The organism is Micromonospora sp. NPDC049060 (assembly GCF_040649055.1).
Lineage (GTDB): Bacteria > Actinomycetota > Actinomycetes > Mycobacteriales > Micromonosporaceae > Micromonospora > Micromonospora reichwaldensis.
The window spans coordinates 1-43,164 of record NZ_JBEZEV010000047.1 but is presented as its reverse complement, the minus strand read 5'-3'; the positions used below and the strand labels follow the sequence as shown (position 1 = coordinate 43,164).

Annotated in this window: 26 protein-coding genes; 9 read left to right on the top strand and 17 right to left on the bottom strand. The window is 74.4% G+C overall.

From position 1 onward, the window contains the following. The coding region (locus AB0B83_RS18145; protein WP_357579162.1) for a phosphopantetheine-binding protein at positions 1 to 487 on the top strand (487 nt) is incomplete at its 5' end. Continuing rightward, positions 484 to 2,760: a condensation domain-containing protein gene (locus AB0B83_RS18140; RefSeq protein WP_357579161.1), complete on the top strand. Its 2,277-nt coding sequence runs from the start codon at positions 484 to 486 to the stop codon at positions 2,758 to 2,760. The genes AB0B83_RS18145 and AB0B83_RS18140, both read left to right, overlap by 4 nt. Before the next feature lie 58 nt (positions 2,761 to 2,818). Here the strand turns inward: AB0B83_RS18140 and AB0B83_RS18135 are convergent, their stop codons facing one another. The 9 genes from AB0B83_RS18135 to AB0B83_RS18095 form a co-directional block, all read right to left on the bottom strand. After that, the gene (locus tag AB0B83_RS18135; protein WP_357579160.1) at positions 2,819 to 4,129 is read right to left on the bottom strand and encodes a condensation domain-containing protein; all 1,311 of its coding nucleotides are present in this window, start codon (positions 4,127 to 4,129) and stop codon (positions 2,819 to 2,821) included. A gap of 443 nt (positions 4,130 to 4,572) precedes the next feature. Further along, on the bottom strand, positions 4,573 to 4,791 hold the full coding sequence (locus AB0B83_RS18130; RefSeq protein WP_132239871.1) for an MbtH family NRPS accessory protein: 219 nt from the start codon (positions 4,789 to 4,791) through the stop codon (positions 4,573 to 4,575). Positions 4,792 to 4,801: 10 nt separating this feature from the next. After that, entirely contained in the window at positions 4,802 to 6,103 is a 1,302-nt protein-coding gene (locus tag AB0B83_RS18125; RefSeq protein ID WP_357579159.1) for an aspartate aminotransferase family protein, read from the bottom strand. Further along, positions 6,100 to 9,690, bottom strand: coding sequence for a CocE/NonD family hydrolase (locus AB0B83_RS18120; RefSeq protein WP_357579158.1), 3,591 nt, complete (start codon positions 9,688 to 9,690; stop codon positions 6,100 to 6,102). Before AB0B83_RS18120 ends, AB0B83_RS18125 begins: the two co-directional genes overlap by 4 nt. Further along, on the bottom strand, positions 9,687 to 11,282 hold the full coding sequence (locus AB0B83_RS18115) for an MBL fold metallo-hydrolase (protein ID WP_311414506.1): 1,596 nt from the start codon (positions 11,280 to 11,282) through the stop codon (positions 9,687 to 9,689). The genes AB0B83_RS18120 and AB0B83_RS18115 overlap by 4 nt, the downstream gene beginning before the upstream one ends. Next, positions 11,279 to 12,298, bottom strand: a complete 1,020-nt coding sequence (locus AB0B83_RS18110) for an LLM class flavin-dependent oxidoreductase (RefSeq protein ID WP_357579157.1) — start codon at positions 12,296 to 12,298, stop codon at positions 11,279 to 11,281. The genes AB0B83_RS18115 and AB0B83_RS18110 overlap by 4 nt, the downstream gene beginning before the upstream one ends. Positions 12,299 to 12,302: 4 nt before the next feature. Next, on the bottom strand, positions 12,303 to 14,768 hold the full coding sequence (locus AB0B83_RS18105) for a beta-ketoacyl synthase N-terminal-like domain-containing protein (RefSeq protein WP_357579156.1): 2,466 nt from the start codon (positions 14,766 to 14,768) through the stop codon (positions 12,303 to 12,305). Continuing rightward, positions 14,765 to 21,310: an amino acid adenylation domain-containing protein gene (locus tag AB0B83_RS18100; RefSeq protein WP_357579155.1), complete on the bottom strand. Its 6,546-nt coding sequence runs from the start codon at positions 21,308 to 21,310 to the stop codon at positions 14,765 to 14,767. The genes AB0B83_RS18105 and AB0B83_RS18100 overlap by 4 nt, the downstream gene beginning before the upstream one ends. A 38-nt stretch (positions 21,311 to 21,348) precedes the next feature. After that, positions 21,349 to 24,636, bottom strand: a complete 3,288-nt coding sequence (locus AB0B83_RS18095) for an amino acid adenylation domain-containing protein (RefSeq protein ID WP_357579154.1) — start codon at positions 24,634 to 24,636, stop codon at positions 21,349 to 21,351. A 283-nt stretch (positions 24,637 to 24,919) separates the two neighbouring features. Between AB0B83_RS18095 and AB0B83_RS18090 the strand changes: the two genes are divergently transcribed. The 5 genes from AB0B83_RS18090 (at position 24,920) to AB0B83_RS18070 (ending at position 31,065) form a co-directional block, all read left to right on the top strand. Then, entirely contained in the window at positions 24,920 to 26,152 is a 1,233-nt protein-coding gene (locus tag AB0B83_RS18090; RefSeq protein WP_357579153.1) for an MFS transporter, read from the top strand. 71 nt (positions 26,153 to 26,223) lie between these two features. Further along, complete coding sequence (locus AB0B83_RS18085; RefSeq protein ID WP_357579152.1) at positions 26,224 to 27,405, top strand: aminotransferase class I/II-fold pyridoxal phosphate-dependent enzyme; 1,182 nt, start codon at positions 26,224 to 26,226, stop codon at positions 27,403 to 27,405. After that, positions 27,392 to 28,903 carry an aldehyde dehydrogenase family protein gene (locus AB0B83_RS18080; protein WP_357579151.1) on the top strand — a complete coding sequence of 504 codons (1,512 nt, stop codon included), beginning with the start codon at positions 27,392 to 27,394 and terminating at the stop codon, positions 28,901 to 28,903. Before AB0B83_RS18085 ends, AB0B83_RS18080 begins: the two co-directional genes overlap by 14 nt. A gap of 14 nt (positions 28,904 to 28,917) precedes the next feature. Further along, positions 28,918 to 29,820: a phytanoyl-CoA dioxygenase family protein gene (locus tag AB0B83_RS18075; RefSeq protein ID WP_151454066.1), complete on the top strand. Its 903-nt coding sequence runs from the start codon at positions 28,918 to 28,920 to the stop codon at positions 29,818 to 29,820. Then, positions 29,821 to 31,065 (top strand): acyl-CoA dehydrogenase family protein, encoded by a 1,245-nt coding sequence (locus AB0B83_RS18070; protein WP_357579150.1) that lies wholly within the window; start codon positions 29,821 to 29,823, stop codon positions 31,063 to 31,065. Between the two features lie 70 nt (positions 31,066 to 31,135). Here AB0B83_RS18070 and AB0B83_RS18065 read toward each other — a convergent pair whose 3' ends face one another. Next, positions 31,136 to 32,716 carry an amino acid adenylation domain-containing protein gene (locus AB0B83_RS18065; protein ID WP_357579149.1) on the bottom strand — a complete coding sequence of 527 codons (1,581 nt, stop codon included), beginning with the start codon at positions 32,714 to 32,716 and terminating at the stop codon, positions 31,136 to 31,138. A 182-nt stretch (positions 32,717 to 32,898) separates the two neighbouring features. Continuing rightward, positions 32,899 to 34,263 (bottom strand): hypothetical protein, encoded by a 1,365-nt coding sequence (locus AB0B83_RS18060; protein WP_357579148.1) that lies wholly within the window; start codon positions 34,261 to 34,263, stop codon positions 32,899 to 32,901. Positions 34,264 to 34,413: 150 nt separating this feature from the next. Between AB0B83_RS18060 and AB0B83_RS18055 the strand changes: the two genes are divergently transcribed. Then, positions 34,414 to 34,908, top strand: a complete 495-nt coding sequence (locus tag AB0B83_RS18055; RefSeq protein ID WP_357579147.1) for a MaoC family dehydratase — start codon at positions 34,414 to 34,416, stop codon at positions 34,906 to 34,908. Position 34,909: 1 nt separating this feature from the next. On the opposite strand, the gene AB0B83_RS18050 is transcribed toward AB0B83_RS18055, so the two are convergent. The 6 genes from AB0B83_RS18050 to AB0B83_RS18025 form a co-directional block, all read right to left on the bottom strand. Beyond that, a complete protein-coding gene (locus AB0B83_RS18050; protein WP_357579146.1) occupies positions 34,910 to 35,872 on the bottom strand; it encodes an ornithine cyclodeaminase family protein in 963 nt (320 codons plus the stop codon). Next, positions 35,869 to 36,738, bottom strand: a complete 870-nt coding sequence (locus AB0B83_RS18045) for an aldolase/citrate lyase family protein (RefSeq protein ID WP_151454060.1) — start codon at positions 36,736 to 36,738, stop codon at positions 35,869 to 35,871. Before AB0B83_RS18045 ends, AB0B83_RS18050 begins: the two co-directional genes overlap by 4 nt. Beyond that, a complete protein-coding gene (locus tag AB0B83_RS18040) occupies positions 36,735 to 37,988 on the bottom strand; it encodes an aminotransferase class I/II-fold pyridoxal phosphate-dependent enzyme (RefSeq protein WP_357579145.1) in 1,254 nt (417 codons plus the stop codon). Before AB0B83_RS18040 ends, AB0B83_RS18045 begins: the two co-directional genes overlap by 4 nt. Continuing rightward, positions 37,988 to 38,794, bottom strand: a complete 807-nt coding sequence (locus AB0B83_RS18035) for a cupin-like domain-containing protein (protein ID WP_357579163.1) — start codon at positions 38,792 to 38,794, stop codon at positions 37,988 to 37,990. The genes AB0B83_RS18040 and AB0B83_RS18035 overlap by 1 nt, the downstream gene beginning before the upstream one ends. Before the next feature lie 101 nt (positions 38,795 to 38,895). Beyond that, positions 38,896 to 39,906, bottom strand: a complete 1,011-nt coding sequence (gene dmpG, locus AB0B83_RS18030; RefSeq protein ID WP_357579144.1) for a 4-hydroxy-2-oxovalerate aldolase — start codon at positions 39,904 to 39,906, stop codon at positions 38,896 to 38,898. Further along, positions 39,903 to 40,832, bottom strand: a complete 930-nt coding sequence (locus AB0B83_RS18025; protein WP_357579143.1) for an acetaldehyde dehydrogenase (acetylating) — start codon at positions 40,830 to 40,832, stop codon at positions 39,903 to 39,905. Before AB0B83_RS18025 ends, dmpG begins: the two co-directional genes overlap by 4 nt. A gap of 815 nt (positions 40,833 to 41,647) precedes the next feature. Between AB0B83_RS18025 and AB0B83_RS18020 the strand changes: the two genes are divergently transcribed. After that, entirely contained in the window at positions 41,648 to 43,030 is a 1,383-nt protein-coding gene (locus tag AB0B83_RS18020; protein ID WP_357579142.1) for a hypothetical protein, read from the top strand. The last annotated feature ends 134 nt before the right edge of the window (positions 43,031 to 43,164 follow it).

The window sequence follows — 43,164 nt, the reverse complement described above, 5'->3', positions numbered from 1 at the left end:
CCGCCACCTCGTACCCCACGCCATCATCGCCCTGCCCCACTTCCCCCTCACCCGCAACGGCAAGATCGACCGCAACGCACTCCCCGCACCGGACCCCACGACCGTCCGCTCCGCGCCGCCCGGCGACGCCGTGCAGCGGCAGCTCGCCGGGATCTGGGCGACGGTGCTGGGCACCCCCGTCGCGGGCATCGGAGTCCGCGACGACTTCTTCGCCGTCGGCGGGCACTCCCTGCTGGCCACCCAGGTCACCGCGCAGGCCGGTGCCGCGTTCGAGGTCGACCTGCCGGTCGCGGCACTGTTCCGAGACCCGACGATCGCGGGGCTGGCCGGCGAACTGCGCCGCGTCGAGCGCCGGCCCGGCTGGGTGGACACCGTGGCCGGCCTGCGCGAGGCCGTCGCCGCGCTCACCGAGGACCAGGCCCGACGAGCGCTGGCCGCCGCCACCCGGCCCGGCCCGCCGTACGACGAGACAGGAGCACCCCGATGAGCGGCCCGTCGCCCGACCCGGTCGCCGCGCTGCTGCGACCGCCGCCCGGCTGGCCGGCGGAGGAGCACCGGCACCTGTTGGTACGGCTGCTGCGCGAGCGGCTGGGCACCACGCCGACCGGTCCCGCCACCGTGGCCCAGCGGCAGCTCTGGTTCCTGCAACAGCTGGAGCCGACCAGCACCGCGTACCACATCCTGACCGTGGTGCGGATGACCGGCGAGCTGGACCTGCCGGCCCTGCGCGGCGCGCTCGCCGCCGTCACGGACCGGCACGACCTGCTCCGGGCCACCTTCGCGATGGTCGACGACGAGGTGCTCGTGCGGATCGGTCCCTGCGCGCCGGTCCCGGTGCCGGTCGTCGACCTCGGCGCGACGGACCCCGCGACCCGCGAGCAGCGGGTCCGGCAGGAGCTGGAGAGGGCCCACGACGAGCTGTTCGACCTGGCCGACGGCCCGCTGCTGCGGGCGGTGCTGATCCGCTGCGGGGCCGACGAGCACCTGCTCGCGGTCACCGTGCACCACATCGTCTTCGACGGCGGGTCCCGCCCGGTCTTCTGGAACCACCTCGCCACGGCGTACGACGCGCTGCGGGCGGGGAGGACGCCGGACCTCGATCCGCCGGTGCCCGACGACGAGGACGACGACTTCGTCGACGACCCGGAGGACCCGGACGCGGCACTGGCCTACTGGCGCGAGCGGCTGGCCGGCCTGCCCGACCTGGACCTGCCCGGCGTCCGCGACCGGGTGCCCGGGGCGTTGGCCGCCGGGCGGCGGCTGGACGTGCCGCTGGACCGCGGCGTGACGACCACCCTCACCCGGCTGGGCCGGTCCCGGCGGGCCACCTCGTTCATGACGCTGCTGGCGGCGTACCTGGTGCTGCTGTCCGTGCGCACCGGCAGCAGCGACGTCGCCGTGCTGTCGCCGACGACGGGCAGGACGAGCGAGGCGGACGAGAGCCGGATCGGGTACTTCGTCAACACCGTGGTGCTGCGCGGCGACCTGGCGGGGAACCCGACCTTCGCCGAGGTGGTCGACCGGGTCCGGGAGCTGACCCTCGGGGCGTACGCCCACATGGCGGTGCCGTTCGAACGGATCGTGGACGAGGTGCGCCCGGCGCGGGTGCCGGGCCGGATGCCGTTCTCGCAGTTCGCGTTCAGCGTGGAGGGCCGGCCCGCGCCCCCGCCCCGACTCGCCGGCCTGAGCACCGCCTGGGTCGACGTCGACACCGGCACGGCGAAGTTCGACGTGCAGTTGGACGTCCTGACCGACGCCTCGGGCGGGCTCGTCGCGGCCTGGACCTGGCGCGACGGGCTGTTCGACCCGGCGGACATGGCCGCCGTCGCCGACGACTTCGTGGCGCTGCTGGACGCGGTCGTCGCCGACCCGCACGCCACCGTCGACGCGCTGCCGGTGCGCCGGCCCGCCCCGGACGTCCGGGCGGCGACCCCGCCGCCCGCGGTGCGTGCCCGGCCGGGCGGGACGGGGTCCGGCACGCTGGTGCACCTCGGCGGGCCGACCGACCGCCCGCCGCTGATCCTGCCGCACCCCGTCAGCGGCACGGTCGGCGCGTACGCCGAACTCGCCCGGCTGCTGCCCGCGTACCACCTGGTCGGCATCGAGTCGGCCGCCGACGCCACCGGCGACTCCATCGACGCGCTCGCCGAGGCGTACCTGGACGAGGTCGTCGCCCGCTGGCCGGCCGGCCCGTACCGGCTGTGCGGCTGGTCGATGGGCGGCCTGCTCGCGTACGAGATGGCCCGCCGGCTGGTGCGGGCCGGACGCTCCGTCGACCTGCTGGTGGTGCTGGACACCGCGCCCGGGCAGGCGCGCCCGGCCGGCGAGGGGACCGACGACGCCGCGACGGCGGCCCGGTTCGCCGCGGACCTCGCCGCGTCCCTCGGCCGGGACCACCCGGCGCCGGCGGCGGCGACGCTCGCCGCGCTGCCGGTCGAGGAACAGACGATGCTGCTGCGCCGGTGGCTGGTGGACGCCGGCGTGACCCCGGTGGCGCTGCCGGTGCGCGAGGTGCGCCGCCGGGTGGAGACCTTCGCCCGGCACGTCACCGCCGTGGCCGGGTACCGGCCGGAGGGCGCGGAGCTGCCGCTGACCGTCGTGCAGGCCTCCGCGTCGCCGCGCTGGCAGCCGCGCTGGGAGCGCTACGTCGGCGCCCGGACCACCGTCCACGAGTACGAGGGCGACCACTACTCGCTGCTGCGCCGGCCCACGGTGCAACGGATCGCCGGTTGGCTGGCCCGGGCGCTGGAGGACCGGTGAGCGGTGGCGCCCGGCCCCCGGCGGCAGTTCCGGGCGGCTCTGCGGAGGGCGGGTGCCGTCAGGCGGTGGGGGCGCCGGCCGCGAGGGGCTGATCCGGCGACGCCAGCCCGACCTCCAGGCACCGCCGGGTCTCCGCCAGCAGTTCGTCGGTGCGTCCGGCGCTGTAGGAGGAGGCAGCGGCGTACAGCTTGATCCGTAGCTGCTCTTGGCCGTCGAGCTGGTCGAAGTAGCCGCCCAGACCGGCGGTGTCGTCAAGCGCCGAGGTGCTGTCCAGCTCGATCGCCTCGGCGGTGGCGCCGGGCCAGTCGATCGCCCGCAGCAGGGCGTAGTTGACCGAGACCGGGGCCAGCAGGTGCACAGGCACCCCGCGCCGCTTCAGCTCCACGACGACCCGCTCGAAGGGGACGGCCTGGTGGCCGAGCGACTCGGCGGCCTGGTGGGCGACCCGGCGGCTGAGGTCGGCGAAGCCGATCCCCGGCGGCACGTCCACCCGCAGGACCGCGGCCTGGCTCAGCTGGCCGACGACGCGTTCGCAGTCGAGGAACGACCGCATGTCCACGACGAACGCCACCCGGAACGACCGGGTGGCGGCGGGCCCGCCCAGCGCGCCCAGCAGGGCCGCGGTGTACGCGGCGAACGGGGAGACCCGCAGGCGGCGCACGGCAGGCACGATCCCGCCGGAGGGGACGTGCGCCTGCGCGAGGTGACCACCGGGGGCCGGGGGCGGCCCGTCGGGTGCCGCGTCGAACGGATCGGTCAGGTCGGCTCCGGTCTCCACCGGGCCGAGCCGGCCGAACGTGTCGAGCCACCAGTCGAGGTCCTCCTCCGCCTGTTCCTCGCCCAGCTCGAAGAGCCGGTCGAGGACGTCGTCGATCGGCTCGGCGGCGGGTGGCTGGCCCGTGCTGGCGCCCAGCTCCGCCCCGTAGAGGACGGCCAGGTCGTCGACCAGCAGGTCGAGGGAGTGGTGGTCGAGAAGCGCCATGTGCGCGCGCAGCAGCAGGTAGGAGCTCCCCGTGCCGGTCCGGGCCAGCGAGACCGTCCAGCACGGCCCGGCCCACAGGTCCACCGGCCGCCGCAGGGCGGCCTGGCACCAGTCGACGGCGGCCCGGTCGCCGGGCACCTCGACGACCTCCAGGTCGGCCCGGTCGCGGCCGTCGCGCAGTACCACGTACCCGTCGTGCTCGGCGAACGCCCGGCGCAGCAACGGATGCGCCTCGGCCAGCCGCCCGACGGCGCGACGCAACGCCTCGACGTCGACGTCACCGTCCAGCCGGTGACACACCTGGGTCATCAGGGTCGCGGGACCGACCCGGCCGTCGAGACGGCACAGGTATTCCTGGTGTTCGCTCGTCTCGAAATGGTCCCGCACCCGAATCCCCCGAAAGGACAGATGGCCCCGGCGGACCAAATATAAACTGATCTGCGAATTGACGAGATCGCCTACCGACGTTCCGGAAGACGCATTTCAGAGGGTCGTACCAGAATTGCCTCGGAGACCGTGGTCCCCTGTTTTCCAGCTGTCAGGCGAGCCGGCTCCTGCGGGGCCGAACCACGAGGTCGATGTCCACCAGAGTCGTTGCCGTGTAGCAGTGAGCACGCATCTTGACTCCCATCCGGAACCGCCGGGGTCCACTGTGGATAAACGTTAATATCTCGGTCCCGACTCCGCAACCCGAAGTTTTTCCTGCGATAGGCAGGACCCGCGCACACAATTACCGCCCGCCGCTCTCCGCTCGCGGGAAGTAATCGTGGTACGGGCGGGAGGCGGCCCGACCGGGCGACGCGCGCCGCGCGGCCGGACCCTGACGTCTCCTACCGTGCCTCGCCCGCCATCGCCCGGCGCAGGCTCAGCGGGCGCATGTCCGTCCACACCGAGTCGATGTGCTCCAGGCACCGGGCGCGCGGCCCGACGAAGCCCTCCTCCCGCCAGCCCGCCGGGATCTCCCGCCCGTCCGGCCAGATCGAGTACTGCTCCTCGTCGTTGACCACGACCCGGCAGATGTCGGCCGTCTCCGTCTGCTCCACCGTCATCTTCTTCTCCTCACAGCTCGGACACCTCGGTCAGGGCCCGGTCGATCCCGGCGATCCCGGCGGTCAGCTCCTCCTCCGTGATGGTCAACGGAGGGAACAGGTGCAGCCGGTTGCCCGCCGCCAGCGGCCAGACGCCCTGCCGCTTGCACGCCGCCAGGACGGCGGCCATCTCGGGCGCCAGCGTCCCCGGGGCCGCGTACGGCGCCAGCGGCTCGCGGGTCGCGCGGTCCCGGACCAGCTCGACGGCCCAGGCCAGGCCGACGCCGCGGACGTCGCCGACGATCGGGTGGCGCTCGGCCAGCTCGGCCAGCGCCGGGCCCACCACGTCGCGGCCGAGTGCGGCCGCCCGGTCGACCAGCTTCTCCTCCCGCAGCACCCGCAGCGCCGCCACGATGGAGGCGCAGGCCAGCGGGTGCCCGGAGTAGGTGAGCCCGCCGGGGTAGCGGCGGTGCGCGAAGTGGGCCGCCACCGCGCGGGACAGCAGCACCCCGCCCACCGGCACGTAGCCGGAGTTGACCCCCTTGGCGAAGGTCATCAGGTCGGGCACCACGCCCCAGAGGTCGCCGGCGAACCACCGGCCGCACCGGCCGAAGCCGGTCATCACCTCGTCGGCGATCAGCAGGATGCCGTGCTCGTCGCAGAGCCGGCGGACGCCGGCCAGGTAGCCGTCCGGCGGCACCAGCACGCCGTTGCTGCCCACCACCGGCTCGACGAGGATCGCGGCGATCGTGTCCGGGCCCTCGTACCCGACGATCCGGCGCAGGTGCTCCAGCGCCCGTTCGCCCTCCTGCGCGGCGTTCTCGGCGTGGAACTCGCTGCGGTACGGGTACGGGCCCGTGAAGTGCACGGCGCCGCCGCTGGCCGTGTCCACCGGCCAGCGGCGTGGGTCACCGGTCAACGCCAGCGCCCCCGCCGTGGCCCCGTGGTAGGACCGGTAGGCGGCGAGCACCTTCGGCCGCCCCGTGACCACCCGCGCCATCCGCACCGCGTGCTCCACGGCCTCCGCGCCGCCGGTGGTGAACAGGACCGTCTCCAGGTCCCCCGGTGCCACCTCGACGATCGCCCGGGCCGCCTCGTCGCGGACGTCGACGGCGAACGACGGCGCGATCGTGCACATCCGTCCGGCCTGCTCGCGCAGCGCCGCCACCAGGGCCGGGTGCTGGTGGCCCAGGTGCAGGTTGCCCATCTGGGCGTGCAGGTCGAGCCACCGGTTGCCGTGCTCGTCCCAGAACCAGCTGCCCGCGCCGCCGGCCACGCGGACCGGATCGATCTCCTCCTGCGCGGACCAGGGGTAGAAGACCGGCCCGGTCACGACGCCTGCCGTTCGCGGACCAGGTCGACCTGCTCGGCAAGCGTCGGCGCCGCGAACACGTCCTGCAGGGAGAGCCGGACCTGGTACGCCTTGCGGATCCGGCTGATCAGGCGGATCGCGAAGAGCGAGTCGCCGCCCAGGTCGAAGAAGTCGTCCCCGGGCTCGACGCCGTCGACCTTGAGCAGGGCGGCCCAGATCTGCCCGAGCTGGTCCAGCACCTCGGAGCGGCCGTCGTCGGTCGCCGGGCCGGACGGCGCGTCGGTCGGCTGCGCCGCGTCCGGGGCGGCCTCCGGCGCGGCGGTCGGCCGCCCGGGGGCGGCGGGCACCAGTTCCAGCCGTCCCGCCGTGGTCCACCGCACGGTGGCCCCGGTGTCCCGCATCCGTGCCCCCGGCGTCCCGGCGTACGGGTCGTCGACCTCGCCGACGCCGCTGACCCACAGCCGCCCCGGGGTGTTCACCGGCACGGGCCGCGCGCGGTCGTCGAGGACGTAGCAGCGGGCCGCGGCCGGCAGGTCGTCCTGGCCGACCAGCGCGTCCGGCAGCCGCGCCGGGTTCCAGCCGTCGAGCACGGCCCGCAGCTCCCGGCGGGGCATGGCGGAGAGCTCCCCCACCGGCCGTTCCTGGTCGGCGACGAGCTGGTCGAGCACGGTCAGCATCGAGTCGAGGATCCGCTGGACGGTGGCCCGGTCGAACAGGGCGAGGCGGAAGTCGAGGCTGCCCACCATCCGGTCCTCGCCGACCTGGTTCACGGCCAGCGCCAGGTCGTACTTCGCCGAGGTCCACTCCGGCGGTTCCAGCCGCAGCGCCTCGACCGCGCCCAGCCGGAACCGGTCCGGCACCGCCCGGCCGTACCGGACGCAGACCTGCACCAGCGCGGAGACCGCCGGGTCCCGGCGCGGGCGCAGCTCGCCGACCAGCGTGTCGAAGGGCACCCGGCGCAGCTCCAGCGCGGTCAGCACGCTGCCGCGTACGTCGTGCAGGAACTGGGCCACGGTGGCGTCGGAGTCGACCCGGATCCGCAGCGGCAGCAGGTTGACCAGGCAGCCGATCAGGTCGCGGGTCGACTCGTCGTCGCGTTGCAGGCTCGGCGTGCCGATCAGCAGGTCGTCGCCCGCGCCGTACGCGTTCAGGGTGCGGGCGAACGCGGCGGTCAGCAGGGTGAACGGGCTGGTCCGCGCGGCGGCGGCCGCCGCCACCAGCCGGGCGGCGAGGTCGTCGGCGACGGTGAAGCGCACCGACCCGCCCCGGTGGTCCAGGACCGGCGGCCGGGGCCGGTCCGTCGGCAGGGTGATCACCTGCGGGGCGCCGTCCAGGTAGCGCCGCCACCGGGCGAGTTGGTCGGCCGCGCCGGGCCCGGCGAGTTCGGCCTGCTGGCGGCGGGCCACGTCCGCGTACCGGCACGGCACGTCCGGCAGCCGGAGCGGCTCCCCCCGCGCGTACGAGGGGTAGAGCCGGGCCAGCTCCGCGAAGAAGATCTCCGCCGCCGTCGGGTCGGCGGCGACGTGGTGCACCACCAGGAGCAACGCCGTCCGGCCGGCGGGCAGCAGCACGGTCGCGACCCGGATCGGCCACTCCCGGGCGAGGTCCCACCGGCGGTCGCGGAATCCGGTCACCCGCTCGTCGCCCGCCCAGCCGTCGGCGGGCGCGTCGGTGAGGTCGAACCGCGCGATGGTGAGCGGCGCCGCCGGGTGGATGCGCTGGACCGGTTCCTCGTCGACCTCGACGATGGTGGTCCGCAGCGCCTCGTGCCGGCGGACGATCTCGTCGACCGCCGCGTGCAGCGCGCCGGCGTCCACCGGCCCGGTCAGCTCGACCGCCGCGTCGAGGTGGTACGCCGCTCCGCTCGTGCCGGCCTGCTCGGCCAGCCAGATCGCCCGCTGCGCCACGGAGAGCGGGGCCGTCTCGTCGTCGGCGTCGCGCCGTTCGAGGGTTGCCGCGCGGGGCATCTCGAGCGTCGGGGCGGCGTCGGCGTCGTGGCGCACCGTCAGCACCGGCGCGACGTCCCGGGGCACGGTCAGCGCGTTGTCCGCGTCCGCCCCGGTGACCGCCAGCCGGATCCGGTCGCCCGCCGCGAACCGGTACGCGATCGGGTGCAGCTCGATCTCCAGGCGGGAGTCGCCGGGAGCGCCGTCGACCTGGCCGCAGCCCTCGGTGACGTACAGCGAGGTGCCGTCGGGGGCGACCGACTCCAGGTAGGCGAAGACGTCCGCCGGGCCGTCGGTGACCCGGGCCGCCAGGCGCAGCACCGGGGCGCCGACCAGCTCGACCGCCTCGGTCAGCGGCTCGGAGGTCCAGCACAGCGCCCGGGTGTCGTTGTCCGTGAGGTCCGGGCGCTGGAAGGGCGAGCCGTAGCCGCTGGCCCACCGGCTGGTCTTGCCGGACGTGGTGGCGTAGTCGACCTCGTACCGCCGGGCCTCGCCGGCCCGGGGTTCCGGTCCCAGCTCGCCGGCCGGGCCGAGGTGCCACGTGCCGGTCGTCGCCGGCTCCGGCGGCCAGGACCGGGCGGTACGCCACGCGTCGGCGCCCAGCACGTGGTACCGGACGGCCGGGCCGTCCATGATCCCGGTGTCGCGGCCCCGCAGCCAGTGGTCGAACCAGCGCACGTGCTCGTCGGCCAGGTTGTAGCCGGCGCCGCCCAGCACCCCGCCGGTGTGCGGCCAGGGGCCGATGACCACCCGGTGCGGCACGGTCAGCCGGCGGGCCCACTCGGTCGCGTCGCGCGCCCAGACGTCGTGCCAGCCGCCCAGGTGGTAGACGGCGACCCCGGAGGCGTTGATCGCCTCCAGCAGCGCCGACGGGCTGCGGGTCAGGTACGCCGCCTCGCCGGTGTCGGCCAGCCGCGACTCGCGCCCGGGCAGGCCGGCGAACATCGTCCGGACGTCCCGGTTCGCCACGTGCTGCTCGCGGGCGGCGGCCAGCAGGAGGCCGTCGGGGTCGTCGTCGAGGGGCGCGACGGGGCCACGCATGTCGAGTTCGCGCACGTCCTCGCCCCAGGCGCGGGCGAAGTCGTCCCGGAACACCCCGCCGTCCCAGGCGAAGCGGTGCAGGTCGAACAGCGCCATCTGCGGGAAGATCGCCGCCAGGTGCGGCGGGGCGGTGCTCGCCGCCAGGTACTGCGAGACGCCGAGGTAGGAGCGGCCGAACATGCCGACCCGGCCGTCGCACCAGGGCTGCGCGGCGATCCACTCGGTGACGTCGTACGTGTCGGTCGCCTCGACCGTCGAGAAGGGGCCGTCGCTGGTGCCGAACGACGCGCCGCTGCCCCGGCTGTCCACCACCACCACGACGTAGCCGCGGGCCAGCAGGCGCTGCGCGACCGGGAAGGCCCGCAGCGTCACCTCCCCGGGGGCCACCTCGGCCACGCCGAGGTCGTCGATGTCGGTGAGGTCGACGTCCGCCAGTTCGGCGCGTACCACCGCCAGGAAGTCGTCGCGCCCGGGGCGCGGCGACACCTGGTGGTAGCGGTCGTGGGCCCAGACGGCGGGCGCGGGGTCACGCTGGCCGACCGGCCGGAAGACGTACGCCGCCAGCCGGGTCCCGTCGCGGGTGGCCACGTACTGCGAACGGCAGGTCCAGGTGCGGCTCATGCCAGGTCGGCCCGTCCGTAGAGCTCCCGCGCCGGCACCCCGACGTCGGCGCAGCGCTGGAAGAACTCCGCCATCTGCTTGAGCTGGTACGACTCGTCGGTGTAGTTCGTCGCCATGACGAACACCAGCCACGGCTCGCGGCCCATCGCGTACACGTACGCCTGCCGGGCCCGCAGCCGCCGCACGATGCCCATCGCCTCGACGGCGTCGGAGCCGTTGAGCTTGCGGCTGCGGCTCATCTTCTGGTCGATGCGGCGGGAGAAGAGCGGACCGTACATCCAGGACAGCGGGGCGCCGTCGCACTCCATGCCGAGGAACGCCATGTCGACGTCGCCGATCATGTCGTGGATGTGGCCGAACAGGGCCGGGTCGACGCAGCGGTTGTCCGCGCCGAAGTAGAGGTTCTTCCCGCCGGTACGCACCGAGTAGGTGACCTTCGCGGCGATGTCCAGGTCGCAGTGCTCGCCGACGAACGGGCACACCACGATCTGCCCGTCGGGCAGCTCGATGGTCTCGCCCGGCTCCACGTCGACCACGTTGGGGAAGCCGAGCGCCTCCAGGCACAGCCGCAGCGACGGGTCCTGCAACGCCCCGGCGGCGGTCTTCGGCACCACCACCGTGCCGATGCGGTGCCGCAGCTTCAGCAGGCTGGCCAGTTCGAGGTGGTCCTGGTGCCCGTGCGTGATCAGCACGTAGTCGATGACGTCGGGCAGGTCGGCGTAGGCGTACCGGTCGCCGTCGCCGAGGGCGTCGGACAGGAACGGGTCGGTCATCACGGTGACCGGGCCGGACTGCACGACCACGCAGGCGTGCCCGAAGTAGCGCACCCGCAGCCCCGGGCCGTCCAGGTTGCGGTCCGGGCTCCCGCCCGGCTCGGCGGAGAACAACCCGCTGAAGGTCGCCAGGTCGGCGTCGGAGACGTCGAACGCCTCCCGCAGCTCGCCGAAGGGCCGCGCCGTGGTCATCGTGGAGAAGAGCAGGTCGATGCGGGGGTCCCGCAGCGGCATGGTGGCCTGCACGTGCCCGTTGCCGGGGAACCGCGGGGTGGTCATCGCGAAGGGCCGCTCGTCGCCGGTGGCCAGCGACAGGTCCACCGAGTGGGCGGTCTCGTCGAAGTGCCGCGACCGGTAGAGCATCCGCTCGGCGAGCCGGATCCGGGCGTGGTCGTTGAGGTCGTAGACCAGCTCGACGTAGCCGCGCAGGGCCGGCGGGATCTCGCCGTAGCGGGGTGTCAGGTCGAAGCCGTCGGCGAGCTTCTCCAGGTTGACCGTCAGCTCGTCCATCGCCGCCGACAGCTCCGGCATGGGTCCGTCGGCGAGCCGGGTCGCCAGGTCGGACACCCCGTCGAGCTGGTCGTCCTCGAGGTCCACGAACATGCCGCCGCGCAGCTTCGGGTCGCGCGCCGAGCGGCGGTGCAGCGCCGGCGCGTCGAGGAACGAGCGCAGCAGCGGCACGTGCAGCTTGGCGAAGTTCATCGCCGCCGGCACCGGCGACACCAGGTTCAGCCAGGCGTAGTACCGGTGGATGAGCGGCTCCAGCGCCAGGTTGGGGCGGGCGTGCACCAGGTCGTGGCTGGCGAAGGGCTGGTTCATCGCGCTCCCTCGGTGAAGTCCGTACGCAGTCGGTCCCGGACGGTCCGGACGACCTGTGCGAGGTGGTGGAAGTCTTCGTCGTCGGTGGGGGTGTCCAGCACGAAGGTGTGCACCCCGGCCCGGATCATGGCCAGCAGCCGCTCGACGGCCCCGGCGTGGTCGGCCACCAGGTACGGCCCGTCCGCCTGGCCGGAGCGGAACGGCGCGAGCCGGTACGCCGGGTCGACGGTGACGGCGCCGTGGCCGGCCTCCGCCTCGGCGAAGAGCCGCTGCTTCCAGACGGAGTCGGTGTTGGCCATGGTGACCGCGGTGATCTTCGCGCCGTCCGGGTCCTCCGGGAAACGGGCCTCGGCGACCCGCTCGGTCTCCTCCGCCGTCGCCCGGGTCAGCAGCCCGAAGTTCAGCGCGCCCGGTGCCCCGTCGGCGTCGGGCGGGGCCGCCGTGAGCATCTGGATGCTGGTGGCGCCCACCCGCTCGGCCACCTGCCGGGCGGCCGGGGACTGCCCGGCGACGAACAGCCGGGGCAGCAGGTGCGCGGGAAGGCCGGGGGTGAGCTGCAACCGGGACACCTGGTAGAACCGCCCGTCGAAGCTGAACGGTCGGCGGCTGCCCAGCACCCCCATCATGATCTCGACGTACTCGGCGAGGCGCGCGTACCGGTCGTCGTGGTCCAGCCGGTCGCCGAGCGCGTCCAGGTCGCTCACGGCGGTGCCGGTGATCAGGTTGAGGTCGATCCGCCGCTGGTAGAGCAGGCCGAGCGAGGCGACCATCCGGGCCGCGGTGAACGGGTGCTGGTAGACGGGGTTCACGGCGACCAGCGGGCTGAGCCGGGTGGTGCCGGCCGCCGCGGCGGTCGCCAGGACCCAGGGGTCGAGCACCGCGCCGCTGCCGGTGAAGATGAGCACCCCGTCGAGGTCCGCCGCGTCGGTGCGGCGGATGACGGACATCGCCGTGTCCGCGTACGCGGTCAGGTCCCGGACCCGGGGCACCACGGTGATGAAGCTGACGTCGGGCACGGCCTCACGCTCCCTCTTCGGTGACCGCGGCGAGCGCGGCCCGGATCTCCTGCGCCTCGCGCAGCTTGCCGTCGATCACCTCGGCGAGCGCGGCGACGGTGGGGGTCTGCAGGAACACGCCGAGTTGCAGGTCGACGTGGAAGGCCTGGGCGAGGTCGCGCAGCGTCCGGGCGGCGCTGAGCGAGTCCGCGCCGAGCATGAGCAGCGAGTCGTGCAACCCGATCCGGTCCACTCCGAGCCGGCGGCGCCACACGGCGGCCACCGCCTCCTCCAGGACCGAGCCGGCGGCGGGCTGGGCGTCGGCGGCGGGCTGGGCGTCGGCGGCCGGTGCCGTCGGCGTCGGGCCGGTCACGGGCGCCACGGCCACCGGGTCGACCCAGTGCCGCGTCCGCTGGAACGGGTACGTCGGCAGGCCGACGCGACGCCGCGACGCGCCCTCGTGCAGGGCGGCCCAGTCCACGTCGACGCCCCGGCACCACAGCTCGCCGAGCGCGCCGAGCAGCCCACGGAGGCTCCCGGCGTCGTCGGTCAGGGCCAGCGTCGACGCCTCGGCCGGGCCGACGGCCAGCGTCAGGTCGGCCTCGGCCGGCGCCCCGGCCGGCGCGGGCGGGTGGCTGCCGGCGCGCAGGGCGCGCCCGGCCTCCGCCACCGTCCAGCGGCCGTCGACGACGGCGGCCGTCACGGCGCCCGGACCCTCGCCGTGGGCGGCGACCGGGGACACGCCGCAGGCGCCGAGCAGCCGGGCGAGCGCGAGCTGCCCGGTGACGGTGGCCGCGTCGGAGCCCGGCCCGCCGGCGGCCGGGTCGACGCCCAGCTCACCGGCCACCCGGTCGACCTCCGCGCGCAGCCGGGGCAGGGCGTCGCACAGCGCGGCCAGGTCGGGGCAGGTGGCGGGGAACGCGTACGCGACCGTGGCGGTCTCCGGCGACGCCTCGCCCGCGCCGACGGCGGACAGCGCGCGGGTCGCCTCCCCGGCGTCGGTCGCCACCACGAAGGCCCGGTGGCGCAACGCGCGACGGCCGACCTGGCTGGTGTAGGCGACGTCGGCGAGGGCCTGCTCCGGGTGACGCCTGAGGTGCTCGGCGAGCCGGTTGGCGGCGGCGGTCAGCGCCTCGCCGCCGGCCGCGGAGACGGCGAGCAGCACGGCCGGCGGGTTCGACCCCGGCGGCGCGGGCGGCGGCGCCTGTTCGAGGATGACGTGCGCGTTGGTGCCGCCGACGCCGAACGAGCTGACCGCCGCCCGGCGCGGCCCGGTGGCCTCGGGCCAGTCCCGCAGCATGTCGTTGACGCGGAACGGCCCCCGGTCGAGGGAGGTCTGCGGGTTGGGCTTGCGGAAGTGGATCGACGGCGGCAGCTCGCCGTGGTGGATGGCGAGGACCGCCTTGATCAGCGAGGTCACGCCGGAGGCGGTGTCGAGGTTGCCGACGTTCGGCTTGACCGAGCCGATCGCCCATCCGGCACCCGACGCGCCGGCCGCGCCGTACGCCTCCTCCAGGGCGGACACCTCGATCGAGTCGCCCATCAGGGTGCCGCTGCCGTTGGCCTCGACGTACTGGATGGAGCCCGCCTCGACGTCGGCGACCCGCAGCGCCCGGCGGATCACCCGCACCTGGCCCGACCGGCCGGGCGCCACGAAGCTGACCTTGCCGGCGCCGTCGTTGTTCACCGCGGAGCCCTTGACCACCGCGTAGATCCGGTCGCCGGCGGCCTCGGCGTCCTCCCGGCGGCGCAGCACCACCACGCCGGCGCCGTCGCCCAGGTGGTAGCCGGCGGCCTCGGCGTCGAAGGCCCGGCAGCGGCCGTCGGGCGAGTTGATGCCGTCGGCCTCGTGCCGGTAGCCGCGGGGCACCGGGTTCTTGACGCTGACCGCACCCACGATGGCCATGTCGCACTGGTAGTCGAGCAGGCTGCTGATGGCGTGGTGCAGCCCGACCAGGGCCGAGGAGCAGTTGGTCTGCACCGTCATGCTGGGCCCGGTCAGGTCGAGCTTGTACGAGATGCGGGTGGCCAGGTTGTCCTTGTCGCTGGCGACGGCCATGCCCAGCCGGCCGGCGGAGTCGACAAGCTCCTGCTGGGGCAGCAGGTGGTAGAGCAGGTACTGGTTCAGGCCGCACCCGGCGTACACGGCGATGTCGCCGGGGAAGCGGCGGCTGTCGTAGCCGGCGTCCTCCAGCGCCTCCCAGGCGCACTCCAGCAGGATCCGGTGCTGCGGGTCGATAAGCGTCGCGTCCGTCGGCGAGTAACCGAAGAACTGGGCGTCGAACCGGTCGGCGCCCTCGATGCCCGACCACACCGGCACGTACGCCGGGTCGGCGCGTTCCTCGGCCGGGACGGCGTCCAGCTCGGCGGCGGTCAGCTCGCGGCCGGCGTCGACGCCGTTGCGGAGCAGCTCCCAGAACTCGGCGACGTTCGCCGCACCCGGAAACCGTCCGCTCATCCCCACGACGGCGATGTCCATCTCGCTGCTCATCGACTTCCCACTTCCTGAATACGCTGGCGCATCAACCGGCGGCGGTTCGCCACCTGCTCGTTGCGGTCGGGCCCCGGGTCGACGGGCGGGTCCGTCGCCGGGCGCGCGGGCTCGCCGAGGTGCTCGGCGAGCTTGCGCACGGTGGTGTGCTCGTACAGGTCGACGAGCGGGAACTGCCGGCCGAGGAGTTCCTGCAGGCGGATGTGCACCTGGACCAGGCTCAGCGAGTTGCCGCCGACGTCGAAGAAGTTGTCGTCGAGTCCGACTGCGCCGACGCCGAGGACGTCCAGCCAGATCTCGGTGACCTGGGCCTGGAGCCCGCCGGCCGCCGGGGCGAGCGGCCGGGCCGTGGCGCCCGCGCCCAGCCGGGCCAGCGCCTCGGTGGCCTCGGCCGCGACGGCGCGCCGGCTCACCTTGCCGGTCGCCGTGGTCGGCAGCTCGTCGACCAGGTGCAGCAGCGGCACCATGAACTCCGGCAGCCGCTGCCGCAGGTGGGTGCGCAGGTCGTGCAGGAGGTCCCGCCGCGCGGTGGCGCCCAGCGGGTCGTTGGCCAGCTCCGGCCAGTCGGCGCGCCGGGCCCGCGGCGGGGTCCAGCCGACCGTGTCGTCCGGGCGGGACGCGGGCCAGAACCGCAGGTCCATCGTGTACGGCTCGCGCGCGGTCGACGGCACCACGGCGGTCCGTCGGCCCAGCGCCTCGCCGATGCTCCAGCAGTCCTCCGGGTCGACCCCGGGCGGCAGCTCGCCGGTCGGGCGGGTCACCGGGTCGGCGTCGGCGAGACCGGCCAGCCTGCGTACGGGGCCGGCGACCGTGACCAGCCGCGCGTTCGGCACGTCGCGTACCTCCACCGGGCGGTTGCGGTTGCCGCGCAGCAGGCTCCGCAGCCGGGCGACGTCCAGCCCGTCGCGCGTCCAGTCCAGCCGCAGCGGCTCGACCGTCCCGGCGGCGTCGCCGTCGGAGGCGGTGCCCACGTGCAGGACGACGTCGTAGCGGAACGCGCTCAGCTCGTTGGCCTGCCGGCCGCGCTTGAGGTGCAGCTCCACCCCGGTCACCCCGGGCAGCCAGTCCGGCGCGGTGAGGAACAGGTCGGGGGCCAGCACCAGCTCGTCGTCGGCGAGCACCCGGGCGGCGACGCGGCGGCGCAGCTCGGCGACGGTCAGCCCGGGCTCCGGCTCGGCGCCCAGCTCCACCGAGGCGTGGAACACCTCCAGCAGGTCGAGGTCGCGTACGTCGCCGAGGTAGATCCGCCCGCCGGGCGAGGCCGCGGTGACCGCCGCGCGCAGCACCCCGCGCAGGTAGTCGTGGTGCGGGAAGTACTGGGTCACCGAGTGCAGCACCACGGTGTCGAAGCTGCCGGCCTCGATGCCGGTGATGTCGTCGGCCTCCCGCAGCAGCAGCGTGACCGTGTCCCGGTCCACCCCCTCGGCGTCGAGCCGCTGTTCGAGCACCTTCAGGCCGGCGGCGGAGAAGTCGGTGCCGACGTACGCCTCGCAGTCCGGCGCCAGCGCCAGGGTCAGGTTGCCCGTGCCGCAGCCGAGTTCCAGCAGCCGGCGGGGGCGCAGCTCCCGGATCCGCCGGACCGCCTGGTCGATCCACTCGCCCATCTCGACGTCGGTGAACGGGGCGCCCGTGTAGCTGCTGGTCCAGATCGCCTGCTGGGCCTCCTCGGCGGGACCGGCCTCGGTGTACATCCGGTCGTAGAGCAGCCGCCAGTCCGACACCCGGGTGGTGGCCGGCGCCCCGCCCGGATCGGCTCCGGTCGGCGCCGACGACCCGCCGCGCTGCCGGGGCACGACCGCCGCGACGATCCGCTGCTCCCCGCCGCCCGGCGCCTCGGCGAGCGCGGCCACGGCGGCGGCCACCCCGGGGTGGGCCCGCAGCGTCGCCTCGATCTCGCCCAGCTCGATCCGGAAGCCGCGGACCTTCACCTGGTGGTCGGCCCGGCCCAGGAACTCCAGCCGGCCGTCGTGGCTGAACCGGCCCCGGTCACCGGTGCGGAACAGCCGCCCGCCGTCGCCGTACGGGTCGGGGACGAACCGCGTCGCGGTCAACGCCGGCTGGTCGAGGTAGCCACGGGCCAGGCCCGCCCCGCCGACGTACACCTCGCCGGCGAAGCGGGGCGGCACCGGCCGCATGGCCTCGTCCAGGACGTAGATCCGGGTGTTGCCGATGGGCCGCCCGACGCTGCCGACCCGCTCCGGTCCGGTGACCACGTCCAGGGTCACGTCGGCGGAGATCTCCGACGAGCCGTAGAGGTCGACCAGGACACAGCCGGGCAGGGCCGCCAGCCACCGCGCGGCCAGGTCGGCGGTGAGCGCCTCCCCGCTGGAGTGGCAGTAGCGCAGCGCCGACAGGCGTCCGCCGACGTCGGCGACGCCGTCGAGGATGGCCCGCAGCAACGACGGTACGGCCACCAGGCGGGTGACCCGGTGCCGGGCGAGCAGGTCGACCAGGCGTACCGGGTCGCGTCCGACGTCCTCGGGCACCACGACGACCGGGGCGCCGGCGAAGAGCGGCAGGAACATCTCGCCGCCGGAGTCGAAGAAACTCAGCGAGGTCTTGTGGCTGCCCACCTCGTCCGGCCCCACCGGGAAGCGGTCCATGATCCACCGTTGCCGGTTGACGATGCCCCGGTGCAGGCCGAGTACGCCCTGCGGGGTGCCGGTGGACCCGGAGGTGTAGACGACGTAGGCCACGTCGTCGGGGTGGGCCGTCGGCCGCGGATCGCTGTCGTCCTCGGTCGCGAGGGACTCCTCGGCCGGGTCCACGACCTCGACGTCCGGGAGGTCGACGGCCGCGCCGGGGGCGGCGACGAGCAGCCGGGCCCCGGAGTCGGCGAGCATGAACCGCAGCCGCTCCACCGGGTACGACGGGTCGAGCGGCACGTAGGCGGCGCCGGTCTTGAGGATCGCCAGCACGGCGGTGAGGCTGACCGTGGAGCGGGGCACCAGCAGGCCGACCCGGGTGCCCCGGCCGGCGCCCAGCCCGATCAGCCGGTGGGCCAGCCGGTTCGCCGCCGCGTTGAGCTCGGCGTAGGTGAGCCGGGTGGTGCCGTCGGTGGCGGCCGGCGCGTCCGGGGTCCGGCGGGCCTGCTCGGCCACGATCTCCGGCGCGCACCGGTCGGTGTCGTAGTCGGCCGCGGTGTCGTTCCACTCCACAAGCACCTGCCGGTGCCGTTCGGCGCCGAGCAGGGGCAGGGCGCCGACGGGGGTCGCCGGCGCCGCGACGGCCGCGGACAGCAGCGCGGTCAGCGCCTCGGCCAGCACGCCCATGGTGTCGGCGTCGAACAGGTCGGTGCTGTAGTCGAAGGTGCCCAGCAGTTCGCCGTCGTGCTCGCCCAGGTAGAGGGAGAGGTCGTAGTAGGTGGCCCGCTGCCGCACCGGCCGGCTGCGCACCCGCAGCCCGGCCCAGTCCCCCAGCGCCCCCTCGTGGTTGAGCACCATCGGCGTGAGGCCGAGCCGGTCGGTGCCGCGCCCGTGCTGGTAGGCGAAGGCCGCGCTGAGCAGCGCGCCGCGGCTGGCGTCGGCGGCCTGCCCGAGCCCCTCGACGATCCGCCCGAACGGCACCTCGGCGCGGTCGGAGGCGGCCAGCACCGCGTCGTGGGCCGCCCGGGCCAGGGCGCCGAACTCCGGGTCGGCGGACAGGTCCACCGGCACCGGCAGCGGGTTGACCAGGTAGGCGACCAGGTCGGCGAAGCGGCCGCGGACCCGGCCGGCGTGCACGAAGCCGAGCGGGAACGTCGCCTGACCGGCGTAGCGCGACAGCACCGCCGCGTAGCCGGCGAACAGCACGGCGGTGCGGCTGACCCCCTGCGCGGCGGCGAGCGCGTCGATCCCGGCGCACAGGTCGGCGTCGAGCCGGAACGCGTGGGCGGCGCCCCGGAAGGTGCGCACCGACGGGCGGGGCCGGTCGGTCGGCAGGTCCAACGGCACGAGGTCGGCGACCTGGGCCTGGCACGTCGCGGTCAGCTCCCGGCCGGCGGGGCCGTCCAGGAAGGACCGCTGCCAGGCCACGAACTCGGCCGGGTGGGCGGCGGGTGCGGGCGGCGCCGCGTCGTCCCCGGCGGCGTGCCGACCGTAGCCGGTCGCCAGGTCCTCGACCAGCACCGCCAGCGACCACACGTCCATGACGCTGTGGTGGGTGCAGAGCAGCAGCGTGTGGCGGTCCGCCGCGTGCCGGAACAGCACGGCGCGCAGCAGGGGCGGGCCGGCGAAGCCGACCCCGAGTTCCGCCTCGATCTCCTCGTCGAGCCGGCCCGCCGGCCAGCCCGCCGCGTCGCGCACCTCCAGCGTGACCTCGGCGTCGTCGGCCACCCGCTGGGTCACCTCGGCGCCGGCGTCGTCGTAGCGGGTGAGCAGGGCCGGGTGCCGCACGCCGAGGTCGCGCACGGCGCGGGCCAGCGCCGCGGCGTCCAGTTCGCCGTCGACGGTGACCGCGCGGCACAGGTTGAGGTTGGCCGGGTCCTCGGCGAGGGCGCCCTGGAACCAGATCGCCCGCTGGCCGTACGACAGCGGGTAGGGCCCGTCGGCGGCGGCCGGGGTGGCCGGCGGGTCGGCCGGCGCGGGCGCGGACGGCAGCGCGGCGGCCAGTTCGGCCACCGTGCTGTCGCCCAGCAGGTCGGTCAGGGCCGGGCGGACGCCCCACTCCCCCTCGATCAGGTGTTGCAGCTCCACGGCCCGCAGCGAGTCGAACCCGAGCTCCGGCAGGGATCGGTCCGGGTCGATCCGCTCCGGGTCGACGTCGAGCAGCCCGCCGGCCAGGGCGCGCAGTCGCTGCGCCTGCGCCGGCGCGGCGGCCAGGGCGGGGCGCGCCGCCGGGCGCAGGGGGTCGTCCGCGACGATCGTGGCGCTGCCCGCCGCGTACGCCCGCGCGCAGTCGCCGCGACGGGTCTTGCCGCTGGTGGTGACGGGGATGGTGCCGGGCGGTACGGCCAGCACCCGGTGCAGGTCGAGGCCGTGGACGGTCACCACGGCCCGGCGGGCCGCCTCGGCGATGGCCGGTGCCTCGTCCGACGCCCGGTCGGAGCGGGTCTCGTACCACAGGACCACGGCCTCGCCGACGCCGTGGCCGTCGTCGGCGACGTCCACGCCGAAGGCCGCGATCCGTCCGCCGAGGCGGGGGCAGGCGGCGCGGACGGTCTGCTCGATGTCGTCCGGGTAGTGGTTCTGGCCGCGGATGACCACCGTCTCCTTGATCCGGCCGCGGACGTACAGGTGGCCGTCCTGGCGGAAGCCGAGGTCGCCGGTGCGCAGGTAGGGGCCGTCGTCGGGGTCGCCGCCGAGGGTGGCGTGCAGGGTCCGCGCGGACTCCTCCGGCCGGTTCCAGTACCCGTCGACGACGCTGCCGCCCCGGACCCAGATCTCGCCGGCGGTGCCGTCGGGGACGGGGTGGCCGGTCGGGTCGACGATCCGGACCTCCGCCTCGGGCAGGATCTCGCAGCCGACCACCTCCGTGCCGGGGCGGTGGGCGGGTCCGGCGGGGTCCGGGTCGGCCACCGTGGTCACGACGGGCCGCTGCGCCCGCGCCCGCCCGGCGACCAGCAGCGTCGCCTCGGCCAGTCCGTAGCAGGGCAGGAAGGCCCGCTCGTCGAAACCGTGCGGGGCGAACGCCTCGGCGAAGGCGCGCAGGGTCGCCGCGCGTACGGGCTCGGCGCCGTTGAACGCCACCCGCCAGGAGCTGAGGTCCAGGGCGGCACGGTCGGCCTCGGCGACCTTGCGCACGCACAGGTCGTAGGCGAAGTTCGGCCCGCCGCTGATGGTGGCCCGGTACCGGCTGATCGCCTGGAGCCACCGCACCGGGGTGCGGATGAACGTCGCCGGGTCCATCAGCACCGTCGGCACGCCGAGGTAGACGGGGGTGAGCAGGGTGCCGATCAGCCCCATGTCGTGGTGCGGGGGCAGCCAGGAGGCCATCACCGTGGCGTCGTCGAAGGCGAAGGAGCGGCGGATGGCCCGCAGGTTCTCCAGCAGGTTCGCGTGGCTGACCATCACGCCCTTGGGGGTGCTGGTGGTGCCCGAGGTGTACTGGAGGAACGCCAGTCCGCCCTCGGCCACCGCCGGCTGCCAGCCGGCGGGCGCGGCGTCGAGGGACTCCAGCTCCAGGACCGGCAGCCGGCGACCGGGCATGAGCGTGGTCAGGTCCACGGCGCTCGTGACCGCGCGGGCGGCCAGCACAGCGGTGGCCTGCGCGTCGTCGAGGATCCGCCCGACGACCGGGGCGCTGGCCCGGTTGAGCCGGGCGGCCAGCGGCACCGGCACGGTGCCGGCGTAGAGGCAGCCGAAGAAGCCGGCGAGGAAGTCGACACCCGCCCCGACGAGCATCAGCACCCGGTCACCGGGACGGCAGTGCCCGGCCAGGGCCGCGCCGACCCGGCGGGCCCGGGCGTCGAGCGTCGCGTAGTCCACCGTGTCGGCGGAGCCGTCCTCGGCCACCAGGTGCAGGGCGGGGCCGTCGGGCTGGACCCGCGCCTGGTGCGACAGGGCGGCGCCCAGGTTGACGACGTCGGTCGCCTCGTGGATCAGGGCGCCGGGGTGCTCGGTCATCTGGCTCTCCACTCGCTGCGCAGGGGTCGGGCCGGGGGTCACGGCTGCCCGGGCGCGAGCCGGGCGGCCAGCTCCGCCACCGTCGGCGCGTCGAAGATGACCGCCACCTCGACGTCCGCCCCCAACTTCGCGCCGGCCAGGGCCACGATCCGGGTGGCCGTGAGGGAGTCGCCGCCGAGGTCGAAGAAGTCGTCGTGGATGCCGATGCCCTCGCGTCCCAGCACGTCGCACCAGATGTCCAGGAGCACCCGCTCGCGCTCGTCACGCGGCCCGTCGGCCCCGGCGGCGCCGGGCTCGTCCTGGCCGGGTGGTGGCAGCGCCGCGACGTCGAGCTTCCCGTGGTTGGTCAGCGGCAGCCGGGGCAGGCTGACGAAGGCGGCCGGCACCAGGTAGTCCGGCAGCCGCCGGCGCAGGTGGGCGCGCAGGTCCGCGGTGCCCGGCAGGTCGTCGCCGACGACGTAGCCGACCAGCCGGGCGTCCCTGGCGGGCGGGTCCCGGCGTACGACGACGGCGGCCTCGCGGACCGCCGGGTGGCGGCGCAGCGCGGACTCCACCTCGCCCGGCTCGATGCGGTAGCCGCGCAGGTTCAGCTGCCCGTCGCCCCGGCCGAGGAACTCCAGGACGCCGTCCGGCCCGAACCGGGCCAGGTCGCCGGTGCGGTAGACGCGGGCGCCGGGCGTGTCGGCGAACGGGTCGGGCAGGAACCGCTCCGCGGTCAGGGCCGGGTTGTCGAGGTAACCCCGGGCCAGCCCGGCGCCGCCGACGTACACCTCCCCGGCCACACCCGGCGGCACGGGCTGCATCGCCTCGTCCAGCACGTATACCCGGACGTTGGCCATCGGCCGGCCGATCGGGACGAAGGGCCGCTCGTCGTCGGGGTCGCACGGCCAGGCGGTGCAGGAGACCGACACCTCGGTCGGGCCGTACAGGTTGAACATGGTGACGTCGAGCCGGTCGAAGACCAGCCGCTGCGTCTCGGGGGTGAGTTCCTCCACGCCCGAGACGATCCGCCGCAGCGACTTCAGGTCCGCGGCGTCGGCGGTGAGCAGCACCTCGCGCAGGGCGGTCGGCGCGAAGTCGGCGTCGGTCACCCCGTGCTGGGCGATCACCGCCGCCAGCCGGCGCGGGTCGAAGGTCGCCGTCTCGGGCATCAGCACGCTGGCCGCGCCGTTGAACAGGGCCCGGAACAGCTCGTCCAGGGATACGTCGAAGGTGCAGGCCGCCTTGCGCAGCACCCGGTCGTGCGGGCCGAGCGGGAAGTTGCGCTGAGCCCACAGCATCCGGTTGGTGAACCCGCGGTGGGTGACCTGCACGCCCTTGGGCTGCCCGGTGGAGCCGGAGGTGAACAGGGTGTAGGCCAGGTTGTCCGGGTGCAGCGGCACGGCGGGGTCGGTGGCGGGACACGTGGCGGTCAGCGACGACTCGCCGTCCAGGTCGATGATCCGCCGGCCCGGGCTCCACACCTCGTCGCACAGGTCCCCGGCGGAGATCGCGACCGCCGGGCGGACCTGCCCGAGCAGCGCGTCCCGGCGGGCCTGCGGGTCGCGCGGGTTGACCGGCAGGTGGCAGCCGCCGGCCTTCAGCACCGCCAGGATCGCCACCACCTCGGCGGCGCAGCGGGGCAGGCACACCGCCACCGGGTCCTCCACGCCGACGCCGAGGTCGCGCAGGTGGTGCGCCAGGCGGTTGGCCCGTTCGTCGAGTTCGCGGTACGTCGTGCGGACGTTGCCCTCGACGACCGCCACCGCGTCCGGCGTACGCCGCGCCTGCGCCTCGACGAGGCGGTGGACGAGCGCCTCGGGGCCGAGGTCGGCGGCGGTGTCGTTCCACTCGTGCAGGATCCGGTGCCGCTGCGCGTCGTCGAGCATCGGCAGCCGCCACACGCTCGTGTCGGGCTCCCGCGCCGCCTCGACGAGCAGCAGCTCGAACTGCCGGGCCAGGTCGCGTACGGACTCGCCGGTGAAGAGGCTGGTGTCGTACTCGAACTCACCGATGAGCCCGTCGGTCGTCTCGGTGATCTTCACCGTCAGGTCCATCCGGGACCGGCCGGTCTCCATCTGGTGCACGTCGACCCGCAGCTCGGGCAGGTCCAGCCGGCTGGTGGGCACGTTCTGGAGCACGAAGGCGACCTGCGCGAGCGGCTGGTGGCTGCGGCTGCGCTCCGGCTGCAACGCGGCGACGAGCCGCTCGAACGGCACGTCGCGGTGCCGGAACGCGTCCAGCGAGGCCGCCTTGACCCGGCCCACCAGCTCGGCGAAGGTCGGTTCGCCGGACAGGTCGGCGCGTACCACGATCATGTTCAGGAAGCAGCCGATGAGGTGCTCCAGCTCGTGCTGTTCCCGCGTCGCGATGGGGCTGGCGACGACCATGTCCCGCTGCCCGCTGTGCCGGGCGAGCAGCACGGTGAAGGCGGCGAGCAGGGTCATGTAGGTGGTGGCCCCCTGACGCTGTCCGAGGGCGCGGATCCGGTCCGCGTCGGCGGCGCCGAGCCGGAACCACTCGGAGGCGCCGACGAACTGCTGCACCGCCGGGCGTGGGCCCCGCGTGGGCAGGGCGAGCAGGGGCGGCACGCCGGCCAGCTCGTCGACGCGCTCGCGCAGGTGGGCCGCCATCCGCTCCTCGCCGACCGCGGTGCGCTGCCAGGCGGCGTAGTCGGCGTACTGGATCGGCAGCTCGGGCAGGTCCGGCGTCGCGCCGGCGGCGAACGCGGCGTACGTGGCGGCCAGCTCGCGGCAGAAGATGGTGAACGACCACAGGTCGCAGACGAGGTGGTGCACGGTGACCCCGAGCACGTGCACGTCCGGGGCGATCCGGTAGAGCACCGTCCGCATGCTCTGGCCGGCGGCCAGGTCGAGCGGGACCCGCATCTCCCGCTCGACGGCGGCCCGCAGCACGGCGTCGTCGGGGTGCGCGGTGGCGCCGGGCAGGTCGACCACGTCGATGCTCAGCGGGGCGGGCGGCGTGACGGCCTGCACGACCCGCTCGCCGAGCTGGCGGAAGGCCGTACGCAGGATCTCGTGCCGGCGGACGACCTCCTCGATGCTCCGGCGCAGCGCGACCTGGTCGAGCGAGCCGGTCAGGATCAGCAGCGTGGCGTCGTTGTGGTGGACGGCGTCGTCCTCCAGCCGTTCGATGAACCAGAGCCGCTCCTGCGCGAAGGACAGGGGGGCCTCGGCGGCGTCCAGGCGGGGGATGGCGGCGCTGGCGGGTGCCGGATCGGAGCGGCTGGCGCGCAGCCGTTCGTCGAGCAGCGCCCGCGCCGAACTGGACAGCCGCGCCACGCGTTGCGTGACGTCACTCGCGACCGGATGCTCCTGCCGTCCCACTGGTCCTCCGTTGTCCGTCGGTGATCCGGCCGCGGTCCGGGGCCTCCACCGGACGCGAGCGTCGCACCGATGCGGGTGCCGATCCTCGATCTCTACCAGGCCGGCTGAGCGCTTAGTCAGCATGATGAGCGGTAATAGGGGTTTGACCTCACAATTCACGACATCTGTTCCGAGTCCTAGGGGTTGGGCAACCCGTTTCCCTGCCACATGATGGGCACGCTTGTGACGCCGCCGGCGCGCCAGCACGCAGCTCGTCCGACCGGCCGACCGGAGGTGATGCCAGGTGCGCGACGACCTCCGGATCCTGGCCGACCGGTCGTACCGGATGCTGTTCCTGGCCCGCACGCTGTCGCTGCTGGGCAGCGCCGTGATCCCGGTGGCGCTCGCCTTCGCCGTCCTCGACGCGCCGGGCGGCTCCGCCACCGACCTCGGCCTCGTGCTCGCCGCCCGGTCGCTGGCGCAGGTCGCGCTGCTGCTGTTCGGCGGTGTCCTCGCCGACCGGATGAACCGCTTCCGCCTGATGGTGGGCTCCGACCTGCTGGCCTTCGCCGCGCAGGCGACCCTGACCGTGGTGTTCGTCATCGGCCGGCCCTCGCTGCCGGTCGTTATCGCCCTGTCCGCCGTCAACGGCGCCGCCGCCGCGCTCTTCCTGCCGGCCTCCCGCGGCGTCGTGCCGCAGGTGGTGGCCCAGGAGCAGCTCCAGTCGGCCAACGCGCTGCTGCGGCTGTCGCGCAACAGCACCACCATCGGCGGCGCGGCCCTGGCCGGGGTGCTCGTGGCCGCCCTCGGCGCCGGCTGGGCGCTGGCGGTCCCCGCCGTCACCTTCCTCGGCTCCGCGCTGCTGCTGGCCGGTGTCCGGGTGTCGCACCCCGCCCGGGCCGCCGCCAGCACCATCCTCGCCGACCTGCGGGAGGGCTGGCGGGAGTTCAGCTCCCGGTCCTGGGTCTGGCTGGTGGTCGTGCAGTTCGCGTTCGTCAACGGTTGCTTCTCGGCGATCTACGTGCTCGGTCCGCTGACCGCGAAGGAGCAGCTGGGCGGCGTCACCGCCTGGTCGGTGATCGTCACCGCGCAGGCCGTGGGCCTGGTCGGCGGCAGCCTGGTGGCGATGCGGATCCGCCCCCGCCGGCCGATGCGGGTGGCGGTGCTGGCGACCTTCGGTTTCCTCCCGCCGTTCGCGCTGATCGCGGCCGGCGCGCCGGTCTGGCTGATCGCGGCCTCGATGCTCGTCAACGGCGTCTGCGTCGACATCTTCGAGGTCCTGTGGGACACCGCCCTGCAGAACCACGTGCCCAACGAGGCGCTGTCGCGGATCAGCTCGTACGACGCCATGGGCTCGTTCGTGCTCGGCCCGCTCTGCCTGGCCGTCGTCGGCCCGGTCGCCGAGCGGATCGGCGTCGCCCAGACGCTGCTCATCGCAGGCGGGGTGCTCGGTCTGGTGACCGTCGCGACCTTCTCCGCGCGGTCGGTGCGTCAGCTGCCCGCAAAAGTCCCCGCCGCACAACCCGCCACGGTGTGAATCCGGCGACCTCGCCGGCCACGGATCAGGGTGGAGATCGGAGCAGGATGGAGCACCGGATAAGTCGGCAGATGACCGACGCGACCGACGCGTACGGGCGGCGCTTGGGGGCCTACCTCGAGCAGTCCTCCTACTCGCGGCGGCGCGGCGGCCCGGGCGTGATCGACCTCGCCTTCGGCGATCCGCACGAGTTTCCCGCGCCGGCCCTGGTCGAGGTCCTGCAACGGCACCTGAGCCCGCAGCACACCGACTGGTTCGCCTACACCCGGGACCACCCGCCGGCCCAGGAGTCGGTGGCGGCCACCCTCAGCCGGGAACTCGCCCTGCCGTTCACCGCCGACGACGTCGCCCTGACCAACGGGGCGTTCGCGGGGCTGACCATCTGCCTGCGCAGCGTCTGCGACCCGGGCGACGAGGTGGTCTACCTCGACCCCGCCTGGTTCTACTACGAGCCGATCATCGCCTCGGTCGGCGCGGTCCCCCGGCCGGTGGCGTTGACCCCCGGTTCCTGGCGACTCGACGCGGAACTCGTCGCGGCGGCGATCACGCCCCGGACCAGCGCCGTCATCGTCAACAGCCCGAACAACCCGACCGGCGCGGTCTACACCGACGAGGAGTTCGCCGCGCTCGCCGAGGTGCTGCGGGAGGCGTCCGCCCGCAACGGCCGGCCGATCTACCTGCTGTCCGACGAGGCGTACCGGCGCATCGTGTTCGACGGCCGGTCGTGTCCCAGCCCGGCGACGCACTACCCGTTCACGTTCCTGGTGCACACGTACACCAAGACGCTCCTGCTGCCCGGCGAGCGCGTCGGCTACGTGGCGATCCCGCCGACCATGCCCGACCCGGCGGTGCTCCGCCGGGCCCTGACCGTGGCCCGCCTCACCACCGGCTGGGCGTTCCCCAACAACTCGCTGCTGTTCGCCCTGCCCGAGCTGGAACAGCACGCGCTACAGGTCAAGCCGATCGAGCAGCGCCGCGACCTGCTGGTCGACGCCCTGCGCGAGGCCGGGTACGAGGTCCAGCCGAGCGAGGGAACGTTCTACCTGCTGGCCCGGGTGCCGGACGCGGACGACTGGGCACACGCGGCCCTGCTCGAGGAGCGCGGCCTCCTGGTGCTGCCGGCCTCGGTGATGGGCGCGCCGGGCTACCTGCGGCTCTCCCTCACCGTCACCGACGACATGCTGGAGGAGACCATCGGCCGGCTGCGGTCGGCGCGGCCCTCGACCCGGGAGCACGCCAGTGTCCAGCGGTGACCTCCGCGAGGCCGACGCGGCCGTGACGCTCACCGCGGCGCCGGACGCGCCAGCCCCGGGCCGCCGGAACGCGACGGTGTCCACAGAGGAGGACCGGCCCGACGTCGAGGCCACCATGGCCCGCGCCCGCCGGGCCCAGGCGGAGGTCGAGTTCTGGCCGCAGGAGCGCGTCGACGACCTGGTCGCGGCCCTCGGCTGGGCGGCCTACCAGGAGGACACCGCCCGGTCGCTGGCCGACCTCGCCTACCGGGAGACCGGCCTCGGCGACCCGGAGCACCTGTTCACGCTCTACCAGCGCCGGGTCCTCGGCACGCTGCGTGACCTGCACGGCGTCGTCACCAGCGGGATCATCGAGGAGCTGCCGGAGCGTGGCCTGCGCAAGCTGGCCAAGCCCATCGGGGTCATCGCGGTGGCCAGCCCCGCCACCGCGCCCTGCTCCGGGGTGGTCGGCAACGCCCTGCCGATGCTGAAGACCCGCAACGCGGTGGTCATCACCCCCAACCCCCGGGCCCGGCACTCCGCGGCCCGCACCGTCGAGCTGCTGCGTCAGGCCCTGGAGACGGTCGGCGCCCCGCCGGACCTCGTCCAGTGCCTGCCGGTCACCGACCGGCAGACCACCGAGGCCCTGATGGCCGCCGCCGACCTGGTGATCGCCGCCGGCGGGCCCGGCACGGTACGCCGGGCGTACCGCAGCGGCACCCCGGCGATCAGCGCGGGCGTCGGCAACCCGGCGGTGATCGTGGACGACTCGGCCGACGTGGCCGCCGCGGCGGAGCTGATCGTGCTGGGCGGCAGCTTCAACAACGGCACCTCCTGCTCGTCGGAGAGCAACGTGCTGGTGGACGCCGGGATCGCGGCCGCCTTCCTCGACCAGTTGGCCCGGCAGGGCGCCCACCTGTGCGACGCGGCCGAGACGGCACGGCTGCGTACGCTGCTCTGGCCGGACGGGCGGGGGCTCAACCGCGACGCGGTCGGTCGACCCGCCGCGGCGCTCGCCGCCGCCGCCGGGATCGACCTGGCCGAGCCGACCAAGACCACCGCCCTGGTGGCCCAGCTGCCTCCCCTGGCGCCCGGCGGTGTCCCGGCGCTCGACGACCCGATGCTCGGCGAGAAGCTGGCGCCGGTCTTCACCGTGTCGACGTTCAGCGCCTTCGACGACGCGCTGGCCGCGGTGGAGACGCTGCTGGGCCGGATCGGGCAGGGCCACAGCTGCGGCATCCACACCGACCGGCCCGACCGGGTGGTCAGGCTGGCCGAGCGGGCCCGCGCCGGACGGGTGATGGTCAACCAGTCGACCGCCGTGGGCAACAGCGGCAGCTTCGACAACGGGATGCCGTTCACCCAGGTCATCGCCAGCGGCAGCTGGGGCGGTTGCTCCCGGTCGGAGAACGTGACCTGGCGCGACTTCCTCAACTACACCTACGTCTCACATCCCCTGCCGGTCAGCCTGCCGGACGAGGAGACCCTCTTCGGCGCCCACTGGCGACGCCTTCCCTGACGGAGACCCCGCACATGGACATCAGCCCTCCCGAGGCGCCACCGCGCGACCTGACCCAGGCCGAGATCGACGCGTTCCACACCGACGGCGTGGTCCGGCTCTCCGGCATGATCGACGACAAGTGGCTCGGCCGGATCGCCGAGGGCGTCGAGTACCTGCTCGCCAACCCGACAGTGCTGGCGCAGGCGACCGCGTTGCTGGGTGGCGGCGGGTTCGCCGGGGACGCCTTCATGTGGAAGACCCACGACGGCTTCCGCGACTTCATGTTCTTCTCCCCCGCGGCGCGCATCGCCCAGCAGCTGTTCGGCTCCACCGCGATCACCGCCTTCTACGACCAGATCTTCGCCAAGCCGGCCGGATCGGGTGCCCCGACGCCGTTCCACGAGGACGTCAGCTCCTGGCCGATCGCGGGCGAGCAGGTGTGCGCGATGTGGATCCCCCTCGACCCGTGCACCCCCGACACCGCCGCGCTGCAGGTGGTGCGTGGTTCGCACCGCTGGGGCCGGCGCTACGTGCCGATCACCCCGGGGGCCACCCACCTCGGCCGGCGCGAGGAACTCGAGGCGGTGCCGGACGTGTCCGACCACGAGATCCTGAGTTGGGACCTCACGCCCGGCGACATCGTGCTGTTCCACCCGGCCGCGTTGCACGGCGCCACCGGCACCGGCCCCGAGCGGCAGCGTCGGGCGTTCGTCTCCCGGTGGGTGGGCGACGGCGTCACCTTCCAGCCGCAGCACGCCGTCCTGCCGCTGCTGTGGGAACACGGCCTGCGGCCCGGTGACCCCATCGGGGGTCCGCTGTTCCCGAGGGTGCTGCCGACGCCGGTGCCGACGGAGACCGGCGCCCGCTTCGACGGCCCGCAGCAACCCCACGCCGAGCGGGCGGAGGAGTTCCTCACCATCCTGAGGATGCTGTAGGTGTTCGGAGAACTCACCGCCACGACCGCCGCCGGCCGGGAGCTGGTCTCCCTCGCCGAGGGCCACGTCGGCACCCTCGCCGAACGGGCCGGCCGGCACGACCGGGACAACACGTTCGTCGCCGACAACTTCGCCGACCTGCGCGACAGCGGGGTGCTCGCCGCATGCGCCCCGACCCGGCACGGCGGGCTGGGGGTCCGCTCCCTGCACGACGTGCTGGTGGCCGTCTCCCGGCTGGCCCGGGGCTGCGGGTCGACGGCCATCTGCGCGAACATGCACATGGCCTCGGTGTGGGGGCAGGTCCGCCGGTGGGAGCGGGCCGAGGCGGACGGTGACCGGGTCCGGGCGGCGCAGCTCGACGCGATCCTGGAGGCGTTGGGCGGCTCCGACCTGATCATGGCCGGGGCCTCCACCGAACCGGGCGCGACGTGGAACGGCGCGCTCACCGAGGCCGTCCGCAAGGGCGACGAGTACGTCGTCACCGGGCGCAAGACGTTCGTCACCAACTCGGCGGTCGCGGACTCGTTCAACGTCGCGGTCCGGGTCGCCGGTCCCGACGGCGGGTGGCGGCACGCCGAGGCCGTCGTCCTGGCCGGCACGCCCGGGCTGACCGTGCTCGGCGACTGGGACGCGCTGGGCATGCGGGGCTCCGGCAGCCACGGGCTCCTGCTGGAGGACTGCGTCGTGCCCGCCGACCGGGTCACCGTCAGGGAGCCGTTCGGCCCGCCGACGCCGGAGGACCTGGCGCGCTCCTGCGCGATCAACTTCCCCCTGCTGGGCGCCTCACTGGGGATCGCCGAGGCGGCCTTCCAGATCGCCGTGGAACACGCCACCAGGGTGCCCCGGCAGCCCGGACGGGCGGCGCCGGCACACCACCCGTCCGTACAGCGGGAGATCGCCGCCATGGAACTCGACCTGGCGGCCACCCGGGGGGTGCTGGAGCGCTCCGGACGCCTGGTGGACGCCCTGTTCGCCGCCGACGACCCGGCGCAGCGGTCCGAGGCCGCCGTCCGCGACGTCGTACGGGGGTGGCAGACCGCGAAGCTGCTGGCGAACCGCACGGCGGTGAGCACGGTCGACCGGGCCATGACGATCTGCGGCGGGGCGTCCTTCAGCAGCCGGCACCCCCTGTCCCGGCTGTACCGCGACGCCCGCGCGGGCGGCTTCATGCAGCCGTTCGGATCGCTGGACGCCTACCCGTACATCGGGCGGGTCGCGCTCGGACTCGACCCGCACGCCGACTGAGGCCGGCGGACGCCGGACGCCGCCGCGCGCCACGGACCCGTCCTGCCGCCCCCGGGGGCCGGGTCGGGAGCTACCGTCGCGCGGCGGGCCTGCCGGGTGCCGGCAACGCGCGCACGTCCAGCTTCCCGCTCGGCGTCCGGGGCAGCTCGTCGAGGCACACCACGGCGCCGGGCAGCAGGTAGTCGGGCAGCGTCTCGCGGAGCTGGTCGCGCAGCTCGCGGGCGGTCGGTCCGGGCGGCTCGCTCGGCACGACGTACGCGACGAGGCGCGGGACGGCGCCGGTCCCGGCGACCGGCACCACCGCCGCCCGGCGCACCCCGGCGCACCGGCGTACCGCCTGCTCCACCTCGCCCAGCTCGACGCGGTGGCCCCGGATCTTGACCTGGCCGTCGCGGCGGCCGTGGAACTCCACAAGTCCGTCAGGGTGGCGGGTCACCAGGTCGCCCGTGCGGTAGCACCGGCCCTCGGGATGGTCGGTCGGGAACATCTCGCCGGTCGTCGCGGGGTCGTCGCGGTAGCCGCGGGCGAGCCCCGCGCCGAAGATCAGCAGCTCCCCCTCGACGCCCGCCGCGACCGGACGCAGGTCGGCGTCGACGACGGCGACCCGCGCGTTGTCGATCGGGCGGCCGATCGGCACGGTGGCGGTGCCCGGGCGCGCCGCCGGGTCGGCCGGCACCTCGAAGGTGAGCGCGCCGACGGTGGTCTCGGTCGGGCCGTAGTGGTTGACCATCCGCACGCCCGACAGCTCGCGGACCTGGTCCACCAGCTCCCACCGGCACACCTCGCCACCGACGATGAGCAGGCGGCGGGGCAGGGCCCGCTCCGCCGCCTCGTCGAGCAGCGCCGCCAGGTGCGAGGGGGTGATCTTCAGGACGTCGACGCGGTGCTCGTCCTGGTAGTCGGCGAAGTCGTCGGGGTCCGTCGCGGTCTCGGTGGGCACCAGGTGCAGCGTGTCTCCCCCGGTGAGGGCCGGGAAGACCGCGGTGTGCCCGAGGTCCGTCGCGAGGCTGGTCACCGACGCGAAGCGCAGCCGTTCGCCGTCGGCCCGTTCCGGGTCGACCAGCCGGGCGACGAAGGCCGCGTAGTTGGCCAGGGCCGCGTGCGGGATCTCGACGACCTTGGGTACGCCGGTGGAGCCGGACGTGAACACGGTGTAGGCGAGCTGGTCCCCCGCGACCGGCGGCGGACCGCCCAGCGCCCCGGCGCGCTCCGCCGCCGCCCCCGCGCCGATCCAGCCGGCCAGGTCGACGGCGAGCACCACCTGCCCGGACACCGGCGGGTCGTCGCGATCCGTCACCACGACGGCGGCCCCGCAGCCGCGCAGCTGGCTCTCGACGCGGGCCCGGGGCTGGTTGACGTCCACACAGGCGTAGCCGGCCCCGGCGTGCAGCGCGGCCAGGCACGCCACCAGCTGGGCGGCGCCCCGGTCGGCCAGGACGGCCACCGGGGCGGCTGGCGCACCGTGGCGCCGCAACACGTCGGCGAGACCCGCGACGGCGTGGCGCAGCTCGGCGTAGCTCAGTGTCGCGTCCGCGCCGACGACGGCCGTACGGTGGCCGTGCCGTTGCGCGGCCGCCCAGATCAGCGCGGGCACCGCCCGGTCGGGGTGCCACCCGGTCGGCGGTCCGGGCACCTCGGGATCGGCGGGCATGGCAGGTCCCTTCGGTTCGACGGCGGCGGGCCGACAGGTCGCCGGTCGACCGTGGGGTCGCGCGGCACGGGCTTGCGGTGGCAGCGATCGTGACACGGGGGCCGCACCGCGACAACACCTCATTCGTGCCGCGAACCCCTATCGTCGGGGCCGCTCGGCGGACGACGACGGGTCCGGTGTGGTCAGACGGCCACCATGCAGTTGTCGGAGCCGCTGTCGCGCCCCCGGGCGCTGACGATCCCGGCGGAGCCGTCGCCGTAGTAGCGGCAGAACAGGCCCGCCGCGCGGCCGCCGAACAGCAGCGGCCCGATCACCGGGGCGACCTCGACGTCGTGGGGCTCGTCGGCGCCGTCGGCGAGGAGCGCGACCCGGCACGTACGTGGCGCCACGAAGTCCTGCACCACGCTGGTGCCGTCGGCGGCGGCCTCGGCGACGGCGGACTCCCACGTCGCCTGGTCGACCTCGCCGCCGATGACCACCTGCTTGCCGCTCTCCCCCAGGCCCGCCTTGAGCACCAGCAGGTCCCGGTTCGCCACGACGAACGGGAGCAGCTCGACCTCGCGACCCGCGCGGCTGGTGCGGCGGTCCGCGAGGATCCGCGTCCACGGCACGTACCTGTCGACGAGGCTCCGGTCGGCCGCGCTCATCCACGGCCGGCCCTCCGAGAGCAGGCCCATGGTCAGCTTGCTGTGCATGAAGGTCGACGTCTGGGTGCCCACGAGCAGGCAGCCGTTGTCGAGCGCGTCCTGCACGTAGCTGGTGTCGAGACCGGCGTCGAGCCAGTCCGGGATGGTGAAGTTGCGCAGCCCGATCGGGTAGCGCAGGTGGGGCGGGCAGTCCCACGCCTCCGGCAGCTCCTCGGGCTCGAAGAAGCGGGCGGTGAGGCCGTGGTTGTTGAGGTAGTCGGCCTCCAACTGGAAGTAGCGGCTCTGCACGCCGTAGACCCGGGCGCTGCCGACGATGGCCACCCTGGGCGCCAGCCCCAGCTCGGCGCAGAGCGAGCGGTACATCTCGGCGCGCACGGCGAACGGGTCCGGGGAGCTGAACGGGGTCCTGCCCTCCGCGTCGCCGTGCAGCCTGCGCCACACCTCGAGGCGGCTGCGCGTCTCCACCACGCCGCCGAGCGCGCCGCTGACGTTGAACTCCAGGAACTGGGGCCCGTCCGGCCCGATGACGACGTCCGGCCGCACGACGCAGTCCGGATAGCGCTCCTCGACGAACGGGTCCCGCACGAACAGCTGATCCTCGCTCTGCGGCATGCGGTAGGCCGCCAGCCGGCCCTGCGTGGTGGGGGCCGTCTCGAGGGCGGTGCGGCGGAGCAGGTCGACCAGCGCGGCGGCCGCCCGGAAGATCTCGGCGTAGGACGCGCGCGGGATGGCGATCGGTGCCGCCGGCAGCAGCCGCTGGTAGGGCCAGCCCGTGTCCCGCAGCTCGTGGCGGAGCATCCCGCGGATCGTCTCCGCCGGCGCGGCCGGCGCCACGCGGTGGGTGCCGAACCACGGATGCCCGGCCGGCCCCGCACTGCCGACATGCTCGCGCACGGTCATCTGACGCTCCCCGGAATCGCACGTCGGGCCGGCGCCGGTGCGTGCTCGCCGCGGGGCCGGTGTCTCCGAAACGATGATCGACATAGACTAACATTCACGTCCGACGGGGACCGCGTCGGTTCGTCCACCTCCGACACGGGAGAACTGCCGATGACCTTGCGTCATGTCCAGGGCAACGAGTACCGCGAAGAGCACGGCGGGGACTACGAGGACTTCGAGCCCGGCATGGTGATCCGGCACTGGCCGGGCCGCACCATCTCCGAGACCGACAACACCTGGCTGACCCTGCTCACCATGAACCAGCACCCGCTGCACTTCGACGAGCACTACGGCGCGGGCAGCGAGTACGGGCGGGTGCTCGTCAACAGCGGGATCACCCTGTGCCTGATCGGCGGCATGACCGTGCAGGCCCTGTCGGCGCGGGCGGTGGCGAACCTCGGCTGGGACAAGGTCCGCCTGCGCGAGCCGGTGTTCGTCGGCGACACGTTGTACGCCACCAGCCGCATCCTCGACAAGCGCCTGAGCCGGTCCCGGCCCGGCCAGGGCATCGTCACGGTGGAGACGACGGGCACGAAGTCCACCGGCGAGACGGTCATCGTCTTCGAGCGTTCCTTCATGGTCCGCTGCCGGGAGAGCTCCGCCTGACCTACGCCACGGACGCCGCCCCCTCGTGCAGCGCCACGGCGGCGGCGGTGTCCTCGATGGCCATCCCGACCGTACGCAGGACGGACGTCCGCCCGCCGACGCGCACCCCGCCGGTGACCAGCGTGCCCAGCTCGTGCAGGTCGTCCACGCCGATCAGGCCGGCGGCCAGGGCGGCGCGCACCTCACCGGCGCCGTCCAGCGCGGCGGTGCGGTCCTCGACGACCGCCACGGCGTCGGCCAGCAGGGCAGGGTCGAGTTCGATCGCGTCCGGGTGGGTGCCGCCGATGACGTTGACGTGCGCCCCGGGCGCCACCCAGTCCGCCTCCACCAGCGGCGTGTTGTCGCTGGTGGAGGTCGCCGTGCAGATGATCGCCGCGTCGGCGACGGCGGCCTTGGCGCTGTCGCAGACGCTCGCGTGCACGGGGTGGGGCACGGCGTCGCGCACCCAGTCGGCGAACTGCTCCGCGCGGTCCCGGGTCCGCGAGAACACCCGTACGCTGCGGATCCGGCGCACCGCCGCCACCGCGCGCACCAGCGACCGCGCCTGCACCCCCGCCCCGATGACCGCGAGGTCCTCGGCGTCCTCGGCGGCGCACCAGCGGGTCGCCAGGGCGGCGACCGCACCGGTGCGCACGGCGGTCAGCTCCGCGCCGTCGAGCAGGGCCGTGATCTGCCCGGTGGTCAGGTCCGTCAGCGCGACGACCCCGTGGATCAGCGGCAGGCCGCGCCCGGGGTTGTCGGGGGTGAGCGTGGTGATCTTGACGCTGCCCACGCCGCGCCGCTCCCAGACCGCGGGGCTGACCAGCAGGACCCGCTGGGGGCCGTGCTCGATGACGGTGCGCGCCGGGGAGTCGGTCCGGCCGGCGACCAGGTCCGCGAACATCTCGCCCAGCGCGTCGATCACCCGCACGAGCTGGGGCGTGCCCGCCATCTGTGCGGCGTCGACCGTCACCGGCCCGGTCATCCGGCAGCTCCGTCGGTGCCGAACCGGGCGGCCCAGGCGTCCTCGCGCGACACGGTGGCGCGGGCCATCCGGGCGAACGGCGGGCCGACCATGTTCCCGTCCAGCACGGCGATCCCGCCGTTGGCCGCCCGTACGGCGTCGGCCACCCTGCGCGCCAGGCGCAGGTCGTCGGCCTGGGGGCGCAGCACCCGGTTGATCTCGTCGAGCTCACCCGGGTGCACCGTCGCCTTGCCGTGGAAGCCGAGCGCCCGCACCCGGGCGGTCTCCTGCGCCAGCACGGCCGGCTCGGCGAGCCGGAAGTTGGCGGTGTCGATGCAGGCGGTGCCGTGCCGGGCGCAGGCCAGCGCCATCGCCTGCCGGGCGGCGAGCATGGCCTCCCAGGTGATCTCGACCCCGAGCGTGGCGGCCAGATCGGCCGAGCCGAGGACCAGCCCGTCACTCGCCCCGGCGATCGCGTCGATCTCCGTGACCGCCTCCACTGTCTCCACCGTCACGTAGATCTCCGGGTGCGCGTCCGCGCTGGCCAGGATCTGCCGCAGCAGGGCCACCTCGGCCGCCGACGTCACCATCGTCATCATCACGATGCCGGGCCGCACCGAGCACTCCGTGAGGGCCACCAGGTCCTGCACCGCCGCGACGCTGCCCAGCTGGTTGATGCGCACCGCGACGTTCTCCGGCCGGGGCGCCTTCTCCAGGGCGGCCCGGCACACGGTGCGCGCGGCCGGCTTCTCGGCCGCCGGTACGGAGTCCTCCAGGTCGATCAGGTGCACGTCCGCGTCGTAGGACCAGGCCTTCACGACCCGGTCCAGCGACAGCGCCGGGGTGTAGAGGATGCTGCGCGGGATCGCCCGCGCGGCGCCGGTCATCGGGTCACCGGCTCGGGTCGTTCGGCTGCCGGGCGGGCGCCCGCCTCGACGAGCACGGAGCACAGCCTGGTGATCTGTTCCTCGGTCTGGCCCGCGCGCAGCATGACCCGCAGGCCGGCGGTGCCGCGGGCGACGATCGGGAAGAACACCGGCGAGGTGTAGAACCCGGCCGCGAAGACCCGCTGGGCCGCCTCGACGACGGTCTCGTCGGTCATCGGCACCACCCGGATCGGGTACGTGCTGCCCGACTGCTCGGTCGCCAGCAGCGAGTCGAACAGCGCGATGTTGGCCCGCAGCCGCCCCTGCAGCCGGGTGAGCTCCTCGGTGCGGTGGATCTCCGCCGAGGCGAGCGCGGCGCCCACGGCGGCCGCGTTCATCTTCTGCGAGTAGCCCAGGGGCCCCGCGAAGCGTTCGACGATCCGCCGCGTCTCCTTGGGGAAGCCGTCGAGCAGGATCGCCGTGCCGCCCGCCCCGAAGCCCTTGCTCAGGGTCGCGACGGTGATGGTGCGGTCGTCGCGCACCGGGCAGTGCGAGCGGACGTAGCCGATGCCGCGCTCGCCGTACGCCGACAGCGAGTGCGAGTCGTCGTAGAAGACCATCATGTTGTACTTGTCCTGCAGCACGGCCAGTTCCTCGACGGGCGCGTAGCCGCCGAGGCTGTCCGAGCCGTCCACGACGTAGCAGACGCGTTCGTAGGTGCGGCACATGTCCTCGAGGTAGTCGAGGTCGTGGTGGCGGCAGGTGACGACCTCGGTCTCGTCGGCGCAGTTCGGCTTGGCGTTGGCCATCGACACGTGCGCGTTCTTGTCGAAGACCATCAGCGGCCGGGTGCCGTTGCCGAGGTGCCCCGACGCGATCAGCGGCAGCAGGCCGGTGCTGGCCGCCGCCGTGGAGATCGCGCTGATCACCATGGCGTCGAACAGCTCGCCCAGCGACTCCTCCAGCTCCAGCAGCACCGACGTCTGGACGCGGGTGCGCGGGATGCAGTGGTCCAGCACGCCGAAGCGGCGCAGCGCGGCGACGGCCCCGTCGATCACCTTGGGGTGGGTGTCGAGGTCCAGGTAGGAACAGACGGTGAAGTTGACGAACTCGTGGCCGTCGGCCATCCGGAACACGCCGTCGGAGAGGTCGCCGACGATGCCGGCGACGCCGTGCTCCTCGGACATGTTCCAGAAGGTGTTCCCCACACCGATGAGCTTGTCGTTGTTGCGGTAGCGGTGGGTGGGGGTGATGGACTTGCGCTCGCTCATCAGGAGTTCACCTCGGTGGGCTTGTAGCTGTAGACACCCTTGACCCTCCGGTAGGCGTACGTGTACAGCGCGACGCCGAGCGCGTGCGGCCTGCGGAGGATCTTCTTCGACTTCAGCCAGAAATTGACGTTGATGTTCATCTCGTCCAGCGACTCGGCCTGGTGCCACCAGCCGAGCGGCAGGTAGAGCATGTGGCCCGGTTCGAGGACGAAGTCACGGCGCTGGGCCAGCTTGGGCGCCACCCTCGGGAAGCGCGCCAGGTCGACGTTGTCCAGGTCGAATACCTGGGACTTGTCCCCGAAGCCGCGCAGCACCGAACGCGGATAGTACTCGCGGGAACCGGGCGGGGCGATGATGAACCGCTTGCGGCCCTCCAGCGCGATGTTGAAGTTCTCGAACTCGTCGAAGTGGTTCTTGGTGAACACGCCGCGGTGGCTGATCCACAGGTTCGCCGCGTAGAGCGTGTCGCCGTAGCCGAAGAACTTGTCCGCGTCGAAGCCGATGACGGCGTTGACGTCGGCCGGGCTGTTGCGGATGTTCGACACCACCCGGTGCCACGTGCCCGGCGTCGTCAGGTGCCGCTCGTCGGCGAAGAAGTCGCGCAGCTTGATGTCGCGGGTCTCCCAGCGTCCCGGGTGGTTCTTGTCGCCCGGCTCGGTGAACAGGGTGACGGTCATCTCGGCCAGCCGGCTCGCCACGCCGTCGCGGCCGAGCCCCTGCACGTCGGGCGGCAGCGCGATCACCACGGGCACGTCGGCCTTGAACAGGCCGCCGGGGCCGACGGCCATGAACTCGTCGAAGGTCATGCGGGCCACGGGGACACCCGCCGACCCGTTCGCGTTGGACACTGCGTCCGGAACTCCCATGTCGCCTTTCCTCACTGCTGAGGGCCGCGGTGCGCGGCCGGTCACGCGTTGGCCCTGCGGGCGCTCAACTCCGCCACCACGTCCACGATCAGGTCCTCCTGGCCGGCGATGGCCTGTCGCCTGCCGAGTTCGAAGAACACGTCGCGCGCGTCGACGCCGGCGCGGCCGGACAGCTCGACCACCCGGTGCTTGAACCCGGAGAACACCCCGGCCAGGCCGCTCACGATGGACATCGAGGCGGTGACCGGAGGTGCGGGCATGAGCTCGCGTTCCGCGAGGTCGGCGGCGTCGAGGAGCGCGTACAGGTCGATGCCGGTCGCGAAGCCGCTGCGCTCCAGCACGGGGACGAGCACCTCGAGCTGCGTGTTGCCCGCCCCGGCGCCGAAGCCCCGCGCGCAACCGTCGATGATCAGGGCGCCGGCCTGCGCCGCGGCCACCGAGTTGGCGACGGCCATGCCGAGGTTGTCGTGGCCGTGGAAGATCACCGGCGTGTCGACCGCCGCGACGATCGCACCGATCCGCGCGGTGACGTCGACGGGCAGGAAGTGACCCGCCGAGTCCATGATCCCGACCGCCTGCGCGCCGTACGCGACGGCCTGCGCGGCGTGCTCGGCCAGCTCGGCGGGGGACGCCATGTGGCTCATCATCAGCACGCAGTGCGCCTCGGCGCCGGCCTCGCGCAGGACGTCGAGGTGGCGCTCGGCCAGCGACGTCTCGGTGGCGTGCACGCCGATGCGGACGACGTCGGCGCCGTGGCCGATCGCGCGCCGCAGGTCGTCGGAGGTGCCCCAGCCCGGCAGCATGAACACGCCCATCCGGCTGTGCCGCAGCGCCTCCCGGACCGTCGACAGCATCTCGTCGTCGCTGACCGCGGCCTGACCGACCTGTAGGGACGACGCGCCGAGGCCGTTGCCGTGGCCGACCTCGACCACCGGGATCCGCGCCGCGTCCGCCGCTTCCGCGTACCGGCGCAGGGCGACGGCCCCGAGCTGGTGGCGGACCGCGTGCTGGCCGTCGCGCAGCGTCGGGTCGTGGATCACGACGTTCCTCATCGGGCCGCCTCCGTCCGGGCGCTCCGGCCCAGCCGGGCCGCGTGCTGCTCGGCGACCAGGATGGCGGCCGAGTTGATGATGTCGAGGTTGCCGGCGTACCGGGGCAGCACGTCGCTGTGGGCGGTGACCTGGAGGGCGACCGTCACCCGGTCGTCGACCACGGTGCAGGCGGTCACCGCGTAGCCGGGGGCGAACGAGCGCACCTGCTCGGCCACCGGGTCGACCGCCGCGCGCACCGCGGCGACGTCGGCGCCGGGGATCCGCGCGTGCACGGCCGTCCGGAACGTCGCCGGCGGCACCGCCGGGCTGATGTTGAGGATGGCCTTGACGTCGCGTACGCCGGAGAACGTCGTGACGGCGTGCCGGGTCGTCGCCACGTACTCGTCGAGGTTCAGCCGGGTGCCGCGGCCCGCGACGTCACTGGCCACCGTCGAGACGACCTCGAGGTAGCTCACCGGGAAGCGGGCGGCGAGCGCGTGCGCGACCGGGATGGACGCCTGACCGCCGCAGCTGATCAGGTTGATGTTGCGCCCGGTCGTCGCCTCCACCCCGGTCACGGTCGGCACCACCATCCGGCCCACCCGGCTGGGCGTCATGTCGACCACCAGCGGGCCGAGCGGCTCCAGCAGCGACCAGTGGCGCAGGTGCGACGCCGCGTTGGTGGCGTCGAACACGACGTCGAACGCGTCCCCCGCCGCCAGCACGGCGTCGATCCCGGCGGCGCTGACGGGGTAGCCGAACCGCTCGGCGTGCCGCAGGCCCGCCGAGTCCGGATTGCGCCCGGCCACCAGGCGGCAGTCCAGCAGGGCGGATCGGTGGATCTTGCTGATCAGGTCCTGGCCGATCGCCCCGGTGCCGATGACGGCGACGGTGGCCGGTTCGACGACGCGGACCTCGGCGTCGGTCACGTCCGCGGTGAGACTCAAGGCGTGCCTCCAGGGCGCCGGAGCCGGCCGGTCCACGACCGCCGGGCGAGGGATGGGATGCGGGTGCCCGGACGGCCCGCGCGACGCCCACGGCGGCGCGGCCGCCCTCGGGGCGTCGCGGTCGGTGGACAGTCGGGATACGGGTGCGCCGGGCGGATGTCGGAACACGTCGTGACCGGGAGTCGTTCGGCGGAATCCGTTCGGCCGGAATTGCCGAGTCGAACAACAATCGGACATATACCTTGATCTCAGAAGTCTCGACGTATTAACCGAAGAAGCCCCCGTTTACCTGCACGACAACCAATGCGGCCGTTGCGCTCAGTCAGCCGCAGCGTTCCGTCGGATCGAAGCTATCAGATGGCCACGCCGAGTGGACCCGGCTGTTACGTCACTCTCGCGACAGTCCAGGCTGGAGTGTGAACCGTCACAGAGCCCGCGAACGGGCGACGCGCGGTGGCAGCCACCGACCCGCTCGCGGCGCTGCGGAGGGCCTCCGGGCAGGTCGTACGCCCGAGCTGCCCGCGCGGTCGCCCGGCGGGTCACCGATCCGTCGCGCGGCGCCGACGGCACTTCGCCCTCGACGCCGGCACGACCATTTGCGACTATCCTCGTCAGCTCCACCGTGCCGGCATTTTCGGACGGTCCGGCCGAATTGTCGACGGTGGTGTATCGGCAGATCGAAAAGGGGGAGGGAATGGCACGTCCGACCACCCGCCGGCGAAGCTCGACCGGCGCCGGATGACGACCGCCGCCGCACCCCCTGCCGGCCCCGCCCGCCCCGAACCGGACGCGCCCCGCCCCCGAGAGGACACACCATGACGACCACCCGGCCGCCCGCAGTGAGCAGGTCGCCACTGGGCCGCGCGTACGCCGAGCACGTCGCCCGGAGCGCGTCGACGGACGACCCGACGGCCGCCGCCCTGGACTCGGTCATCCTCGAGCCGTACCGGGACCGGTTCATGAGCGCCCCCGCCTTCCTGGCGGAGAGTGAGTGCCGGGCCGTCGCCCGGGATCTGCGCACGGTCTACGACCTGCTGCGCGCCCTACCGGAGCGGGTGTTCGACGGGGACCTCACCGCACTGGCCGAGGCCGTCGGCATGGATCCCCGGCAGACGGCGCTGATCACGCGCGGCACCCGCGTCGGGTCGCTCGTCCCGCTGGGCCGCGCCGACCTCTACCACGACGGCGCGGGGTTCCGGCTGCTCGAGTTCAACCTCACCAGCGCCCTCGGCGGCTTCGAGTCCGCCGACATCAACCGGGCGATGCTGGCGTACCCGCCGCTGCGGGAGTTCGTGGACCGGCACGGGCTCCGGTACCCGGACACGCTGGGCTGCATCGTGCGGATGATGTACGCCGAGTGCGCCGCGATGATCCCCACGGACCGGCCGCCCGTCGTCGCCGTGGTGGACACGACGGAGAACTACTCCATCGTGGGCGGCCGGCTCGAGGTGTTCGCCGAACTGCTCGCCGGGTACGGGATCGAGGGGATCGGCTGCCACCTCGGCCAGTTCACGTACCCGCAGGGCCGGCCGACCGTGGCGGGCCGCGCCGTCGACGTCGTCGTGCGCTACTTCCTGCCCGAGGACCTGGCCGACCCGACGGCGGCGGCCCAGGTGGAGCCGCTGCTGGTCGCCGCGGAGCAGGAGAAGGTCGGCCTGTTCAGCCGCCTGGACGCCGAGCTCTACGGCAACAAGGGCACCCTGGCCATGCTCTCCGACGACCGGCACCGGCACCTGTTCGACGCCGACGAGCGGGCCTGCCTCGACCGGCTCCTGCCGTGGACCCGGCACGTCCGCCCGCGCGGCACCGATCCCGAGGGGGCCGAGGTCGACCTGCTCGCCTACGCCCGGGCCCGGCAGGACGAGCTGATCCTGAAGCCGACGCTGCTGCACGGGGGCAACGGCGTACTGGCCGGGTGGACGGTGGGCGGCGCCGAGTGGCAGGCCCGGCTCGACGCCGCGCTGGACGGCCCGTACGTGCTGCAACGCCGGGTCCGGCCCGCCGCCGAGCCGTTCGTCGACGGCGCGGGCGGCGTGCGGGACCTCTACCTCAACTGGGGGGTCTACCTGGCCGACCGCGACGTCGTCGGCGAGGACGGCTACGCCGGCTGCCTCGTCCGTGGCAGCACCGACCCGGGGGTCGGGGTGGTCAGCATGGCCGGCGGCGCGAAGATCGGCTGCACCTTTCACGGTGGCTGAGCGCCGTCGCCTGCCGGGTGGGGCCGTCGCGCGCGTACCGCCGCCCGCCGGGGCCCGCGGGGGGGTGCCGCGGGGGGGGCCGGGGGGGGGGCGGGCCGGGGGGGGGGCGGCCGGGGGGGCGGGGGGGCCCCCCC

What these genes read in the sequence shown, in the direction of transcription:
- AB0B83_RS18075 (WP_151454066.1), top strand. Translation starts at nt 28,918, where the DNA reads ATGGACATCAGCCCTCCCGAGGCGCCACCGCGCGACCTGACCCAGGCC.
- AB0B83_RS18140 (WP_357579161.1), top strand. Translation starts at nt 484, where the DNA reads ATGAGCGGCCCGTCGCCCGACCCGGTCGCCGCGCTGCTGCGACCGCCG.
- AB0B83_RS18020 (WP_357579142.1), top strand. Translation starts at nt 41,648, where the DNA reads ATGACGACCACCCGGCCGCCCGCAGTGAGCAGGTCGCCACTGGGCCGC.
- AB0B83_RS18130 (WP_132239871.1), bottom strand. Translation starts at nt 4,791, where the DNA reads ATGACGGTGGAGCAGACGGAGACGGCCGACATCTGCCGGGTCGTGGTC.
- AB0B83_RS18105 (WP_357579156.1), bottom strand. Translation starts at nt 14,768, where the DNA reads ATGAGCAGCGAGATGGACATCGCCGTCGTGGGGATGAGCGGACGGTTT.
- AB0B83_RS18040 (WP_357579145.1), bottom strand. Translation starts at nt 37,988, where the DNA reads ATGAGCGAGCGCAAGTCCATCACCCCCACCCACCGCTACCGCAACAAC.
- dmpG (WP_357579144.1), bottom strand. Translation starts at nt 39,906, where the DNA reads ATGAGGAACGTCGTGATCCACGACCCGACGCTGCGCGACGGCCAGCAC.
- AB0B83_RS18050 (WP_357579146.1), bottom strand. Translation starts at nt 35,872, where the DNA reads ATGACCGGGCCGGTGACGGTCGACGCCGCACAGATGGCGGGCACGCCC.
- AB0B83_RS18065 (WP_357579149.1), bottom strand. Translation starts at nt 32,716, where the DNA reads ATGCCCGCCGATCCCGAGGTGCCCGGACCGCCGACCGGGTGGCACCCC.
- AB0B83_RS18055 (WP_357579147.1), top strand. Translation starts at nt 34,414, where the DNA reads ATGACCTTGCGTCATGTCCAGGGCAACGAGTACCGCGAAGAGCACGGC.
- AB0B83_RS18100 (WP_357579155.1), bottom strand. Translation starts at nt 21,310, where the DNA reads ATGACCGAGCACCCCGGCGCCCTGATCCACGAGGCGACCGACGTCGTC.
- AB0B83_RS18085 (WP_357579152.1), top strand. Translation starts at nt 26,224, where the DNA reads ATGACCGACGCGACCGACGCGTACGGGCGGCGCTTGGGGGCCTACCTC.
- AB0B83_RS18035 (WP_357579163.1), bottom strand. Translation starts at nt 38,794, where the DNA reads ATGACCTTCGACGAGTTCATGGCCGTCGGCCCCGGCGGCCTGTTCAAG.
- AB0B83_RS18115 (WP_311414506.1), bottom strand. Translation starts at nt 11,282, where the DNA reads ATGAACCAGCCCTTCGCCAGCCACGACCTGGTGCACGCCCGCCCCAAC.
- AB0B83_RS18120 (WP_357579158.1), bottom strand. Translation starts at nt 9,690, where the DNA reads ATGAGCCGCACCTGGACCTGCCGTTCGCAGTACGTGGCCACCCGCGAC.
- AB0B83_RS18045 (WP_151454060.1), bottom strand. Translation starts at nt 36,738, where the DNA reads ATGACCGGCGCCGCGCGGGCGATCCCGCGCAGCATCCTCTACACCCCG.
- AB0B83_RS18060 (WP_357579148.1), bottom strand. Translation starts at nt 34,263, where the DNA reads ATGACCGTGCGCGAGCATGTCGGCAGTGCGGGGCCGGCCGGGCATCCG.